At 63.5% G+C, this 56,529-nt stretch carries 51 protein-coding genes (2 of these 51 running past the window's edge); 27 read left to right on the top strand and 24 right to left on the bottom strand.

The genetic code is table 11. The features are described from left to right. Positions 1–83 carry the 5' portion of a diacylglycerol/lipid kinase family protein gene (locus ACVILI_RS01115; RefSeq protein WP_027047468.1) on the bottom strand. It extends 838 nt beyond the left edge of the window, so the window shows 83 of its 921 coding nt (coding positions 1–83); it begins with the start codon at positions 81–83; its stop codon lies off the left edge, out of view. 286 nt (positions 84–369) lie between these two features. Here ACVILI_RS01115 and ACVILI_RS01110 point away from each other — a divergent pair, with 286 nt between their 5' ends. After that, positions 370–1,692 (top strand): PRC-barrel domain-containing protein, encoded by a 1,323-nt coding sequence (locus ACVILI_RS01110; RefSeq protein ID WP_038650086.1) that lies wholly within the window; start codon positions 370–372, stop codon positions 1,690–1,692. 63 nt (positions 1,693–1,755) lie between these two features. On the opposite strand, the gene ACVILI_RS01105 is transcribed toward ACVILI_RS01110, so the two are convergent. Beyond that, complete coding sequence (locus tag ACVILI_RS01105) at positions 1,756–3,345, bottom strand: alkaline phosphatase family protein (RefSeq protein WP_038650084.1); 1,590 nt, start codon at positions 3,343–3,345, stop codon at positions 1,756–1,758. A 205-nt stretch (positions 3,346–3,550) separates the two neighbouring features. Here ACVILI_RS01105 and ACVILI_RS01100 point away from each other — a divergent pair, with 205 nt between their 5' ends. The 4 genes from ACVILI_RS01100 (at position 3,551) to ACVILI_RS01085 (ending at position 6,737) form a co-directional block, all read left to right on the top strand. Further along, complete coding sequence (locus ACVILI_RS01100; RefSeq protein ID WP_038653450.1) at positions 3,551–4,483, top strand: VOC family protein; 933 nt, start codon at positions 3,551–3,553, stop codon at positions 4,481–4,483. A 3-nt stretch (positions 4,484–4,486) separates the two neighbouring features. Then, a complete protein-coding gene (locus ACVILI_RS01095) occupies positions 4,487–5,107 on the top strand; it encodes an alpha/beta hydrolase (protein WP_038650081.1) in 621 nt (206 codons plus the stop codon). Positions 5,108–5,109: 2 nt separating this feature from the next. Beyond that, positions 5,110–5,409 carry a GNAT family N-acetyltransferase gene (locus ACVILI_RS01090; protein WP_019861578.1) on the top strand — a complete coding sequence of 100 codons (300 nt, stop codon included), beginning with the start codon at positions 5,110–5,112 and terminating at the stop codon, positions 5,407–5,409. A gap of 269 nt (positions 5,410–5,678) precedes the next feature. After that, complete coding sequence (locus ACVILI_RS01085) at positions 5,679–6,737, top strand: dipeptidase (protein WP_019861577.1); 1,059 nt, start codon at positions 5,679–5,681, stop codon at positions 6,735–6,737. Between the two features lie 10 nt (positions 6,738–6,747). On the opposite strand, the gene ACVILI_RS01080 is transcribed toward ACVILI_RS01085, so the two are convergent. Genes ACVILI_RS01080 through ACVILI_RS01065 form a run of 4 tightly spaced genes read right to left on the bottom strand, consistent with a single transcriptional unit; the run spans position 6,748 to position 11,430 of the window. Next, positions 6,748–6,993: a hypothetical protein gene (locus tag ACVILI_RS01080; RefSeq protein WP_019861576.1), complete on the bottom strand. Its 246-nt coding sequence runs from the start codon at positions 6,991–6,993 to the stop codon at positions 6,748–6,750. A gap of 2 nt (positions 6,994–6,995) precedes the next feature. After that, entirely contained in the window at positions 6,996–8,255 is a 1,260-nt protein-coding gene (locus ACVILI_RS01075) for an aminomethyltransferase family protein (RefSeq protein ID WP_038650078.1), read from the bottom strand. A gap of 3 nt (positions 8,256–8,258) precedes the next feature. Then, a complete protein-coding gene (locus ACVILI_RS01070) occupies positions 8,259–9,824 on the bottom strand; it encodes a phytoene desaturase family protein (protein ID WP_064981076.1) in 1,566 nt (521 codons plus the stop codon). After that, positions 9,811–11,430 (bottom strand): phytoene desaturase family protein, encoded by a 1,620-nt coding sequence (locus ACVILI_RS01065; RefSeq protein WP_240564992.1) that lies wholly within the window; start codon positions 11,428–11,430, stop codon positions 9,811–9,813. The genes ACVILI_RS01070 and ACVILI_RS01065 overlap by 14 nt, the downstream gene beginning before the upstream one ends. 254 nt (positions 11,431–11,684) lie before the next feature. On the opposite strand from ACVILI_RS01065, the gene ACVILI_RS01060 reads away from it, so the two are divergent. The 5 genes from ACVILI_RS01060 (at position 11,685) to ACVILI_RS01040 (ending at position 16,996) form a co-directional block, all read left to right on the top strand. Next, entirely contained in the window at positions 11,685–12,479 is a 795-nt protein-coding gene (locus tag ACVILI_RS01060; protein WP_202361459.1) for a class I SAM-dependent methyltransferase, read from the top strand. Positions 12,480–12,506: 27 nt separating this feature from the next. Next, positions 12,507–13,172, top strand: coding sequence for a transcriptional regulator BetI (gene betI / locus ACVILI_RS01055; RefSeq protein WP_457102285.1), 666 nt, complete (start codon positions 12,507–12,509; stop codon positions 13,170–13,172). Positions 13,173–13,220: 48 nt separating this feature from the next. Next, positions 13,221–14,303, top strand: a complete 1,083-nt coding sequence (locus ACVILI_RS01050; protein WP_019861570.1) for an ABC transporter substrate-binding protein — start codon at positions 13,221–13,223, stop codon at positions 14,301–14,303. Positions 14,304–14,612: 309 nt separating this feature from the next. After that, positions 14,613–15,689 carry an extracellular solute-binding protein gene (locus ACVILI_RS01045; RefSeq protein WP_038650075.1) on the top strand — a complete coding sequence of 359 codons (1,077 nt, stop codon included), beginning with the start codon at positions 14,613–14,615 and terminating at the stop codon, positions 15,687–15,689. Beyond that, a complete protein-coding gene (locus tag ACVILI_RS01040) occupies positions 15,686–16,996 on the top strand; it encodes a flavin monoamine oxidase family protein (RefSeq protein WP_038650072.1) in 1,311 nt (436 codons plus the stop codon). The genes ACVILI_RS01045 and ACVILI_RS01040 overlap by 4 nt, the downstream gene beginning before the upstream one ends. Here ACVILI_RS01040 and ACVILI_RS01035 read toward each other — a convergent pair. The 3 genes from ACVILI_RS01035 to ACVILI_RS01025 all read right to left on the bottom strand — a co-directional run bounded on the left by ACVILI_RS01035 (position 16,960) and on the right by ACVILI_RS01025 (position 19,836). Continuing rightward, positions 16,960–18,033 carry an ABC transporter ATP-binding protein gene (locus ACVILI_RS01035; protein WP_019861565.1) on the bottom strand — a complete coding sequence of 358 codons (1,074 nt, stop codon included), beginning with the start codon at positions 18,031–18,033 and terminating at the stop codon, positions 16,960–16,962. The two genes, ACVILI_RS01040 and ACVILI_RS01035, sit on opposite strands and share 37 nt — an antisense overlap. Before the next feature lie 67 nt (positions 18,034–18,100). Continuing rightward, positions 18,101–18,922, bottom strand: coding sequence for an ABC transporter permease (locus ACVILI_RS01030; protein WP_038650069.1), 822 nt, complete (start codon positions 18,920–18,922; stop codon positions 18,101–18,103). Then, a complete protein-coding gene (locus ACVILI_RS01025; RefSeq protein ID WP_032931941.1) occupies positions 18,919–19,836 on the bottom strand; it encodes an ABC transporter permease in 918 nt (305 codons plus the stop codon). The genes ACVILI_RS01030 and ACVILI_RS01025 overlap by 4 nt, the downstream gene beginning before the upstream one ends. A 350-nt stretch (positions 19,837–20,186) precedes the next feature. Here ACVILI_RS01025 and ACVILI_RS01020 point away from each other — a divergent pair, with 350 nt between their 5' ends. Further along, a complete protein-coding gene (locus ACVILI_RS01020) occupies positions 20,187–21,605 on the top strand; it encodes an aminotransferase (protein ID WP_038650067.1) in 1,419 nt (472 codons plus the stop codon). Between the two features lie 36 nt (positions 21,606–21,641). Here the strand turns inward: ACVILI_RS01020 and ACVILI_RS01015 are convergent, their stop codons facing one another. Further along, positions 21,642–22,844, bottom strand: coding sequence for an aromatic ring-hydroxylating oxygenase subunit alpha (locus ACVILI_RS01015; protein WP_038650064.1), 1,203 nt, complete (start codon positions 22,842–22,844; stop codon positions 21,642–21,644). A 494-nt stretch (positions 22,845–23,338) separates the two neighbouring features. Here ACVILI_RS01015 and ACVILI_RS01010 point away from each other — a divergent pair, with 494 nt between their 5' ends. Then, on the top strand, positions 23,339–23,749 hold the full coding sequence (locus ACVILI_RS01010) for a hypothetical protein (protein ID WP_019861559.1): 411 nt from the start codon (positions 23,339–23,341) through the stop codon (positions 23,747–23,749). Positions 23,750–23,867: 118 nt separating this feature from the next. Here the strand turns inward: ACVILI_RS01010 and ACVILI_RS01005 are convergent, their stop codons facing one another. Next, positions 23,868–25,928, bottom strand: coding sequence for an ATP-binding protein (locus tag ACVILI_RS01005; RefSeq protein WP_038650063.1), 2,061 nt, complete (start codon positions 25,926–25,928; stop codon positions 23,868–23,870). Positions 25,929–26,047: 119 nt separating this feature from the next. Beyond that, a complete protein-coding gene (locus ACVILI_RS01000) occupies positions 26,048–26,821 on the bottom strand; it encodes a response regulator (protein ID WP_171880411.1) in 774 nt (257 codons plus the stop codon). A gap of 45 nt (positions 26,822–26,866) precedes the next feature. Here ACVILI_RS01000 and ACVILI_RS00995 point away from each other — a divergent pair, with 45 nt between their 5' ends. Then, positions 26,867–27,568 carry a response regulator transcription factor gene (locus ACVILI_RS00995; RefSeq protein WP_019861556.1) on the top strand — a complete coding sequence of 234 codons (702 nt, stop codon included), beginning with the start codon at positions 26,867–26,869 and terminating at the stop codon, positions 27,566–27,568. 67 nt (positions 27,569–27,635) lie between these two features. On the opposite strand, the gene ACVILI_RS00990 is transcribed toward ACVILI_RS00995, so the two are convergent. After that, entirely contained in the window at positions 27,636–27,803 is a 168-nt protein-coding gene (locus ACVILI_RS00990) for a hypothetical protein (protein ID WP_019861555.1), read from the bottom strand. A gap of 65 nt (positions 27,804–27,868) precedes the next feature. Here ACVILI_RS00990 and ACVILI_RS00985 point away from each other — a divergent pair, with 65 nt between their 5' ends. Further along, positions 27,869–28,306, top strand: coding sequence for a hypothetical protein (locus tag ACVILI_RS00985; protein ID WP_457102284.1), 438 nt, complete (start codon positions 27,869–27,871; stop codon positions 28,304–28,306). Between the two features lie 220 nt (positions 28,307–28,526). After that, on the top strand, positions 28,527–28,982 hold the full coding sequence (locus ACVILI_RS00980; protein WP_038650058.1) for a L,D-transpeptidase: 456 nt from the start codon (positions 28,527–28,529) through the stop codon (positions 28,980–28,982). A 130-nt stretch (positions 28,983–29,112) separates the two neighbouring features. Here ACVILI_RS00980 and ACVILI_RS00975 read toward each other — a convergent pair whose 3' ends face one another. Then, on the bottom strand, positions 29,113–32,196 hold the full coding sequence (locus tag ACVILI_RS00975; protein WP_019861552.1) for an efflux RND transporter permease subunit: 3,084 nt from the start codon (positions 32,194–32,196) through the stop codon (positions 29,113–29,115). Further along, positions 32,193–33,560 carry an efflux RND transporter periplasmic adaptor subunit gene (locus ACVILI_RS00970; protein ID WP_027047463.1) on the bottom strand — a complete coding sequence of 456 codons (1,368 nt, stop codon included), beginning with the start codon at positions 33,558–33,560 and terminating at the stop codon, positions 32,193–32,195. Before ACVILI_RS00970 ends, ACVILI_RS00975 begins: the two co-directional genes overlap by 4 nt. Positions 33,561–33,705: 145 nt before the next feature. Between ACVILI_RS00970 and ACVILI_RS00965 the strand changes: the two genes are divergently transcribed. Beyond that, positions 33,706–34,269 carry a TetR/AcrR family transcriptional regulator gene (locus ACVILI_RS00965; protein WP_038650055.1) on the top strand — a complete coding sequence of 188 codons (564 nt, stop codon included), beginning with the start codon at positions 33,706–33,708 and terminating at the stop codon, positions 34,267–34,269. Positions 34,270–34,315: 46 nt separating this feature from the next. Here ACVILI_RS00965 and ACVILI_RS00960 read toward each other — a convergent pair whose 3' ends face one another. The 6 genes from ACVILI_RS00960 to ACVILI_RS00935 form a co-directional block, all read right to left on the bottom strand. Beyond that, positions 34,316–35,389: an ABC transporter ATP-binding protein gene (locus ACVILI_RS00960; protein WP_038650052.1), complete on the bottom strand. Its 1,074-nt coding sequence runs from the start codon at positions 35,387–35,389 to the stop codon at positions 34,316–34,318. Next, on the bottom strand, positions 35,376–36,314 hold the full coding sequence (locus ACVILI_RS00955; protein WP_038650049.1) for a PfkB family carbohydrate kinase: 939 nt from the start codon (positions 36,312–36,314) through the stop codon (positions 35,376–35,378). The genes ACVILI_RS00960 and ACVILI_RS00955 overlap by 14 nt, the downstream gene beginning before the upstream one ends. After that, positions 36,314–37,336: an SIS domain-containing protein gene (locus tag ACVILI_RS00950; RefSeq protein WP_038650046.1), complete on the bottom strand. Its 1,023-nt coding sequence runs from the start codon at positions 37,334–37,336 to the stop codon at positions 36,314–36,316. The genes ACVILI_RS00955 and ACVILI_RS00950 overlap by 1 nt, the downstream gene beginning before the upstream one ends. Beyond that, the gene (locus tag ACVILI_RS00945; protein ID WP_038650044.1) at positions 37,333–38,178 is read right to left on the bottom strand and encodes a carbohydrate ABC transporter permease; all 846 of its coding nucleotides are present in this window, start codon (positions 38,176–38,178) and stop codon (positions 37,333–37,335) included. Before ACVILI_RS00945 ends, ACVILI_RS00950 begins: the two co-directional genes overlap by 4 nt. Then, on the bottom strand, positions 38,178–39,062 hold the full coding sequence (locus ACVILI_RS00940; RefSeq protein ID WP_019861543.1) for a carbohydrate ABC transporter permease: 885 nt from the start codon (positions 39,060–39,062) through the stop codon (positions 38,178–38,180). The genes ACVILI_RS00945 and ACVILI_RS00940 overlap by 1 nt, the downstream gene beginning before the upstream one ends. 184 nt (positions 39,063–39,246) lie before the next feature. Beyond that, positions 39,247–40,485, bottom strand: a complete 1,239-nt coding sequence (locus tag ACVILI_RS00935) for an extracellular solute-binding protein (RefSeq protein ID WP_038653440.1) — start codon at positions 40,483–40,485, stop codon at positions 39,247–39,249. Between the two features lie 220 nt (positions 40,486–40,705). On the opposite strand from ACVILI_RS00935, the gene ACVILI_RS00930 reads away from it, so the two are divergent. Both ACVILI_RS00930 and ACVILI_RS00925 read left to right on the top strand, forming a co-directional pair. After that, the gene (locus ACVILI_RS00930; RefSeq protein WP_240564993.1) at positions 40,706–41,920 is read left to right on the top strand and encodes an ROK family transcriptional regulator; all 1,215 of its coding nucleotides are present in this window, start codon (positions 40,706–40,708) and stop codon (positions 41,918–41,920) included. Between the two features lie 98 nt (positions 41,921–42,018). Then, positions 42,019–43,629 (top strand): inorganic phosphate transporter, encoded by a 1,611-nt coding sequence (locus tag ACVILI_RS00925; RefSeq protein ID WP_038650037.1) that lies wholly within the window; start codon positions 42,019–42,021, stop codon positions 43,627–43,629. A 108-nt stretch (positions 43,630–43,737) separates the two neighbouring features. Here ACVILI_RS00925 and ACVILI_RS00920 read toward each other — a convergent pair whose 3' ends face one another. Then, on the bottom strand, positions 43,738–44,898 hold the full coding sequence (locus ACVILI_RS00920) for a patatin-like phospholipase family protein (protein ID WP_240564994.1): 1,161 nt from the start codon (positions 44,896–44,898) through the stop codon (positions 43,738–43,740). Beyond that, positions 44,891–45,679, bottom strand: a complete 789-nt coding sequence (locus tag ACVILI_RS00915; RefSeq protein WP_019861538.1) for an acetoacetate decarboxylase — start codon at positions 45,677–45,679, stop codon at positions 44,891–44,893. The genes ACVILI_RS00920 and ACVILI_RS00915 overlap by 8 nt, the downstream gene beginning before the upstream one ends. A gap of 244 nt (positions 45,680–45,923) precedes the next feature. Here ACVILI_RS00915 and ACVILI_RS00910 point away from each other — a divergent pair, with 244 nt between their 5' ends. From ACVILI_RS00910 to ACVILI_RS00870, 9 genes are all read left to right on the top strand, one after another. Next, on the top strand, positions 45,924–46,712 hold the full coding sequence (locus ACVILI_RS00910) for a 3-hydroxybutyrate dehydrogenase (protein WP_019861537.1): 789 nt from the start codon (positions 45,924–45,926) through the stop codon (positions 46,710–46,712). 72 nt (positions 46,713–46,784) lie between these two features. After that, complete coding sequence (locus ACVILI_RS00905; protein WP_038653438.1) at positions 46,785–47,543, top strand: phosphodiesterase; 759 nt, start codon at positions 46,785–46,787, stop codon at positions 47,541–47,543. A 96-nt stretch (positions 47,544–47,639) separates the two neighbouring features. Next, positions 47,640–50,192, top strand: a complete 2,553-nt coding sequence (locus ACVILI_RS00900; RefSeq protein WP_038650034.1) for a patatin-like phospholipase family protein — start codon at positions 47,640–47,642, stop codon at positions 50,190–50,192. Positions 50,193–50,516: 324 nt separating this feature from the next. Further along, positions 50,517–51,845, top strand: a complete 1,329-nt coding sequence (locus ACVILI_RS00895; protein ID WP_240564996.1) for an NAD(P)H-dependent oxidoreductase — start codon at positions 50,517–50,519, stop codon at positions 51,843–51,845. Positions 51,846–51,847: 2 nt separating this feature from the next. Further along, positions 51,848–52,876 carry a thiamine pyrophosphate-dependent dehydrogenase E1 component subunit alpha gene (locus tag ACVILI_RS00890; protein WP_038650032.1) on the top strand — a complete coding sequence of 343 codons (1,029 nt, stop codon included), beginning with the start codon at positions 51,848–51,850 and terminating at the stop codon, positions 52,874–52,876. Next, positions 52,876–53,874: an alpha-ketoacid dehydrogenase subunit beta gene (locus ACVILI_RS00885; RefSeq protein ID WP_019861532.1), complete on the top strand. Its 999-nt coding sequence runs from the start codon at positions 52,876–52,878 to the stop codon at positions 53,872–53,874. The genes ACVILI_RS00890 and ACVILI_RS00885 overlap by 1 nt, the downstream gene beginning before the upstream one ends. 3 nt (positions 53,875–53,877) lie before the next feature. Continuing rightward, positions 53,878–55,239, top strand: a complete 1,362-nt coding sequence (locus ACVILI_RS00880) for a pyruvate dehydrogenase complex dihydrolipoamide acetyltransferase (RefSeq protein WP_019861531.1) — start codon at positions 53,878–53,880, stop codon at positions 55,237–55,239. Positions 55,240–55,353: 114 nt separating this feature from the next. Further along, positions 55,354–55,578: a hypothetical protein gene (locus ACVILI_RS00875; protein WP_240564997.1), complete on the top strand. Its 225-nt coding sequence runs from the start codon at positions 55,354–55,356 to the stop codon at positions 55,576–55,578. Position 55,579: 1 nt separating this feature from the next. Beyond that, positions 55,580–55,702 (top strand): hypothetical protein, encoded by a 123-nt coding sequence (locus tag ACVILI_RS00870; protein ID WP_276315460.1) that lies wholly within the window; start codon positions 55,580–55,582, stop codon positions 55,700–55,702. Positions 55,703–55,747: 45 nt separating this feature from the next. On the opposite strand, the gene ACVILI_RS00865 is transcribed toward ACVILI_RS00870, so the two are convergent. Then, on the bottom strand, positions 55,748–56,529 hold the 3' portion of the coding sequence (locus ACVILI_RS00865; protein WP_240564998.1) for a sugar-binding transcriptional regulator. 190 nt of this gene lie beyond the right edge of the window; only the last 782 of its 972 coding nucleotides appear in the window; its start codon lies off the right edge, out of view — the gene reads right to left on this strand; the stop codon is at positions 55,748–55,750.

The following is a 56,529-nucleotide window of genomic DNA, read 5'->3' as shown; positions in this document are numbered from 1 at the left end:
TGGCGCATCCTGTCGGAGAAGGCGGCGAGGTCGGTGGTGCGCAAGGTGCCGCCATCCCGGTTCAGCACCGCTGCAAATTTCATGCCCCGCTCCGTTATGTCAGTCCTAAACGGGCCAGGACGAACCCAGCCGCAGGCTGAAACGTGGCGATGCAGGAAAGGTTCCGTTCGAAACGGCGCAATTCAGCGCGTGTTCATCAGCGCCCGCGCAACTGCTGCGTGTTTTTCCTGTGCGAAATCCACGCCAGTTTTGTCGGAACAACGGCATGGTCACGACGTTGTGAACCCGTGGAGATGCCACGCCCGATCTTCCCAGCGACGGTTCAATCGGGCGCGGCGTGCATGAAATCACGCACCAGGAGAGACTACCATGATACGCACCCTTTTAGCCACGACCGCACTCGCAACGTTGATCGCGACGGGCGCGCTCGCGCAAAGCGGCACGACCCCTGCTCCAGCCAACCCACCTGCCGTTCAGGAGCCGGCCGCGGCCGCTCCGGTGCCGCGCGCTGAAGGCAGCATCGTCACCAACATCATCGGCGAATCCGTCTACAACGGTACCGGCGATGATGCCGAGAACATCGGCAAGGTCACTGATGTCGTCTTCGACAAGGACGGCATGGCCAAATCCGTCGTCATCGGCGTCGGAGGCTTTCTGGGCGTCGGGGCGAAGAATGTCGCCTTCGACTACGACAAGCTGCAATGGGCCGAAAAGAACGGCGACCGTTGGCTGGTGGCCCAGACAAGCAAGGACGAACTGACGGCGCATCCGGAGTTCGACAGCAAGCCCTACGGGCCTGCGCCGGCTCCTGCCACTTCCACCGACGCGGCAGCACCGAAAGCGCCTGCGACGACGGATACCGCACAGGCTCCTGCAGCCGCTCCGGCCGAGCCGATGAAGCGCGCCGACGGCAACCTCGCCACCAACATCATTGGTGAGACTGTCTACAACGGCACCGGCGACGACGCGCAGAACATCGGCAGCGTAAACGACATCGTGCTGTCCAAGGATGGCAAGGCCGATTCGCTGGTGATCGGCGTCGGCGGCTTCCTCGGCCTCGGCGCCAAGAACGTCACCTATGATTTCAACAAGGCCCAGTGGGCGGAGAAGAACGGCGACCGCTGGCTGGTGGCGCAGACCACCAAGGAAGAGCTGCAGGCGCAGCCGGATTTCAACCGCAAGGCCTATGATCCGGTGCCGGCAACCACGGCATCCAATGAGCCGGCGGCAACAGCTCCAGCCGCGACCACGGCTCCTGCCGCCGCGACTGCGGACAAGACGGCCGAAGCACCGGCGGCTACAGCCCCTGATGCCAGCGCACCTGACCAGACACAGACCGCAGCCATCGACAAGTCGACGCTGACCGAGATGCCGATTGGCGAAATCAGAGGTGAAGATCTGAAGGGCGCGACGGTCTATGGCGCCAATGACGCCAAGGTCGGCGAGATCGGCGATGTTGTGCTGACGCCCGATAAGAAGACGGATGCGGTGATCGTCAATGTCGGCGGCTTCCTCGGCATCGGTGAGAAGGAGGTTGCGGTCGGCCTGGATAATCTGAAGTTCATGACCGACAAGAACGGCAAGAAGTATCTCTACACCACCTTCACCAAGGAACAGCTCGAGGCGCAGCCTGCCTATGACAAGGGCAGCTATGCCGAGAAGCGTGACCAGCAGCGCCTGATTGTGAAGTAGGGCAGTAGGGCAGTAGGGCAGTAGGGCAGTAGGGCAGTAGGGCAGTAGGGCAGTAGGCAAGCCCTATTCCCTACTGCCTAATCCCTTGCTGACATGTCCCACCACGCCATTTTCCGTCAGCTCCGCCAGCGCCAGCGACTGGTCGAGATGCTCGGCCCGCCAGGCGAGAAGCCGCTCGGCGAATTGCAGGCGGGTGGACAGATGCGCAGGGCTGGTGGCGAGGTTGGTCAGTTCGCCAGGGTCTGCCTCGACGTTGAAAAGCAGGGGTGGCAAGCCGCCGCCAAAATGCACGTATTTGAATTTTTTGGTGCGGATGACCGCCAGGTTGCACTGGCGCGAGGCAATGCCGAAATGCGCTTCGGCGTCGCCGTCCGCGATCGAGCGGAAATCGAACTCCCAATGCGCGGAGTCACGCCAGGTGGCGGGGCTTCCGCCGCTCAGGAATGGTTTCAGCGAGCATCCGTCGAGATGCTGTTCGGGGGGCTCGCCAAGCAGGTCTATAAGCGTGGGCAAGATGTCTACCGCTTCGGTGAAGCGATCGACCGTGCTGCCGGCCGCCTTGCGATGCCGCGGGTCGCGAATGATCAGCGGGATGTGGTAGCTGCCGTCGAAGTAGCCGCCCTTGCCCAGCGCGTAATGGTCACCCATCATCTCGGCGTGGTCCGAGGTCAGCACAATGATGGTGTCGTCCCACGCGCCTGAAAGCTTGAGCGCTTGCCATATCAGGCCAAGCTGAGTATCGACCTCCGAGATCATGCCGTAATAAATCGCCCGGATACGGCGGAAATCATCCTCGCTCCAGTCGTGCACCTTGCCAGCGGCGCCGGGGCGGAAATTCGCGCGATACCGCCGGCTGAGATCATAAGCGAGATAGGGATGGCCCTGCGCTTCGGCCCGCCAGCTTTCCGCCCGGTGAAAGGCCGGGCCGTCGGCCGGATCGTATAGCGTGTTGTAGGGCTCCGGCACGATGAAGGGCGGGTGCGGACTGATGAAGGACAGATGCGCGAACCAGGGCGTGGCCTGTTCCTGCTCGCCGAGCCAGCGGATGAACTCACCGGCAAGGAAGGCCGTCGGCGTATGGTCCTTCGAATAGATTGGCGGCGCCTCGGTCACGGTGTCATCGTCTTCCTCGCCTGCAGGACGATGGATGTCAGGAGATCCGGCACTGGCATCAATACCCTGCTGCTTCAGCCAGGAGAGCCACTGCTTCTGATGCTCGGGCAGCAGCTGTCGTACCGTGAATCCCGGCAGCACGCCTTCATAGCTTCTCAGCCTTGGATCACCTGAACTCAGCAGGCGCGGGTCGAGCGACACGTCGGTATAGCCGAACAGCGTCGGATCGTAGCCGACGCTGCGCGCGTGCTGCGCGATGTTGCCATGACGGGCGTCCAGCGGTGAGCCGTTGCGGCAGACGCGGTTGTTCATCTGGTAGAGGCCGGTGTAAAGGCAGGCACGCGCCGGCGAGCAAGGGGCCGCGCCGCCAAAGTGCTGCTTGAACAGCACGCCCTCGGCGGCCAGCGCGTCGGCATTCGGCGTCCTCACCACGGGATGGCCGGCGGCCGACAGGCAATCACCGCGCCATTGGTCGCAAGTGATCAGGAGAACGTTCGGGCGCCTGGCTTTTCCTGTCACTCGCGATACCTTTCGCTGCATGGTCGAATGCCATTCATGGAACCGATTTCCGGGAAGGGCGCAAGACCGCCCGTGTTAGCCGTTTGGTGAACAAGGCTCTTTCGACTGTTCACTTTTACAGCACAGTCCATTCTGTGTTTGCCGCCTTTGCCGCAAGCGGTGGTGTCCTCATATTGGCGTGGACAGCGGCGAGGGCCGCACAAACAACAAGGGAAGGAGCAAGACAATGCTCGACCAGATCAAGGGCCTGCATCACGTCACCTCGATGGCGAGGGATGCCCGGCAGAACAATGATTTCTTCACCCACAAGCTCGGCCTGCGCCGCGTCAAGAAGACGGTCAATTTCGACGCGCCCGACGTCTACCATCTTTATTATGGCGACGAGGTTGGCACGCCCGGTTCGGTTATGACCTATTTTCCGTTTCCCAACATCGGCAAGGGCCGTCCCGGCGTCGGCGAAGTCGGCACCACGGTCTACTCCGTCCCGGAAGGCACGCTCGCCTATTGGGAAAAACGCTTCGCCGACCAAGGCGTGAACGGTGTTTCCCGCGAGGAGAGTTTTGGTGAGAAGCGGCTCAGATTTGCCGGCCCCGATGGCGACGGTTTCGCGCTTGTCGAGGACAAGGCCGACAGCAGGGCGCCGTGGAACAAAGGCGGCATTGCGACCGATGAGGCGATCCGCGGCTTCCACTCGGTTTCGCTTAGGCTGAAGGATGGCGGCGCCACCGAGGAGCTGTTGAAATTCATGGGCTACGAGGAAGTCGACAAATCAGGCAATGTCAGACGGCTTGCCGTGAAGAACGGCAACGGCGCCGATGTCGTCGACATCGAATCGCTGCCGACCGCGGCCTTCGCCGACCTTGGCGCCGGCTCGGTGCATCACGTCGCCTTCGCCGTCGAGAACCGCGCCAAGCAGCTCGAAGTGCGCAAGGCGTTGATGGATACGGGCTACGGGGTGACGCCGGTGATCGACCGAGATTATTTCTGGGCGATCTATTTCCGCACGCCGGGCGGCGTTCTGTTCGAAGTCGCCACCAACGAGCCGGGCTTCGACAGGGATGAGGACACCGCACATCTGGGCGAAGCGCTGAAGCTGCCGACGCAGCACCAGCATTTGCGGCCCTATCTCGAACAGCATCTGCAGAAGCTGGAAGGCTGAGCCATGAGCAAGGACGCTTACATCCATAAGGTGCTGCCCGGTTCGCCGGGCGGCCCCATGCTTTTCGTCTTTCACGGCACCGGCGGTGACGAGAGCCAGCTTCTGTCGCCGGGGCGCGATCTCGTGCCCCAGGCCACCATCATCTCGCCGCGCGGCGATGTGTCCGAATATGGCGCGGCGCGCTTCTTTCGCCGCACCGGCGAAGGCGTCTACGACATGGACGACCTGGCGCGGGCAACCGACAAGATGGCCGCCTTCGTCAAGGCGCATGTCGAGGCTGCGAGGCCCTCGATAGTGCTTGGCCTCGGCTATTCCAACGGCGCCAACATATTGGCGTCCGTGGTGTTCGCCGAGCCCGAGCTGTTCGACGCCACGGTGCTGATGCATCCGCTGATCCCGTTCGAACCGCAGGTCCAGGGCAGCCTCGCCGGCCGTCACATGCTGCTGACCGCCGGCAAGCGCGATCCGATCTGCCCGCCGAACCTGACGACGCGGCTCGAGGCCTATTTGCGTGCCGACGGTGCCGATGTCACAGTGGAATGGCACGAAGGCGGGCACGAGGTGCGGCCAAATGAAATCGAAGCGGCCCGGCGGCTCTTTGCCGGTGTCGCTCAAGGAGTTTAGACATGCCCGACCAACTGCCTGAAATCGAACTGGAAGACCACGGCTCCAAGGGGCGCTATGTGCTGCGTGGTCCTGGAGGCGCCGAGGCCGAGATGACCTTCACCAAGATCGGTGAACACCAGATCATCATCGACCACACCGAGGTGCCGGACGCGTTTCGCGGCCAGGGTGCCGGGCTTAGGCTCGTCACCCGCGCCGTTGAGGATGCGCGCGCGGCGGGCAAGAAGATCATCCCGCTTTGCCCGTTCGCCAACGCCCAGTTCCGCCGCCACGCGGAATGGGCCGACGTGCTGAAGCACTAGAGCGTTTCACCGTTTCATGGAAACGGCGAACCACTCTAACTCTTTGTTTTGACGCAATTCCCTAGGGAAAGCGCTACGCGCTTTTCCCGGGAAAACCGCTCACACTTTTCCTGGAATTGCTCTAGGAAGCGCAGGCACGTCATCGATAGGCCGCGAGGGGATAAAATGGCAGTCCCCGCTGCCGGTTGGCTTTGTCATTTGCCGCGACCAGATATCTTGCCTAGATATGATGTCTCGCCGTGCCGACAAACGAACTGAATGATCCCCCGATGACCGAAACCGACCTCGTCCCCGTCTTCGACGGCCACAACGATACGCTGCTCAGGCTGTATCAATCGAAGGACAGGGACGTCGAAAAACTGTTCGTTGAAGGCAAGTCGGGCGGCCATATCGACCTGCCGCGCGCTAAGGCTGGCGGCTTCGCCGGCGGCATGTTCGCGATCTTTCCGCCGCCGGTCGAAAAAGCCAGGCGCAGCGCCGTACCCCTGGCGCCGAGCGACAGCGAGCCGCTGCCGCCGGAGGTGCCGCGCGCCGATGCGCTCAACTCGACGATCGCGATGGCCTCGATCCTGTTTCGGCTGGAACGGGCCGGGGCGCTGGCCGTCTGCCGCACTGCTGGCGATGTGCGCAACGCCATGGCCAAAGGCACGATCGCCGCGGTGTTCCACATCGAGGGCGTCGAGGCGATCGATCCGGAACTGACCATGCTCGACGTGTTGCACGCCGCCGGCCTGCGCTCGCTCGGCATCGTCTGGAGCCGGCCGAATGCCTTTGGCCACGGCGTGCCGTTCCGCTTTCCGTCCTCGCCAGATACCGGCCCGGGGCTGACCGACGCCGGCAAGGCGCTGGTCAAGGCCTGCAACGAACTGAAGATCATGATCGATCTTTCGCATCTCAACGAGCAGGGTTTTCGCGATGTCGCCGGTCTCAGCGACGCGCCGCTGGTCGCCACCCACTCCAACGTGCATGCGCTCTGCACCCATTCGCGCAATCTCACCGACTGGCAGCTCGGCGCCATACGCGAGTCCGGCGGCATGGTCGGGCTGAACTTCGCCACCGGCTTCCTGCGCGAGGACGGCCGCATGAATGCCGACACCAGCCTCGACATCATGGTGCGTCATGTCGATTCCCTGCTGCAGGCGCTGGGCGAGGACGGCGTCGGCCTCGGCTCCGATTTCGACGGGGCGATGATCCCGGCCGTCATCGGCGACGTCGCCGGCCTGCCGAAGCTGATCGATGCCTTGGCGGCGCGTGGTTTTGGCCGTGCCCTGATCGAGAAGATTGCTTACCGCAACTGGCTGAGCATGCTCGAAAGAACCATTGGGTAGCGCGCAGGCGCTACTCGAAGCCGATCCTTTTGAGCCAATCCTTGCCGACGCCTCGGTCGCTGATGATCGGCAGCGGGTTCTCCGAATCGAGCCGCGCGCAGATGCGGTAGACCTCGAGCGTCTCGGCGCTCATCTCGCCGCGCTTGTAGAAGAACATGGCGGCGGCATAGCGTGTGCGGCCGGACCATTTTTCGCCGAGCGGCGTGTTGACCAGCTCCCACTGCTCGGCCGCCTCCAGCTCTGCTTCGTCGGCCATAATCAGAAATCCGCCGGCGGATTGGCGGTGCGGCGGTCGAGCTTGATGAAGGGCCGCGCCACCACCTTGGCCCGTTTCATCAGCTTCTGATATTGCAGCTCTCGCATGGCGTAGATCTCGACCCAGAGGTCTTCGACGACAGTATCACCATAGGGCCGCGCCAGCGAGGCGATGGCGATGTTGCGCTTGGCCATCGGCGACCACATGGCGGCGCTGACCAGGCCAACCTCCTGGCTCTTCTTGTGATAGACGATGGCGTGTTCGGCCGGGATGTTGCCCTCGATCTCCAGCCCGACCAGCACATGGCGCAGCTTGCGTTTGGCGCGCGCCTCGAAGATGGCGCGGCGGCCGTTGAAATGGGCTTTCTGCGGATCGATCATGAAGCCGAGACCGATCTCGTCGGGCCTGCGCAAGCGATCGGCGCGGATGGCGTGCTCGGCGGTGGTGAAGTCGGCATTGGCCACGATCAGCCCGGCCTCGAGCCGCGCGCGGTTGAGCGCGGTGTAGCCGATGGCCCTGATACCGCGCAGCTCGCCCGCGGTCATCAGCCGGTCCCAAAGGCTCAGCGCCTTGTCGGCCGAAACGAACAGTTCGTAGCCGAGATCGCCGGTGAAGCCGGTGCGCGAGATGGTGACGGTTGCGTCGTCGTGCGGGAAATCCGCAAGGTCGAAGACCTTGAGTTTTTCGACACCGGCAAAGCCGGCCTCGCGCAGCACGGCGAAGGAGGTTGGCCCTTGCAGCGCGAGGCCAGCGACCGCCTCGGTCTCTTCTTCGACCATGACATCGAAGCCAATGGCGCTGTCGAGCAGCCAGGGCAGATGCCGCTCCTGCGAGCACAGCCGGAACCGCGTCGGCGACAACCGGAACAGCGTGCCGTCGTCGAGGACGAAGCCCTCGTCGTCGCACCACGCCGTGTAGTGGACGCGGCCCGGCCTGAGCCTGGTGACGTCGCGCAAGGTGACGCGGTCGAGGAAGGCTTCGGCATCCGGCCCTTCGATCCGGTATTTGGTCATCGGCGAGATGTCGAACAAAGCCGCCTGGCTGCGGATGGCAAAGTATTCGAGTTCCTCGTCCCACAGCGAATGCGGCGCGCGATAGCCGGCCCAATTGTACCAGTCCTGGGTTTTGGCCAGTGCGTCGAGGCGCGGCTGGAACGGTGTGCCGAGGCGCAGCGTGCGGAAATGGGATTGCGCATCGATGCGGGCCGAGACAGCCGCATCTTCTGTCTTTGCAACGGGCCTCTTCCTGGTTGCCTGGGCCATGACCTATCCCTTCATCGCAATGATGCGTCGCGCGGCGTTGAGGCCTGGGGCGCCGGAGACGCCGCCACCGGGATGCGAGCCGGCGCCGGCCAGGAACAGCCCTTCGAGCGGCGTGTCGTAGCCCGACCAGCCGGAGACGGGCCGCGAGATCAGCATCTGGTCGGCCTGCAGCTCGCCGTGGTGCCAATGGCCGCCGGGCATGCGGTAGCGCGCCTCGATATCGGCCGGTGTCAAAAGCTCGGCGTGAACAACGCTCTCGCCGATGCCAGGCGCGTAAGCCTCAAGCTGCGCCATGATGGCCTCGAGGAATTTCGGCTTGCCCGCAGCCCAGCCCTCCTTCAACGCGTAGGGCGCGTATTGCACCACCGCTGAGAGCACACAGGCGCCATCAGGCGCGTGCGATGGATCGGCGAGGCTGGGCAGCGTGATTTCCATCACCGGTTCGGGCGAGAATTCGCCATACTTGCTTGGGTTGAAAGCGCGCTCGACATGATCGGGCGAAGGCGCAATCACAAGCCGCCCGTTGTGAGCGGCGGCATCGGCGCCGGTGAATTGCGGCGGCCGGTCGAGCGCCAGGTGAAGTTTGGCGGCATCGCCCTTCATGCGGATGTTTTTCATCTTGCGCACGAAACCGGTGTCGATCTCGCGAGGTCCGACAAGGTCTAGGAAAGTGGTTGCCGGACTGATCGCCGAGACAATGGTCCTGGCGCGCAGTTCCTCGCCCGTCTCGAGCGCGACGCCAACGGCACGGCCTTTCTCGACGATGATTCTTGCCACCGCAACCGATGTGCGGATGGTGACGCCAGCCTTCTCCGCCGCGGACCGAATGGCGGCGACGACTGCGCCCATACCGCCTTGCGGCAGGACCTGCGCACCGGCCGCTCCACCGGTCTCGCCGGCCAGGCGATAGTAGAGGCCGAGCAACGAGGCCGGCGAGCGCGAGCCGAGATGGCTGCCGAGCGTCGCGTCGAAGGCGAGCAGGCCTTTCAGCCTGTCATCTTCGAGCTGCTCGTCGAGCAGGTCGGCGACGTTCATCAAGAGCACGCGCAGGAAGTCGCGCATGTCTTCCTTGCCGAGTTTTTTCAGCGCCAGGGCGGTCTGGCCGAGCCCTGCGGTCTCCAGCAACGACATGGCGGCGAGATCGGGCGGGCGGCGCGACAGGAAGGGCTTCAGCATGCCGGCATAGCGCAGCAATTGCGCGCGCAAGTCTTTCCAGGCCGACTGTTCGGAGGAACTGGTGCCCGTCAGCACCTCACCATAGGCGCCATGCAGCATCAGCGCCGGGCCGTCCTTCGACAGTGCCACCGACGGCAGGAAGTCGGCGCGGGCGAATTGCAGCCCATGCCTCTCCAGGTCCAGCGTCTTCACCACATCGGGATGCAACCGGTTCAGCAGATGAGCGACCGACGAGACGCGAAAGCCCGGGGCAAATTCCTCGGTGCGCGCGGCGCCGCCGACTTCGCTTCCAGCCTCCAGCACCAGCACCTTGCGGCCGGCTTTGGCCAGCGTGGCTGCGGCGACGAGGCCGTTGTGGCCGCCGCCAATGACGATTGCATCAAATGACGTCATGGGCTGGGCTCATATGCGAGGTCGATTTGGCGAGATCGCGCAGGATTTCGGCGGCTGAATTGCGGCCGGGCGCGCCCATGACACCGCCGCCCGGGTGGGTCGAGGAGCCGCACATATAGAGGCCGCCGACCGGCGAGCGGTACTGCGCGTAGCCTGGCACCGGGCGGTTGAACAGAAGCTGGTCGAAGGTCAGTTCGCCCTGGAAAATATTGCCTTCGGTCAAGCCGACCTCCGCTTCGATTTCGCGCGGCGTGCGCACCTCCATATGGACGATGCGGTCACGGAAGCCGGGCGAGTACTCGGCGATCTGTGCAATCACGCTCTCGGCGAAACCGTCGCGATCGGCATCGGTCCAGTCGCGGCCGTTCACCTTGGGCGGCGCGTATTGCACGAAGCAGCTCATGAAGTGCTTGCCTGATGGAGCCATGGTCGGGTCGAGCGTCGTCGGGATGACCATGTCGAGGAAGGGGTCCGCCGACCAGCGCCCGGCCTTCCAGTCGTCATAGGCGCGCTCCATGCGCTCCATCGAATCTGTGAAATGCATGTCGCCGCGATAGACCGGTGACTCCTTCGGCAAAGCGGGGAATTCCGGCAGGGAATCCAGCGCGATGTTGACCTTGCCGGAGGAGCCGCGGATCTTGAAGTTCCTCACCCGGCGCAGGAAAATATCGGGCAGTTCCTTCTCCTCGACGAGCTTCAGGAAGGTGCGCTTCACGTCGGCATTGGAGACGACGAGCTTGCCGTAGATTTCCTCACCGCCGGCCAGCACCACGCCCTTGGCCTTGCCGCGGCTTACCAGCACATGGTCGACCTCGGCGCCGGTGCGGATGGTGCCGCCCGAGGCCTTGAACGACGCGGCGAGCGCCTTGGTGACGGCACCCATGCCGCCGCGCGCATAGCCCCAGGCACCGACCGAGCCGTCGACCTCGCCCATATAGTGGTGCAAGAGCACATAGGCCGTGCCGGGCGACATCGGCCCGAGCGCGGTGCCGATGATGCCGGACAGAGCGAAGTTCGCCTTGATGACATCGGTCTCGAAATACTCGTCGAGGAAGTCCGAGATCGACATCGTCCAGAAGCGCAGCGTCAGCGCCATCTCTTCGGCCGACAGGCCGGCGAATTTCTTGCCGAGATAAAGAAGCTCGCCAAGGTCGCGCGGCTTGAGGCTGGTCGGGTCGGGCGCGGTGCGCATCAAAAGCGGCTGGATGAAGCGGCACTGCCGCGTCACGTCGCGGGCGTAGCGGTCATAGGCTTCGGCATCGCGCCTGGAGAAGCGGGCGAATTCGCGCCGATGCACATCATGGTCGCGGTAGTTGGCGAGATAGTCTCCGTCGCGGGTGAACACCGCGCCGCCTTCATAGGAAATGACCTGCAGGCCGAAGCGCGGCAGTTCGAGGTCGCGCATGATCTCGGGGCGAAACAGCGAGCAGACATAGGAGCAGTTGGAATAGAGGAAGCCCGGCGTCAGCTCGCGGCTGGTGGCCGCACCCCCGACCCAGTCGTTCTTCTCCACCACCAGCACGTCGAGCCCGGCGCGCTGCAGGTAGCAGGCATTGACCAGGCCATTGTGTCCGCCGCCGATGACGATCGCGTCCCAAGCTTTCATTGTGGCCCAGTCTCTTTGTTTCCAAGCAATTCCCAAGCGAAAACCGCCCACATTGTTCCTGGAATTGCTCTGTGCGACCCGCTGTTCATTTTTGCGTGATCTGTTCCCGAATGCGCGGAATTTGGCACGGTATCGGGCATTCTGTCCAGTCATTCTGAATGAATGTTCAACAAATGATATTGCGTTTTCCCCGGCATGCGCTAGGCTTTGGCGGTGTTCGAAACGGGCATTCATCGATTGGGGATCGAGGGCTGATGATCGCAACGGCAGATGCCGAGTATGACGATACCACCATCCGCTTCCTCGAGGCGCTGTGGGGCGATGGCTACCTGTCGCCGGGCGGCCCTGAAGAGGTCGACCGGGTCGTCGAAGGGCTTTCGTTCGAGGGCAAGACGGTGCTCGACATTGGCTGCGGCTCCGGTGGCATCACGCTGCATCTGGTCGAGCGCCATGGCGCCGCCCACGCCACCGGCTTCGATGTTGAACAGCCGGTGATCGAGGCGGCCAGGCGGCGAGCCGCCGCGCACGGGCTCTCGGACCGCGCCAGCTTCGTCCAGGCGCCACCCGGAGCGCTGCCTTTCGCCGATCGCTCCTTCGATGTCGTCTTTTCCAAGGACGCACTGCTGCATGTGCCTGACAAGGACGGCCTGTTCGCCGAGATCTTCCGCGTGCTGAAACCGGGCGGCGTCTTTGCCGCCTCCAACTGGATGATCGGGCATGACGGCGAACCTTCACCCCAGATGAAGGCCTATATCGCGGCGGAAGGGCTGTCCTTCGCCATGGCCTCGCCGGCGCGCTATGCGCAAGCGATGCGGCGCGCCGGCTTTGCCGACGTCACCGTCACGGACCGTAACCCCTGGTACCGCGAGGTGGCGCGCGGCGAGCTGGAAAGGCTGAAAGGACCGCTCTATGCGCCGGTTGCCGCCGTGGTCGGCGCTGCCTATGTCGACAAGAACATCCGAACCTGGGAGGCCATGCAGAAGGTGCTTGACAGTGGCGAGCACCGTCCCACTCATCTGCGCGGTTGGAAGCCGGATGCGATTGGATAGCCGGCGATGCTGGAGACGATCACACCCATGAAAACGGCAGATGCCAAGGATGCCCTCCTTGAACCGGCGGGGAAAACCGAGACCGAGAAGCGCGGACGCAAGGCTTCGAAGGAGGTCCGTCAGCTGCAGCTGATCGAGGCGACGATCGATTCGCTGGCCAAGCGCGGCTATGCCGAGACGACGATGGCTGATGTCGCCGATGGCGCGGGCCTGTCGCGTGGCATCGTCAACTTCCATTTCGAGAGCAAGGAAAAGCTGCTGATCGCGACGCTGCAGCACATGTATGACGAGTATTCGGCGCATTGGCGCGCCTCTCTTGAGAAGGCAGGCGACGATCCGGCGCGGCAGCTGCAGCAGCTAGTATGGGCCGACTTCGACCGCTCGATCTGCAACAAGCGCAAGCTCGCTGCCTGGCTGGCCTTCTGGGGCGAGGCCAAGTCGCGTCCGACCTATCAGGCGCTGAGCAGTTCGCGCGATGCCTATTACCAGCAGGTCTTCATCGATCTGTGCACGACGCTCAAGCAGAGTGGCTCATATGCCTATGAGCCGCAGGTGATGGCGCTGGCGCTGTCGGCCATGCTGGAAGGGCTGTGGCTGCGGCTGATGATGGGCACAGAGGACACAACGCGCGAAACTGCCTTGCAGGCCGCCAACGCTTTCTTGGCCGCTGCCTTCCCGAAGCATTACGGTTAGCAACAGCCGGCCACCAAGACCGGCAAGACCAAAAGAGGATGGAACAGCATGAAGAACCTTAGCCGACGCCTGACATTGACATTGGCGCTGGGCGGCGCGCTTGCGGCTTCGGCGGCAGCGTTTGCCGTTGCCGCCGACAAGGACCTGATCGTGTTCGACTGGTCGGGCTACGAGGATGCGAGCTTCCATCCGAAATATGTCGAGAAGAACGGCGATTCGCCGACCTTCGCCTTCTTCGGCGACGAAGACGAGGCGTTCGAGAAGGTGCGCTCGGGTTTCAAGGCCGATCTCGGCCACCCCTGCTCGCAGAGCGTGACGAAGTGGCGCGAGGCGGGTCTCCTGCAGCCGCTCGACACGTCGAAGATCACGGGCTGGAAGGACCTCAATCCCGGCATCATGGCGATGAAAAATCTCGCCACCACCGATGACGGCAAGGCGTGGTTCATGCCTTGGGACTGGGGCAACACGCAGCTCACCTACAACGCCTCCAAGATCGACGCCAAAGAGGTCCAGTCGCTGAAGGCGTTTGCCGATCCGAAGTTCAAGGGCCGGGTGTCGATCGGCGACAATGTCGACGATGCCTATGCGCTGGCGAGCCTCGCCATCGGCCTGAGGGACTGGACCAAGATGACGGACGACCAGTTCAAGCAGGCTTCCGACTTCCTTCGCCAGGTGCACAAGAACGTCCGCTCCTACTGGACCGATACCACCGATATCGTGCAGCTGTTGAGCGGCGGCGAGGTCGACCTCGCCTGGGCCTGGAACGATGCCACGGTGCAGTCCGTCAAGGCGGGCGTGCCGATCAAGTCGGTAAAGGATACGAATGAAGGCATCTCGACCTGGGTCTGCGGCTATGTGCTGTTCAAGGACGCGCCCGGCAACATTGACAAGGCCTATGACTATCTGAACGCCATCAACGATCCGGAGACCGCCAAGGTGCTGGTCAAGGACTGGGGCTATGGCCAGGCCAACGCCAAGGGCATGGCCGGCGTCGATCAGGTGATCCTCAAGGAAAAAGGCTATGACGACGTGCAGAAATTCGTCGACAAGACACTGTTCCAGTCGCCGTTGCCATCCGATCTCAAGCTGAAGATGATCGCCGAATTCGAGAAGATCAAAGCCGGGTATTGAGCGGTGGTTAAAGGTGCTGCGCAGACCTCGATTTTCCCATCATTTGAGACGTTTGCGCCGCCCCTCACCTGCCTGCCGGCATCCGCTCCCCGTATAGTGACTGGGAGAGGGGCGCTCTCATCGATGGTTTCGCCAATCTCCAGCGTTGCAGGAATAGCACCGAGGCTGCCGTCAGCCCCTTTCTCCCCGTCACTGTACGGGGAGAGATGTCCGGCAGGACAATGAGGGGCGGCGCTGACGTTGGCAGGCTCGCCAAATCTCACGAATTCTCTTAACCTCGCGCGAAATCTTCAACGGGGGAATTTCGCCATGACGCCAATGCTACGCCGCCTGGCGCTTGCCGCCGCCTGCGCGATCGGCGCCGGCGCGGCCTATGCCTGGGCGGAAGGCGGCGGCGATCTCGTGGTGTTCGACTGGTCCGGTTACGAGGACCCGCTGCTGCATCCCGCCTATACCGCCAAACACGGCGCCGAGCCGACCTTCGCCTTCTTCGGCGACGAGGACGAAGCCTTCGAGAAGATGCGGGCGGGCTTCGAGACCGATATCGCGCATCCTTGTTCGCAAAGCGTGGCGAAGTGGCGCGACGCGGGCCTGCTGCAGCCGCTCGACACGTCAAAGATCACGGGCTGGAAAGACCTCAATCCCGGCATCATGGCGATGAAGAACCTCGCCACCACGCCCGACGGCAAGGCCTGGTTCATGCCGTTCGACTGGGGCAACACGGCACTGCTCTACCGCACCGACAATGTAACGGCCGATGAGGCGCAGTCGCTGCGGATCCTGGCCGATCCGAAATTCAAGGGTCGCGTCACCATCGGCGACAATGTCGACGATGCCTACGCGCTGGCGAGCCTGGTCATCGGCCTGAAAGACTGGACCAAGATGACCGACGCGCAGTTCAAGGAGGCGTCCGATTTCCTGCGCCAGGTGCACAAGAACGTGCGTCTCTACTGGACCGACTCGAGCGATATCGACCAGGCTTTTTCCGGCAATGAGGTCGACCTTGCCTGGGGTTGGGGCCAGACACTGATCGCGATGAGCGGGCAAGGTGTTCCCATCGCCATGAACCGTGACACCAAGGAAGGCATGTCCACCTGGGTGTGCGGCTACGTGCTGATGAAGGACGCGCCGGGCAAGCTTGACCAGGCCTATGATTTCCTGAACGCGGTCAATGCGCCCGACATTTCGAAATACATGGTCACGACATTCGGCTACGGCCATGGCAACAGCGCCGGCATGGCTGCGATCGACCACAAGGTGCTGGCCGAGCGCGGTTTCGACGATATCGGCAAGTTCCTCGACAAGACCCTGTTCCAGCAGCCGATCGCGCCCGAACTGAAGAAGCGCATGGTCGACGAATTCGAGAAGATCAAGGCCGGCTATTGACGGACGAACTGGAAAGAACCGACGTCGTCATCGTCGGTGCCGGCTTCACCGGCCTGTCGGCGGCGCTTGAGCTGAAGCAGGCTGGCATCGATTTCGTGCTGATCGAGGCGCGCGATCGTGTCGGCGGACGGGTGGAGGCCGTTCGGAATGGACTTGGCGAGCGCATCGACAGCGGCGGCCAATTCCTGTGCGAGGACATGCCGGAAGTGATGGCGCTGGCGAAGGCGCGCGACAAGACATTCGTCGAAACCTATGTCGAGGGCGACTTCACCACACATCCGTCGATGCAGCCCAAGGACGCCAAGCAGACCTATTACGGCGCGATGGCGATCCGCGAGCGCATGAACGGCATCGAGCCGGACGACCCGTCGATTGCCGGCATGAGTGTCGCGGGCTGGCTGGAACAACAGCATGATCCCATCGATGCCAAGACGGCTTTCCGCTCGATGATCGAAGGCCTGTGGTGCCTGCCAATGGACAAGGTGCCGCTCTGGCACCTGATCGACAATGACCGGCGCATCACCAACGAGGTGCCCGAGCTGCAGTATTCCCTGCGCGAGACCATGCAATCGCTGGCCGAGGATCTGGCTGGCGATCTCGGCGACCGGGTGCGGCTTGGCGAACCGGTCACGCGTGTCGAGCACGGGTCGCAAGGCGTTCGTGTCGTCACGGGCAATGGCGTGATCCAAGCGCGTCAGGTGCTGGTCGCCCTGCCGCCGGCGACGGCCGCGAAGCTCGTTTTCGCGCCGGCCCTGCCGGCGACACTCGCGAAGGCGCTTGGCGTCTGGGAGAGCGGCGCGGTGATCAAGATCCTGGTGCGCTATCCCAAGCCATTCTGGCGCGAGCAGGGTTTGAGCGGCATGGTGATGTGGCGCGATCTGCCGGGGCTGTTTGCCTGCGACGCCAGCAGGGACGCGGAGCATGCCGCGCTCGTCGTCTTCGTCGGCGGGCCGCTGGCGCTCGCCTGGCGTGCGCTGGACGAGGCGGCGCTGCGGGTGGAAGTGGTCACCCGATTGCAGAAGGCCCTCGGGCCGGATGCCGGCGATGCCGTCGATTTCAGCTCACGCGACTGGATAGGGGATCGCTGGAGCGGCGGCGCCTATAGCGACCTCATCGTCGACGTGACGGCGAGGGATGCCGAGCGAACGATTCTTTCGGGTGCGCCGCCGGTGCATTTCGGCGCTTCGGAACTGTCGCCGTCATTCCCCGGCTATGTCGAGGGCGCGATCGTCGCCGGGCGTATCGCGGCGCGCAAGATCTTGGCGCAGCTTCAATCCCCCATCGCCACCAGCGCCTCGGGATCGTAGGCAAGGCGGATCGGGGTGCCGACGGGAATGTCGTCGGCGCCGAAATCGTTGGTCTCGGTCACCGACAGCGGCTTTTCCAGCCCCGGTATCTCGACGATCAGATGGGTGATTTCGCCGAAATAGTGGCGTTCGACCACCTTGCCGGCAACCTCGAATTTAGCCGTCGCATTGTCCCACAGCACGCGCAGACGCTCGGGGCGGATTCCCAGCGTGGCCGCGCCGCCATTGCGCACGAAGGCCTTCGGCTTGTCGGTTTTCACTCGGCCGAATCCCAGAGTGTCGACGATCAGCGAAGCGCCGTTCTCCTCGACGATCTCGGCCTTGACGAAGTTCATGCCGCCGAGGAAGTCGGCGACCTGGCGGTTGACCGGGCGCTGGTAGATTTCCTTGGGCGAGGCGACCTGCGCGATCCTACCGCCGAACATCACCGCGATGCGGTCGGACATTGCGAGCGCCTCATACTGGTCATGGGTGACCAGCACGAAGGTGATGCCGACGGCCTGCTGCAGGCGGCGCAACTCGACCTGCATCTGCTCGCGCAATTTCTTGTCGAGCGCCGACAGCGGTTCGTCGAGCAGCAGCACCTTGGGCCGCATGACCAGCGCGCGGGCGAGCGCCACACGCTGGCGCTGGCCGCCGGACAGTTCTGTCGCCAGCCGCTTGCCGAGCCCGGTCAGAGAGACCTGCGCCAGCGCCTCCTCGACGCGGCGTTTCTCCTCGCCGCCCTGCAGCTTCAGCCGCTTCAGCCCATAGGCGACGTTCTGCTCGACATTGAGGTGCGGGAAGATCGCGTAGCTCTGGAACACCATGTTGGTCGGCCGGCGGTTGGCAGGGATGCCTTCCATCGGCTGGCCGCCGACCGCGATCGATCCGCTGGTTGGGTTGTCGAAGCCGGCGATCATGCGCAAAAGCGTGGTCTTGCCGCAGCCGGACGGGCCGAGCAGCGAAAAGAATTCGCCCTCCCTTATGGTCAGGGACGCGTCGTCCAGCGCCTTGAACGATCCATAGCTGCGGGTGACGTTGCGGATCTCGATCATGGCTCGGTCAGATTGGGCTCGGTCAGACTTGGCCCGATCGGATTGAGGGCGCTCGATCTGCGGCTGTTCAGGCATAGAGGCCTCCCTCGTTCCGGGTGCGTCTGGCCGCGCGGCGGCGCAGGATTTCGGCGATTGTCATCAACAGGAAGGAGGCAACCAGAAGCAGCGTGCCCAGCGCCAGCACGCCGGGCAGTTTCGAGGCGAAGCGCAACTGGCCCCAGATGTAGATCGGCAGCGTCGCTTCGGTGCCGGTCAGGAAGAAGGCGATGATGAACTCGTCGAGCGAGATGGTGAAGCAGACGAGCAGGCTGGAGATGATGGCCGGCGCCACCATCGGCAGCGTCACGCGGCGGAAGGTGCCGAAGGCGCTTTCGCCGAGATCGGCGGAGGCTTCCTCCAGGCTGCGGTCGAAACCCTCGAATCCGGAGGTCAGCACCGTCATCGAATAGGGAATGCAGACCAGCACATGGCCGAGCACGACGGTGAACAGGGAGAGGCTGAGGCCTAGTTGCAGCATGACCAGCAGCATCGAGATGGCGACGATCACCTCGGGCAGCACCAGCGGCGCCATGATTAGGCCGTTGATGGCGCGGCGCCCGGGATAGCGGTAGCGGGTGATCGAACGGGCGGCGAGGATGCCGAGCACGGTGGCCAGAACCGAGGCGCAGACGCCGACTTTCAGGCTGTTCCAGGCGGCATCGAGCAGGGCCGGTGTGTGCGGCAGGTCCGCATACCATTGCAGCGTGAAGCCGGTGAGCGGGAATTTCGGCGTCGGCGCCGTGTTGATCGAGAAGATCGGCAGGAAGATGACGGGCAGGTAAAGGAAGACGATATAGAGGAACGCATAGACGGACAGCCAGCCGCCTGACAGGAAGCCCCGCGCCCTCATCGTGCCAGCCTCTGCAGTGCGCGAATGATCAGCACCGTGGCGCCGGCCATCAGGGTGACGATCAGCATGGTGGTGACGGAAAGGGCGGCCCCAAGCGGCCAGTTGGCGGCCTTGCCGAACTGCGCCTGGATGGCGTTGGCGATCATGACGCCGTCCTTGCCGCCGACCAGCTTCGGCGTGACATAGTCGCCGACGGTCGGGATCATGACGATCAGCGCCGCCGAGATGACGCCCGGCGCCGACAGCGGCAATGTCACGCGCAGGAATGAACGCAAGGGACCATCGCCGAGATCGGTGGCTGCCTCGACCAGCGTGCGGTCGACTTTTTCCAGCGAGACGAAGATCGGCAGGATGGCGAAGGCCGCCCAGGCGTGGGTGAGGGTGATGATGACGGCGCTCGAATTGTAGAGTAGCGCCGTCGACGGCTCGTCGATGATGCCGAGGCCCATCAGGCCGGAATTCAAGACGCCATTGTAGCCGAGGATGACCTTCCACGACATCACGCGCAAGAGATAGCTGGTCCAGAACGGAATGGTGATGAGGAACAGCCACAGGCTCTTGTGGCGGCCGCCATGGAAGGAAATGAAATAGGCGATCGGGTAGGCGAGGATGACGGTGAACAGGCTGACCGTCAGCGAGATGTAGAGCGAGCGCCACAACAGATCGCGGTAGATCGGCTCGGTCAGCGCCACGCGGTAGTTTTCCAGCGTGAAGGTGCGGTCGATGGTCAGGTAGTGCTGCGTCCAGAAGGAGTGGGCGATGACCACCAGGATCGGCAGGACCAGCAGGATGAGGGCGTAGAGAAAGGTCGGGCTGATCAGGGCAAAGCCCTGGACGGGTTCGGATTGCAGAAGGGCATTTCGTCTGGCCCGCGTCATGCGCAACGGGGGCGACCCTTCCACAGCCGCCGTCATTGCCAGACTCCGGGCGGCCAGACTCCGGGGAGCAGGGCTCCGGGCGTGATCTCGGTTGCTGGCCTGGACTGTTCCGCCATGCGGCATCCCATTGTGCTGACGCCGGCTGTTTGTTCCCACTTATCCTTGGAACGCGATCGAAAACAAAACCGGTGACCACTTTTGCTGGTCGCGTTCCTAGCTTGCCGGCTTTCTTTCATCATGCGCGCATCCGTGGATTGAAATCAAGCGCTATTTCTGAGATATTGATTGAACGGACATTCAAAATTAGGTGAAGAAAGCCGCCATTTCCGGCCTTTGCCGCCGAGTTTGAAGCTCAAGAAAAAATCGACAGAGATGTGGAGACGACAATGGCTGCAGTGAGGGACCTGAAGGCGACCGAAATGGCGGCGTCCGGTGGCGACGATGCCATTGAACTGGGCAAGCGCCATCTCATCCAGCCCTGGCCTTATGCCGGTTCCGTCGGTGCGGAAGCCCGCGCGCTGATCGGCGAGGGCGACGGCATCTACATCACCGACAGCACCGGCAAGCGGCTGATCGACGGGCCTGCCGGCATGTGGTGCGTCAATGTCGGCCACCGCCGCGAGGAACTGGCCAGGGTGATGTACGAGCAGGCGATGGCGCTGTCCTACAACACGCCCTGGTACACGATGAACGCGCCGTCGGCCGAACTTGCCATGCGCATCGCTGGCCATGCGCCTGATGATCTCAGCCATGTCTTCTACACGACCGGCGGCTCGTCGGCCGTGGAGACGGCGCTGCGCTTCATGCAGTTCTACAACAATGTGCGCGGCCGGCCGGAAAAGAAGCTGATCCTGTCGCGCGGCGGCGCCTATCATGGCTCGACCTATCTGTCGGCCTCGCTCAATGGCCGCCCGCGCGACCGCGACTGGATGGACGGCGCCGACGAGCTGGTGATCAAACTGTCCTCGCCCGATCCGTTCCGCCGCCCGCAAGGCATGAGCCTTGCCGCCTTCACCGACTTCCTCGTCGATCAGTTCCGCGACACTGTCGCCCGTGTCGGCGCCGACAAGATCGGCGCGTTCGTCGGCGAGCCCGTGCAGGCATCGGGGGGTGTCGTGATCCCGCCGGACGGCTATCTCAAGCGCATCCGCGAGATCTGCCGCGACAACGATATCCTCTATGTCTCCGACGAGGTGGTGACGGGCTTCGGCCGGCTTGGCCATGTCTTCGCCTCGGGCGACGTGTTCGGCATCGATCCCGACATGATCACCTTCGCCAAGGGCGTCACCTCGGGCTATTTCCCGCTCGGCGGCGTCATCATCTCGGAACGGCTGCTGCAGGAGTTGCGCCGTTCGAACCATCCCGACGCGATGTTCGGCCATGGCCTGACCTATACCAGCCACCCCGTCGGCTGTGCCGTGGCGTTGAAAAACCTCGACCTGCTGGAAGAGAGCGTGCTTTCGCACACGCGCGCCGTCGCGCCCTATTTCCAGGCGCAGCTGAAGACGCTGGAAGAGCTGCCGCTGGTCGGCGAGGTGCGCGGCGCCGGACTGATGGGCTGCGTCGAATGCGTCGCCGACCGCGAAAGCAAGGACCCGCTGCAGCTCGACAAGGATGTCGGCCAACGCATCGACGCCCACTGCCATGAGCTCGGCCTGCTGGTGCGGCCGCTGATCAACATGTGCGTGATGTCGCCGCCGCTGATCATCACGCGCGAACAGATCGACGACATGGTCGGCATCTTGCGCGAGGGCATTTCGCGGACCATGGATGATCTGAGGAAAGAAGGCGTGTGGCGGGGGTAAAGTTATCCCTTCTCCCCGTTCACGGGGAGAAGGAAGCTACGACCGCGACCTCAGCGCGTCGTTCAAATTCCACATGTCCTTCTCCTCCGGCGCCGTCTCCAAGCCCAGCACCGGCAGCATCTTGCGCAGATGATCGTGGTGCGTGCGCACGCCATATTCGAGGTCGGAGAGATAAAAGCCCTCGAAGGCTTCGGACAGCATGGATTCGTTCGACCACACCGACAGCTGGACATCTTCCGACATGGTGTCGCGGTCGATGCGGAAGGAGAGGTAGCGGGCGGCGGCCTGCTCGCGGCTTTCGTCGCGGTAGCGGTAGATGGCGCCGCGCAGCAGGGTCTCGCCCGTCGACAGCGGAAACTCCTGATAGAACTGCACGGATTCCGGCATCACCGAAATGACCGCGTTGGGGAAGATGCCGTAATAGACCCAGGCCTTCTTCAGATAGTCCGGCAGATGCGCCGGCTCCGGCGCGATCTTGACGTAGTTCTTGACGCTCCAGCGCCGGCCGGCATGCGGATTGTAGGTGGCGAAGGAGCGCGACACGCCATTGATGAAGGGCTCGTCGAAATAGGTCGCGCCATAAAGATCCTGCAGGGCAGGGTGGGCCATGGCGACGTGATAGCCCTCATTGTCGACATCGCGCACCGACTTCCAGTTGACCGGCGTCTTCTGGGTCCAGATGCCCCAGGACGGCACCATGCCGGCGGCCTTGTAATGCGCGAATTCGGGCTCGATCGGCTTCATCAGCTCAGCGACCGAAGGCTGCGGTCCGCCATTGCGGAAGCGGATGAAGATAAAACCCATCCAGACTTCGAGGTCGAGCTGCATCAGGCCGAACTCGGTCTTGTCGAGATCGGGGAAGGAGCGCGGGCGCGCGGCGCCGCGTAGCGTGCCGTCGAGATTGTAGACCCAGCCATGGAATGGGCACACCAGCGCGTTCTTGCAATTGCCCTGGCTGTCGGCGACAACACGGCTGCCGCGGTGGCGGCACATATTGTTGAAGCCGCGCACGACGCCGTCCTTGCCGCGCACGATCAAGGCGCGTTCGCCGACCACATCCATGGTCAGATAGTCGCCGGCGTTCGGGATGTCGCAGACATGGCCGACGATCTGCCAATGATTGCGGAAAACATGCTCCTTCTCGAGCTCGAGAAGGGCATCGGAATGGTAACTCCAGCCCGGTAGTCCCCGCCGGTCCCAATCGTTGGGGATCGCCACGTCACGGAGGTGCGGGTTCATAAAACGTCTCTTCTTTTTGTTGAATAATCATTCAATAAAATCATATTTTGCATTGAAATGCAATGGTTTGCGAAAACCCGAAATATTTCTTGCCAAAGTCCAGGCGTCGTCCTCCGCTGAATTCGATGCGGCTGCTGCGCGAGAAAATCGCGGAGAATCCGGGTGTTAGCCCCGGTTTCCGAAATGCCATTTCAGCGTGACTTCGCAAAGCGCACGGGCTGCAGAACAGGTCGCCTTGCCGGTGGCAAAAACGTTCGCCGCGCTCTGGCCCATCGCTGTGCGGCAGGCGCCTGGGTTGGGACTGCCTGGCGGCAGCCGACCTGGGATTACCTTGCTCGCTAAGTGTGAGGCGGAATGACCGATTTTGCCCGGTTTTGCCCGAAACTGCTGTTTCAATTCCGTTACATTGCCAGAGCTACGCCAATTTTGTGCTGTTACAAAGTGCGGTTAAGTTCGTTTCATCATCAAAAAGAAACGCAGCGAAGGGGAAGGCAATGCATGCGAAAATCGAGATCGTCACCAGCGAACACCGCCTCCAGGCTCCAGAGCGCGTTGATCGCCGCCCGAAACTGGCGCTACGCCAATGCGCCAGCGACCACCCCATGGCCATGTTCATGGGGCTGGCTGCTTGCGCCGTCATCGGCATGGCGCTCACGCCGACGGTCGGGCCGGCCTTCGCCTCGCTGAATCCGCCGGCCAATGTGGTCGACGGGGCGCCGACGACAATCAAGACCGCTCGGCTGCCGATGCCGACGCTCGACTTCGCCTGCAAGGGGCAGGCATGGGGTGCCGAGAGCGTCGATTGCCTGCGCGCCATCGCCGAACAGTCCGGGACGCACAAGGCCCGCGCGATCCGCATGATCGCCAATGCCGCGCCGCTGACCAACACGCCAAACATTTTCTGATTTCCGTCGAAGCGTGATCCCGGAACCGTTCCCTTTCGGGATCCTGCTCTGACCTCCCCGAGCGCTCCTCCAGCGCTCCATTCAGCTCCCGCCGCACAGTCGGCCGGGAGCTTCTTTTTTAGCCTTTCAACGCGGCCTGCTCGGCGATGGATGAAAGCACGCTGCGCACGTCCAGCGTGCTGAACGGCTTTTCCAGGATCTGCGGCCGCTGCTGCGCCGGCAAGGCTTCGATTTCCGCCTTGGCGCCGATCAGATCGCCGGTGACCAGCACGAAACGCCGTGCCAGTTCGGGCCGCTCGGCAAGCAGTTCGCGGTAGATGGCCATGCCAGATGTGCCGGGCATGCGCAGGTCCGAAAAGACGATGTCGGGCGGCATGTGGCCGCTCAAGGTGGCGGCACCCGATTCCCAGACCGGCGCGATGCGCGACTTGATGCCCATCAATTCGAGAATGTCGGACAAGGAGCCCGCGACATCAGGCTCGTCGTCGATGATCAAGGCATGACGCAGGCCGCTTGAGCGTGGCTGGCTCTCGCCGGCTGCGGCGATGCCCGCCGAAATGGCCGGCAACTGGACAACGAAACGCGCGCCTCGAGGCTGCACTTCCTCGAACCAGACACTGCCATTGTGCCGCTCGATGATCGATTTCGAGATCGACAAGCCGATGCCGGTGCCAACACCGACCGGCTTGGTGGTGAAGTAGGATTCGAAGATGCGGTTGCGGATCGCTTCGGGAATGCCGGGCCCGTTGTCCTCGACCGAGAAGCAGGGATTGTCGCGATCGCTGCGGAAGGTGCGGACCTTGATCAGCCGGTCGCCGGCAATGCCGGCCAGTGCGTGCTGGCTGTTGATGAGGAAATTGGCCGCCACTTGCGTCACGTGGTCGGCGTCCGCCATGGCCAGCAGCGGACCCGGCGCGAAATCGGTGTCGATGATGATGCCGCTCGAGCGTGCGCCATAGGCGGTCACCTCGAGAGCGGCGCGGATCACCTGGTTGAGATCGGTCTCGGCCTGGGCCGCGGGATGCAGCCGGACCATCGACAGGAAGCTCTTGACGATGCGGCCGCAGCGCTCGGCGGCGGCACGCACCTTCTCGGCACGAACCTTGGTCTGCGGGTCGGAGGCGAATTCGTGCAACAGCGTCGATTGCGCGACCACCACCGCCAGTGGATTGTTGAGCTCGTGCGAAACACCGGCAAGCAGCGAGCCCATCGCCGCCATCTTCTCGTTCTGGTGCAGCTTCTCGCGCTGCCGGTTGATCTCTTCCTCGGCACGCAGCCTGTCGCGCAGGTCGCGGATCGAGCCGAAGATCAGGCGGCGGTCGGCGACGCGCATCTCGGTCGCCGTCAGCTCGATAGGAAACACCTCGCCGGCGGCATTCTGCGTCACGGTCTCGAGCCGCTGGCCGACCATCGGCGCGCCGCGGCCCGACATGTAGTCGGCACCCGAGGAATAGCCCTTGCGGTAGTATTCCGGCACGACGGTGTCGAGCAGGTCCTTGCCGAGGATGTCGCTGCGCTGGAAGCCGAACATCTTTTCGGCGGCAGGATTGAATTCGATGATCGAGCCCGCCTCGTCGATGACGATGATGGCGTCGAGCGAAGCCTGCAGCATGGTGCGGCGGATCACTTCGCTGGCATGGGCGTCGGAGGGCGAGTGCTCGATGGCGTCGCCGATGGCGAGCGCGATGATGTGCAGCGTCGCCTCCTCCTCGTCGGTCCACTCGCGCTCGTCGACGCAGTCATTGACGGCGAGCGTGCCCCACAGATGGCCATGGGCGAAGACCGACACCGACAGGAACGACTTGATGTTCTGCTTTTCGAAATCGGTTCTCAGGAACCCTTCGAGATTGCGCGTGTGCCCGGCAAAGATCTTGCCCTGCCGTTCGTCCTCGGCGACGCGCTCCAGCAGGGGGTCCGAATTGACGATCGACTGCATGATCACGGTCGGCGAGGCCAGTTCTCCGCCAAAGTCGGGGTCGATCCAGTAGGCGGCAACCGACTGGGCAAAACCCTGGCCCGGCAGTTCGCGCAAGCGGAACAGGATGCCGCGCTGGCATACGATGGCCCGGCAAAGGGTTTCCAGTATGCCGTCCATCTCGCGCTGCCAGTCGCCGGCCTCGCGCAGCCGGCGAACGACGCGCACGGCCGCCATCGCAGCGCCCTGCCTGAAACCCTGCATATCACTGCTTGTTGCTTCGCCCGTCATTTTCAGCCGTTGTTCTAAAGTATGCCAATCCGATCGGCCCAATTCGATCGGCGAGCAACGGCTGTGAACCTGAGACCCTTTGGGCCTGGCGCTCAGTTGCTGTCGCCGGTCGGCAGCGAGAAGATATAGCCTTCGCCGCGCACCGTGCGCAGAAATTTCGGGTTGGCCGGATCCGCCTCGATCTTCTTGCGCAGGCGCATGATGCGAATGTCGACGGCGCGCGATGATTCCGGATCCTCGGTGAAGCCGATTGCCTCCGAGATCGCGGCGCGGGTCAGCAGCCGGTTGGCGCGGGTCAGGAAAACCTCCAGCACATCGAATTCGCTCTTGGCCATGTCGATCACTGTGCCATTGGCGCCGGTGACTAGCCTGCCGTCAAGATCGGCCTGGAACGGGCCGAAGGCGACGGAACGGCGGTCCGTCCTGGTCTTCCTGTCGAGCAGTTCCGTCGGCTGCGGAACGCGGCGCAGCACGCTGCGCACCCTCGCCAGCACTTCGCGCAGTTCGTATGGCTTGACGATATAGTCGTCGGCGCCGAGCTCCAGCCCGACGATGCGGTCGAGCGCCGTGCCGGCGGCGGTGGCGTAGATGATGCCGATCGGCATTCTCGAGCGCAGCCAGCGGCCGAGCGACAGCCCGTCCTCGCCGGGCATGGCGATGTCGAGAATGGCCAGATGAAAGGCTTGGGTCTCGATCAGGCTGCGCGCGGCGGCTGCGGTTTCAGCGGTCGCCACATCATAGCCGGCGGCGCCGAGATACTCGGCAACCGCGTCCCTCAGGTCGGGCTCGTCCTCGACGATCACTATTCTTGCCCGCACGATGCTCTCGCTCCCACTTTCAGTGGAAAGTAGATTGGGTATAAACATCATGTCCAGCACTCATATCCGGTTGCAAGGGAACGGTTGAAAAACATGGCTGCACGAGCGGTTATTGCGCTTGTTTCCGTCGCCGACGTGGTCGCGACCGAACTTGCCGACCATCTCGACCGGCGTGGCCATGATGTGCGGCAGGCGCGACAGCCCTGGGAGGCGGAATCGCTGCTGGCGGGCGGAGGCATCGATGTCGTTGTCGTCGGTGACAGTCTCAGCCAGGCGGAAGGGCGGGATCTGCTCAGGCGTTATGGCGGCCAAGGCGAGGGCGGCCGGGACGGACCCGATTTCATCCTGATCTGCCGGCCGTCCGATCTCGTCGACAAGGTGCTGGCGCTCGAACTGGGTGCGGCCGACGTCGTCGAAAGCCCGCTTAATGTCAGGGAGCTTGCCGCCAGGGTCGGCGGCCTGCTGTCGCGTCGTGGCAGGGGCACGCAGGAACTGATCGTGCTGGAGAACGCGACCGTCGATCTGAGATCGGCCATCGTCATGCACCGGTCCGGTACGGAGGAACAGCTTTCGCCCGGCCAGGTGGCGCTGCTCAGGCTGTTCCTGGCGAGCCCCCGCAAGGTGCTGACGCGTGACGACATCATCGCCGCGGCACCGGCCGAGAATGCCGACGCCTTCGATCGTTCGATCGATTCGCGCATCGTGCGGCTGCGCCGCAAGCTCGACACAGAGACCATCACCACCATACGTGGCGCGGGCTACCGGTTCGATCCGCCGCAGCAATTCACCGACTGAGGGCAGCGTACGCGGGCTATCTTTCTGGCTGAGCATCGGATTTTCCTCCTGCCGATGCTCCCGCGGTTCAGCGCACCACCAGCAGCGACGGACCCGATGGCATGTCGCTGCTCACGACGAGTCCGTTTGCGTGGGCTCGCTCCTTGAGGAGCACGGTGGCCAGGGCGGCAAAGCCAAGCAGGCCCTGCGCATAGAGCAGTGCGGAAAGCACAGAGGCGGCGAATTTCGTCTTCATCGTTCCAACTCCCCAGAATTCTTCAAAAATGAGTATGTCGCGGGTCGCTTCAGGAAACTCCCGAAGTGCCCGCGCCGCTCACGGAGCCCCCCGCTGCGGCGCGGGCCTTCGGTCCTCGCGGCAGCAAGTTGCCGGAGGGGCCGCGCAATGCCAGCAACCGAAGGCCAACCCGCCAGAGGGCCTTGAGCCGGATGATGCGCAGGCTGGAAACAATCCAGACCGAGGCGGAAAACAGGGCGACGTGCAGGGTAGAAATCTCGCTCGAACTCATCGCCGCCAGCCTTGCCTCGGAGCCGCCGGCAACCGTGCCGACACCGCCTATGACTGCTGCTGCGATGCTGATCCTGAAGAGCCAGGATCGCGTGTTCGTTTTCGTTCCCATGGTCGTTGCCGTCTGCTTTCGTTGCGTCAACCTTGCGGTCAGCCCGTATCCGGATCATGCCGCCCGAAGCCGCGCTTTGTTGCCGATTGGTTTCGAGATTGCCCATCGATCTTTCATATAGAGGCAGTTCGAACTTTCGTTTTGCGGGGAATACCTATGTGCTGCACATCGCCGCCGTCGTCGGGATGCGATCGTAGTCGCTATGGCCGCTTGGCCTGTTAACCAGAGGAAACAGATTCGAAACACAAACGAGCATTTCGCGAAATCTCGCCGAAACATGCCGCAACGATAACGCGCTCATCGAATTGGAGCCGGCCTGACCGGCAGAGAGAGGGGACATCATGCACACCACCATTTCCGCCAAGCTCATCAACATCACCGCCGCCGCGCTCACGGGTGCAGCACTTCTGTTCGGCGCCAACGCAGCCCATGCCGCCAACAAGATCGTGGCGCGGGTCTCGCTTTCGCAGCAGATCATGGAGGTCTCGGTCGATGGCCGGCCGACTTTCGCCTGGAAGGTTTCCACCGGTGACCGGACGCATGTGACGCCGACCGGCTCGTTCAAGCCGACGCGCATGCATGAGATGTGGTACTCGAAGAAGTACGACAACGCGCCGATGCCGCATTCGGTGTTCTTCAGCGGCGGCTACGCGGTGCATGCCACCTATGCCATCAAGCGCCTCGGCCAGCCGGCCTCGCATGGCTGCGTGCGGCTGCACCCGGACAATGCGGCCGATTTCTATCAGCTGGTCGAGACCTTCGGGCCGGCCAACACCAGCATCGTCATCGTCAAGTAGCAGGCTGTGGGCAGGCCGGCGGACTGCCGCGCCTGTTCAGGACTCCTGCCGGACCATTCCGGCGGTATTGAGCGCAGCCAAAAAAAGAGGCCGGATTTTTCCGGCCTCTTTTTTTGTTCTTCGGCTTCTATCAGTCCGGCAATGCCGGCATCAGCCTCGGATCCGGCTTTTCAGCAAGATGCGGCAGGTCCTTGCTGGCGATGAAGGTGTAGAACATCGGCACGACGAAGAGCGTGAACATGGTGCCGACTAGGATGCCGGTGAAGATGACCAGGCCCATCGAATAGCGGGCAGCAGCACCGGCGCCGCTCGACGTGATCAGCGGTACGACGCCTAGCGCCATAGCCGCCGTCGTCATCAGGATCGGCCGCAGGCGCACTTTGGCCGAGGCGATGATGGCGTCGCGCCGCCGCAGGCCATGCGCCTCGCGCTGCTGGTTGGCGAATTCGACCAGCAGGATGCCGTGCTTGGTGATCAGGCCGATCAGCGTAATCAGACCCACCTGCGTGTAGATGTTGAGCGTGCCGAGACCGAGATTGAGCGGCACGATCGCGCCGAAGATCGACAGCGGCACCGCCATCATGATGATGAGCGGATCGCGGAAGCTTTCAAACTGCGCCGCCAGCACCAGGTAGATGACGATGACGGCTGCTGCGAAAGCGATCAGGATGGTGTTGCCCTGTTCCTTCTCCTGCCGGGACTGGCCGGAATAGTCGATGAAGAAGGTGTCGGGCAGGCTCTCCCTGGCAATGTCCTCGAGGACCTTCAAACCGTCGCCCGTGGTGACGCCGGGCAGGGGCAGCGCCGAGATAGTCGACGAATTCAGCTGGTTGAACTGTTCGATCGCCGCCGGCGAGGCATTGTTGGAGATATTCACCACCGCCGACAGCGGCACCATCTCGCCCGTTGCGCTGCGCACGAAATATTCGCCGAGCTTTTCGGGGTTGTCGCGGAATTGCTGCGGCACCTGGGGGATGATGTCATAGCTGTTGGAGTCGCGGTCGAACTGCGCCACTTCGGCACCGCCGACCAGCAGCGTCAGCGTCCGGCCGATATCGGCGATCGGCAGGTTCAGCGCGGCGGCTCGGTCGCGGTCGATGGTGACCGTCACCTGCGGCGAATCGTAAGACATCGAGTTCTGCACGACGATGAAACGGCCGGAGGCCTGTGCCTTGTTCTTGATCTGCTCAGCGGCCTTGTACACTTCCGCGGAATCGCCGGTCGAGCGCACGACCAGGGCGATCGGCAGGCCGCCACCGGAGCCCGGCAGCGTCGGCGGTGCGAAGACGAAGGCCTGCACGCCCGCCACCTTCGCGATACGAGCCGTGATGTCGGCCTGCAGTTCCTTCGAATTGCGCTTGCGCTCCGCCCAATCCTTGAAGGCAAAGCCGACAAAGGCGCTGTTTGTCGTGCCACCGAAGGCGACCGCCGAGAACTGCGCCCGCGTTTCGGGAATATCCCTCACCAGTCCGAGCATCTGGTTCACATAGGTTTCGGTGTAATCCGATGTCGCATAGGTCGGCGCGGTCACGAGCGAGAGCAGGAAGCCCTGATCCTCTTCGGGCGCCAGCTCGCTCGAGGTCTTGGTGAACATGAAGCCGGTCACGCCGACGAGCGCGAGCACGATGATCAACGTCAAAGGACGATAGTTCAGCGAACCGGTGACGGCACGCTCATAGACGTGCTCGACCCGCGCGAAAATGCCGTCGACAATGCGCTGGAAACGGCCCGGCGTGCCGGCCTTCAAGAGACGCGCCGACATCATCGGGGTGATGGTGACGGCGATGACGCCCGACAGCACCACCGAGCCGGCGAGCGTCACCGCGAACTCGCGGAACAGCGCGCCGGTCAGGCCGCCGGTGAAGGCCAGCGGCGCGAACACGGCGGCCAGCGTCATGGTCATGGCGACGATGGCCGAGGCGATCTCGCGCATGCCGCTGAACGCCGCCTGCATCGGCGTCATGTGGTCTTCTTCCATGTGGCGGTGGATGTTCTCCACCACCACGATGGCATCGTCGACGACAAGACCGATCGCCAGCACCATGGCCAGCAGCGACAGAAGGTTGATCGAATAGCCCACCGCAAACAACAGGAAGCAGACGCCGATCAGCGACAACGGAATGGTGATGATCGGCATCATCACCGAACGGAACGAGCCGAGGAACAGAAGGATGACCACGACGACGATGGCAACAGCCTCGCCGATGGTCTTGAACACCTCCTCGATCGAGGCGCTGATCTGCCCGGTCGCGTCGTAGACGACCTCGATCGTCATGCCTTTCGGCAGCGTTTCCTGGATCTGCGGCACAAGCTTGGTGAGCGCTGCCGCGGTGGTCAGCGGGTTGGCTGCAGGGGTTGGGAAGATGGCGAGGAAGGTGCCGGGCTTGCCGTTGAACGAGACCCTGGTGTCGGTATTTTCAGCGCCGAGTTCGACGCGGGCCACGTCGCGCAGCCGCACCACATTGCCGTCGGTCGAGCGCAGGGGCAGTTCGGCGAAGGCTTCCGGCGTCTGCAGCGTCGAGCGCACGGTGATCGAAGAAACGACATATTCGTTCTGGGTGTTGCCGGGCGCCGACAGGAAGTTGGAATTGTTGATCGCCGTCAGCACTTCCGCCGCCGTTACACCGCGTGCGGCAAGCCGGACAGGGTCGATCCAGACGCGCATCGAATATTGCTGGGCGCCGAAGATCTGGACGTCGGCGACACCTTCGACCGTCGACATGCGGGGCCGGATGACGCGCTCGATATACTCCGTCAGCTGCTCCTTCGTCATGTTCGGATTCTGCATCGAGATGTACATCATCGCGAACTGCTGGCCGGTGCCCTTGACGATGACAGGGTCCTTGGAAGCGTCCGGCAAGGTGCCGCGCACGCCCTGGACCTTGGACAGCACTTCGGTCAGCGCCACGTCGGGGTTGGAGCCGAGCTTCATCTGCACCGTCACGGTGCTGGAGGACGGACGGCTGGACGAAGTGACGTAGTCGATGTTCTCGGTCGAGGCGACGGCGCGCGCGATCGGGGCGGAAATGAAGCCCTGGATCAGGTCGGCGCTGGCGCCCGGATAGGCCGTCGTAATCGTGATCGCGGTTTCGTCCACCTTCGGATACTGGCGGATCGACAGGTTGAAGATGCCCTGGAAACCCAGGAGCAGGATCATGCAGGCAAGGACCGTCGACAGGACGGGCCGGCGAATGAAGAGATCGGAAAAGCTCATTGCTGGTCGGCCTGCTTGTTCGCCGATTTGGTCGGGTCGATGGTGTTGTCGACATTGACGGACATGCCGTTGAAGAGGCGGTTCTGACCTGCGGTGACGACCTCGTCGCCGGCCTTCAGCCCTTCGACGATCTCGACCATGCCCTGATTGCGGCGGCCGGGCTTGACGAAGACCTGAGACAGCACCAGCGCGGGCTTGTCGCCCTCCGCCGCCGGCTTGGCCGGGTCGGCAGCCGGTTTGGCGGCGTCGGGAGCGGCCTTGTCCGCCGGCTTTGCAGCATCGGCGGCAGGCTTCATGGCATCAGCAGCGGGCTTCATGGCATCGGCAGCTGGTTTCATCGCGTCCGCCGGCTTGGCATCCGCCGGCTTGTCGGTGGCCGCCGCGGCCGGCTTTTCTTCCGGCTTGGCGGGCTGCGCCGGCGCAGCGCCGGCGGGCTTGGCCGGCTGCACCACGAAGATGTAATCGCCATAGAGGCTGGTGGTCAGTGCCGTCTGCGGCAGCGACAGCACGTTCTGCTCCTCGGGCAGTTCGACACGCACCTGCACGAACTGGCCAGGGGTTAGCTTGCCGTCGGGATTGGCGACTTCCGCCCGGATGTTCACCAGCCGGCTGGACGGGTCGATCTTGGGGTCGATGCCGCGGATTTCGCCGGCAAACGGCATGTCCCCGCCGCTCAAGCCCAGCCGAACCGTCTGGCCGATCTTGAGCAGCGGGAGCTGCTGTTCGGGTACCGAGAAATCGACCCGCATCGTGTCGAGATCCTGCAGTGTCACCACGGCGGTGCCGGGCGCCATATACTGGCCGATATCGATCTTCGGAATACCGACCGTGCCGCCGAAAGGCGCCGTCAGCTGCTTCTGGTCGAGCACGGCCTGCAGCTTGGTGACCTGGGACGCCGAAGCCGAAGCCGCCGCACGTGCGGTGTCCAGCGTCGAGTCGGAGCCGACGCCACGCCTGGTCAGTTCGATGGCGCGGGTCAGCGATACCTGATCGAGGGCGGCCTGCGCCTTCTGCGCGTCGAGATCGGCGCGCTCGACGGCATCGTCGAGCTGCAGCAGCACCGCATTGGCCGCCACCTTCTGGTTGGCATGGAAAAGGATGTCCTTGACGATGCCGGTGGTCTCGACCGTTAGGTCGACGCCGCGCACGGCTCGCACCGTACCGATCGCCTCGACGCCCGGCGTCCAGCTCGACGGCTTGGCGATGGTCGTCGACACTGTCGCAGCCGGCGGCTTCATCGTGGCGAAATACTGCTTGATGCCGTTGTCGCGCAGGAAGTTGAAGCCGACGATGCCGCCGACCACAACGACCAGCACGGCCAGAACGAGAATGATGACGAAGAAACGGAGTATGCGCTTGAACAAGGAAGTCCCCTCAGTCGAAATCCGGCGCGAAGCGCGGACATCGGGACACATATCGACTGCGGGTCCCGATTTCAAATAGTGGCGGCTTTACTGTACCGTCTGGACGGTCTTGTCAATTGGGCCTAAGCTTGCGAAGGGAGGCGCCATGAGAGCCCGACGACCGAACTCGCGCGAGAAGATACTCGCGGCGGCGGCTGACGTTGCCCGGGAATCCGGGCCCGGCAGCCTGTCGCTGGATGCCGTCGCCAGCCGCGCTGGCGTGTCGAAGGGTGGGTTGCTCTACAATTTTCCGACCAAGGCCAAATTGATGCAGGGGCTGGTCGAAGGCTATCTGCGCGACTTCGAGCAGGCGCTGGAGACCGCCAACAGCAACGACGATGGCAAAAATCCGCTCGCCGTCTACATCAGGCTGTCGGCCGATGATTGCGAGGAAAAGCGCCCCTCGGCCTCGTGGATCTTTTCGGCGATCGCCGAGGATCCCGATTTCATGACGCCGATAAAGACATTCAAGCGGCAGCTTTTCGAACGGCTGAAGGGCGAAACATCAGACCTCAAATCGCTGCTGGTCTGTTACCTCGCCATCGAGGGGCTGCGCAGCATGAACCTTTTCGATTCCGACGTGCTGTCGAAGGACGAGCGGGAACTGCTGGTGGCGTCCTTGCTGGAAATCGCCGGTTCGCCCGATGCGGCGCAAGCCCCCGCGACGTAATCCTGAAAGCCTTCAGCCGGCAGGCACCGGTTTTTCCGGGTCAGACTCAAAAAGCCTTGCCGGTGTCAGGGTCGAAGAGCCGCAGCGCGTCCTCGCTGAAGGCGAAGCTTGCCGCCTGACCTTTCGCGACGCGGGACGCCGGCGGCAGGCAGGCCGTCAGCCGCTGTGTGCCGATCCGTGCGGTGGTGACCAGTTCGGGACCGGTCAATTCGATGACTTCAATTTCCACCGGCACTGACGGCGCGGCCGCATCCGCCGCGACCCGCAGTGCTTCGGGCCTGATGCCGGCCACAACCCGCGCTCCGTCCTGCACCGCGTCGCGGAAACGGGCGGGCAAGGGCAGGCTCGCCTTGGCGCCATCGATGGCCAGCGTGGTCCCTTGAACCGTCGCCTGCAGCATGTTCATCGACGGTGCGCCGACAAAGCCGGCGACATAGAGCGTTGCCGGCTCGTTGTAGATCTCCTCGGGCGTGCCGAGCTGCTCGATCCTGCCGTCGCGCATCACCGCGATGCGGCTCGCCAGCGTCATTGCCTCGATCTGGTCGTGAGTGACGTAGACGACGGTGGTCTGCAACATCTGATGCAGGCGCTTCAGCTCGGTGCGCATTTCCAGGCGCAGCTTGGCGTCGAGATTGGACAAGGGTTCGTCGAACAGGAACACTTGCGGCTTGCGCACCAGTGCCCTGCCGATGGCGACGCGCTGGCGCTGGCCGCCGGAAAGCTGGCTCGGCTTGCGGTCGAGCAGGGCTTCGATCTGCAGCAGTCTTGCCGCCTCGGCCACCGCCTTTTCGCGCTCGTCGGCGGCGACGCCGCGCATTTCCAGCCCGAAGCCGATATTACGGCGCACGGTCAGGTTCGGATAGAGCGCGTAGGACTGGAAGACCATGGCGATGTCGCGGTTCTTGGGGTGAACGCCAAGGATCGAGCGGCCGCCGATCAGCACGTCGCCGCCCGTCGCTTCGGCGAGGCCGGCGATGATGTTGAGAAGCGTCGACTTTCCGCAACCCGACGAGCCGAGCAGGACCAGGAATTCGCCGCTCTGCAGAGCGATGTCGATGCCTTTCAGCGTTTCGACGCTGCCGTAATTCTTGCGGACGTTGCGGATTTCAAGCGCGCTCATGCGTGGCTTTCCTTGGATGCATCGGTTCGCCGTAGTTACGGGGCAAGGTTGATATGGCGCGCGACGCCACCTGCGTCGCGGCTGCAAGCGAGGCGGTCAGTGTCTGGTCCTGCGCCAGTGCGGCCAGGAAGGCCGCATTGAAAACATCGCCGGCGCCGATGGTGTCGACGACCTTGACGTCGGGCGCGGTCGCCGTGACCAGCGCTCCGCCCGGGCCGATGGCGATCGCCCCTTCGGGGCCGCGCTTGACGACGGCGGTCGCGCCCTTCTTCATGCTGGACTGGATTTGCCGCGCGGCCTCGACCGGATCGGGCAGGCCGGCCAGGGTCACGGTCTCCACCTCGTTGAACAGAGCAAGGTCGCAGCGCGCGAGCCAGGTGCGCGCCGCCTTGCAGTTCGCTGGGGTCCAGCCCTCCATCGGCCAACCGGTGTCCAGCGCTACCGCGATACCGTGCCCGTTCGCCCAGTCGAAGAACGCTTCGTAGTCGCGGGTGAGGTCATCGGTGAGGAAGGAGCCGCACAGCAACGCATAGCCGCCGGCGAGGCGCTTGCCGTCGAGCACCGAAAATACGTCGGCAAGGCTGAAGCGGGGCAGGTGGCCGCGCGTGGTGAAAAACGTCCTTTCGCCGTCGGGATGGGTCATGCCGACCGAAAGCGTCGTGCTCTCCGGGCGCACCGGCCATTTGTCGGCGCGGCTGCCGAACGCCTCGCGCAGCCAGCGGCCGAACTGATCGTCGCCGACATTGGCGGCGATCTCGAAATCAATGCCCAACGCCTGCCAGGCGAGCCCGGTGTTGCCGGCCTGTCCGCCAACGCGCAGATCGTCGTGATCGACGACGGTTTCCGTGCCTGCCTTCGGCCATGGCGCGACCGGGCCGACAATCAGGTCGACATTGACATTGCCGATCACCGCGAGCGGACGCATCACTCGCTCCTGGTGATCTTGGTCGAGCGCACGGGCGTACCGGCATTGTCGACGCGACTGTCGGCGAAGGCGATCATCAGGCGCTGTGCCACCGGCAGCATGGCGAAGATCGCGGCGAGACCCGAAGCCGGCTTGAACGAGAGCGTGACGGCGCCCGCGACCGGCGATTGCCCGGAAGCGTCGAAGATGATCAGCGGCGCGTCGGCCTCGACCACGGAAAGGGCCATCGCCGTCACCAGTTCCGCTGTCGGATCGTTGCCGCGAAACAGGATGATGCCGATTTTTGGGCCGAGCATCTCCATCGGTCCGTGCCGCAACTGGCCGCCTTCGAGCGAGAAGCAGGGCAGCCGCGACAGTTCGGTGAGGCCGAGCGCCAGCGCCTCGGCGACGCCCTGCAGGCGGCGGCCGGAGGTGACGATGGTCGTTACCTCCTCCAGCGCTGCGAGCGCTTGCGTGATGTCGTTGTCCTGTTTCTGGTCCAGCGCGCCAAGAGCGGCACTCGGGTCCTCGCCCAACGCAGCCAGGATGGCCAGATGCAAGGCGAAGGTCACGGTCAGGCTGCGGGTCGCGGCGAAGGCCAGTTCGGTGCCGCCGGCGCCGACCAGGCAAGGCGCGGCGCGGGCGAGAAAGGAGCCGCCCTCGAGCGTCAGGCCGAAAATATCAGTAGTGCTTCCGGCTTCCGCAAACCACCTGACGACCTCCGCGCTCTCGCCGGACTGCGAGGTGACGAGCACCGTCTTGCCGTCCAGCGGCACCGGCTGGCCGAGCTGTTCCGAGAGCGGCAGTGCCAGCGCATCGATGCCGAGCGCGCGATAAAGCGGTTCGACGGCGCGGCTGACGGCATGCGACCCGCCCATGCCGAGCAGCAGCAGCCGGCCGGTCTTCCTGATCGAGGCGGCGACGTTTGCCGCCATGGCAGTGTTGTGTTCGAACGAAGCACGCGCATCCGCATGCTGGCGCGCCATTTCGCGGTCGATGGCGACCAGTCCGGCCGGCCGAATTCTTGTTGCAGTCATCGTCATCCTTTCACACCGCCGCTGGTCAGGCCCGAGATCAGCGCCCGCTGCATGACGAGGCCAATCAGCACCGGCGGCAAAGCGGCCAGCACGCCGGCGGTGGCGATCAGCCCGTAGTCGGAAACACGGCCGCCGGCCAAATCGGCGATGGCGACGGTCAAGGTCTTGGCGCGCTGGTCGGAGGTGAACAGCAGCGCATAGAAGAATTCGTCCCAGGCGAGCAGCACGGCAAACAGCGCCGATGTCGCCATGACTGGCGCCGCCAGCGGCAGCGTGATGATGCGCAAGGTCTGGAACAGGCCGGCGCCGTCGATCATCGCCGCCGCCTCGATCTCGCGCGGAATCGAGTCAAAACCGGATTTCATCAGCCAGGTGGTGAAGGGCGCCAATATGGTCAAATAGACCAGCGCCAGGCCGAAGACATTGTTGAGCAGGCCGAGATGCGACAGGCCCATATAGAGCGGCACAGCGAGCGCCACCGGCGGCAGCATGTAGGTGGCAATGACCATCGACAGCGACCAGCCGATCGCCGGCGTGCGCGAGACCGCCCAGCCGGCGGGGATGGCCAGAGCGAGCGCCGCCAGCGTCGCCATGCCGGCGATCTCCAGGCTGTTGCGCAGCGACGAGGTGAAGGCGGCGCCGGCGCTGTTTTCGGCGGTCGACAGCAATGTCTGGTAGCGCGAGAAGTCGGCGGCCAGCGGCCACCAGCGCAGCGGCTTGGCGGCGAGATCGGCGGCCGGCGAAATGCTCATGATGAACAGCCAGGCGATCGGCGCCAGGATGATGGCGGCGAGCAGCAGCGCGCAGGCATGGATGAAGATGGTGAAGGCGGGGCTTTTGCGTTCCATCAGGCGGCACTCCCGGCGGTCTTCCTGACCAGCGCCGCATAGGCGACGGCGAGCACGGTGACGAGCAAGGTGACGATCAGCGCCAGCGACGCGCCGGAGCCGGCGCGCTGGAAGGAGAAAGCCTCCTGGTAGACAAGGATCGACAGCGTGCGCGTGCTGTTTGCCGGGCCGCCGCGGGTCATCACCCAGATGATGTCGAAGACCTTGAAGGCCTCGATGGTGCGCAGCACCAGCGCCACCATCAGCGGGCCGGCGAGATAGGGCAGGATGACGAAGCGGAAGCGGTTGAACGGTCCCGCGCCATCGACAAGCGAGGCGGCGGTGATGTCGCGCGGCACCGCCTGCAAGGCGGCGAGCGCGATCAACGCCACCAGCGGAAAGTTCTTCCAGCAGTCGGCGACGATCAGGGCCACCAGCGCCGTTCCCGGCTCACCCAGCCAGGAGCGGTAGGCGTCGATGAGATTGAGTTGCGTCAAGGCGGCGTTCAGCGCGCCATATTCGGGATTGTAGATCAGCCGCCACAGCGTGGCGTTGACCACGGTCGGCAATGCCCAGGGCAGGATCATCAAGGCGCGCAGGATGGCGCGACCGTGGAACTGCTGATTGAGGAGCAACGCGGCGAGAACGCCGATCACCATTTCGGCGGCAACGGAAATGACGGCGAACAGCGTCGTGGTGACCAGCGTGCGCGAAAAATTCGAGCTCGACAGCATGTTGGTGTAATTGTCGAAGCCGACGTAATTGCCGCCGGTGCCGACCAGCTTGGCGTCGGTGAAGGAAAGACCGACCGTATCGACCAGCGGCCAGCCGATGACGGCGACCATGACCACGAGCAGCGGCAGCATCAGCAACCAGGCACGGGTCGTCATCCAGGTGCTCGACATCGGAGCAACCTCTCCCTAGCGATCTTGGTTTCAGACATAGCACGGGCGGCACTCGCGCATGACCCCGGAAGTCGGAACCGACTTCCGGAAAGGATCATGCGCAAGATCAGAAGCGCTACAGCGTCCTTTGCGCGTCCAAGGGACGCGCGGCGCTGTAGTGCCGCCCGCAACTGGAGAAAAGTGCTTAGAGGCCGCTGTTCTTCGCGGCCGTGGTCAAGGCATCCTCAGGCGAGGACTGGCCGAGCAGCGATTCCTGGATCGCCTGCTGCAGCGCGGTCGACAGTTCCTGGTATTTCGGCGTGGTCGGACGCGGATACATGGCGGCAAGACCCTGCTTGGCGGCGGCGATCAGCTCTTCCTGGCCCTTGGTGACGGCCGGGTCGTCATAGGACGAGGCCCAGATCGGCAGCGACAGCTTGGCATACTGGTTCTGCGTCGCCTGCGAGGTCATGTATTCGATGTATTTCCAGGCTTCGTCCGGATGCTTCGAGACCGCGGTGACGCCGAGGCCCATCGAACCGTTGACGGCCGACACCTCGCTGATGCCGGTGACGCCCGGTGCCGGCACGACGCCGACCTTGCCCGCCACCTTCGAGTCCTTCGGATCGTTGGCCATGTTGTACATGTAGGTCCAGTTCAGCGCGAAGGCGGCATCGCCGTTTTCGAAGACCTTGCGCACGTCTTCTTCCAGGAATTCCTTGGAATTCGGGTTGGTGAGGCCGGACTTGTAGCTGTCGGCCATGTATTTCAGCGCCGAGAGGCCGCCGCCATTCTGGAAGTCCGGCTTGCCGTCCTTGAGGAAGTCGCCGCCATAGGCGCTGACCAGCGTGGTGTAGTCGCAAATCGCGGCCTCGGCCTGCGACCAGCTCCAGGCGATCGGCGTCTTCAGCAGGCCCTTGTCCTGGATGATCTTGGCCTGTGCGCCAAGCTCTTCCCAGGTCTTCGGCGGTGTCTTGATGCCGGCCTTCTCCAGGATGTCCTTGTTGTAGAACAGATATTTGGTGTCGAGGATCCACGGCATGCCGTAGTATTTGCCGTCGTACTGGACCGTGGTCCAGGCGCCGGGCAGCACACCCTTCTTCATGTCGTCGGTGATCTTCGACGAGACGTCGACCAGCACCTTGTTGGTGGCGTATTCGGCCGGCCAGATGACGTCGAACAGCACGACGTCGTAGCCGCCGCCCGACCCCTGGGCCAGCACGGTCTTGTCGTGCAGGCCTTCATAGGGAACGAATTCGAGATTGACCTTGACGTCCGGATTGGCCTTGGTGAAGGCGTCCGTCATGGCGCGCACATCGGCCTCGCTGTAGGCGGCCTGCGCCATGAACAGCGCATTGAGCGTCGTTTCGGCGAAAGCGTGAGGGACGAGCAGTCCTCCGGCGAAGACCGCGCCGACCAGTGTTTTGGTGATTGTCTTAAGCATCTTCTTCTCCCATTTCCGGCGTTGACGGGTCGGCGATGCGGGCGTTTCGCTTCGCCTTCCCGGGTCCATGTCGCGTGACCTGATGCTTACCCGGCCGACCAGTGGCGACAGGCGGAAGGCCTTGGCCATCTTGTTTTGGGACATTCGGTTTGCATTAAGTCAACTCGCTTGACTTAATTAGTCGATCAATATTCTAATGGAGTCAAGAGGGGAAAAGCCGGTGGATGACATCAGCCCGATCCGCGCCAAAAGCGGCACCAACCAGGAAGGCACCAGCGCACACAACCGCCGGGTCATGATCGAGGCGCTACGCCTCAATGGCGCCCTGTCGCGGGCCGACCTGGCGCGGGCGACTCAGCTCACCAAGCAGGCGGTCTCCAACATCATCGAGGATCTCGAAAACGACGGCCTGGTCGTCGCGCTGGACGCGGTGCGCAAGGGCAGGGGGCAACCGTCTACCCCTTACAGGCTGGTGCCCGAAGGCGCCTTCGCCATCGGCCTGCATATCGACCGCCATCTGACGCGGGCGGTGGCCGTCGACCTGATGGGCAGCGTGCTGGCGCGGGCCGAGGCGAACCTGCCTTTCGATGAGCCGTCGAAGGGCGTTGAGATCATCCTGAAGCTGATTGCAGGTGTGCGCCGTGACCTGGCCGGCATTTCCGCGCAGTCGGAAAAACGGCTGGTCGGTCTCGGCGTTGCCATGCCCGGTCCTTTCGGACTGAAGGATTCGGACGACAAATGGATGATGCCGGCCTGGCAGAAGTTTCCGCTGCTGGAGACGCTGGCCAAAGGCACGGGGCTGAATGTCGGCCTGCAGAACGATGCCGCCGCCTGCGCCACTGCCGAACGTATCGTCGGCGCGGCGCACGGCGTCGACCACGCGGTCTGTCTCTATGTCGGCTACGGCATCGGCGCCGGGCTGATCCTCAATGGCGAACTCTATAGTGGCGGCCATGGCAATGCCGGCGAAATCGGCATGGCGCTGCTGGCGCCGGCTGGCCCAGGCTCGACGCCGCTCGAGCACCGCGCCTCGCTGGCCTCGCTCTACCAGCATCTCGACCTCAATCCGGCGGACAGCGATATCTACGAACAGATGAACGCCCTGGTGCTGGCCGAGGATACGAAGATGATGGCCTGGATCGACGGGGCCGCGCATGATCTGCGCTGGAGCGTGCATCTCATCGAGACGATCTTCGATCCGAAGACCGTGATCCTGACAAGCGGTGCGCCGGAAGCGCTGGCGCGCCGGCTCGTCGAGGCGATGCACCCGCTGCTGCCGTCGATCGCCGATCGGCCCGCAAGGAACCTGCCGCGCCTGCAGCTCGGCACCACCGACCCCTGGTCGATCGCGCTCGGTGCGGCCGCGGCGCCGATCAGCCGCGCCTTCGATCCGCTGTTCTCGGCGATCCTGAAGACGCGTTCCGCTCCGGCATAGGAGCTCCCAAGGCCGAAGCGTCTCGGCGTCACACAGGGTTCATCGTGCGGACATAGCGTCTTTCCCAGTTCTTTGCTGCAATGCAATAGGAGTGGGACATGGTGGACATAGTTTCTAGTGAGGCGGGCATTCCGAGACCGGATCATCCGCTGCACAGTTCGGGCGGCGCGACGTGGTTTCTGCCGGCCTTCGGCGTGCTGGTGCTGGTCGGCGTGGTCTATGTCGGCTACGCGCTGAGCCAGGACCTGGCGGTGGCCAAGACCGTGCCGTGGATCCTACTCGGCATCGCCTTGCTGATCGCGCTCGGCTTCGAATTCGTCAACGGCTTCCACGATACGGCCAATGCGGTGGCGACCGTCATCTACACGCGCTCCCTGCCGGCCGAATTCGCCGTCATGTGGTCGGGCGTCTTCAATTTCCTCGGCGTTCTCACCTCCAGCGGCGCGGTCGCCTTCGGCATCCTGTCTCTGCTGCCGGTCGAGCTGATCCTGCAGGTCGGCTCCTCCTCCGGCTTTGCCATGGTGTTCGCGCTGCTCGTCGCCGCCATCCTGTGGAACCTCGGCACCTGGTTCCTCGGCCTGCCGGCTTCGAGCTCGCACACGATGGTCGGCTCGATCATCGGCGTCGGCCTCGCCAACCAGTTCATGGCGCCGTCCGGCAGCGCCACCAGCGGCGTCGACTGGTCGCAGGCGACCAATGTCGGCGTGACCTTGCTGGTGTCGCCGATCATCGGCTTCTTCGCCGCCGCGGTCCTGCTCTATGCGATGAAGCTGCTCGTGCGCAATCCGGCGCTCTACGAGGCACCGAAGGGCAACACGCCGCCGCCTTGGTGGATCCGCGGCCTGCTGATCTTCACCTGCACCGGCGTCAGCTTCGCGCATGGCTCCAATGACGGACAGAAGGGCATGGGCCTGATCATGCTGATCCTGATCGGCGTGGTGCCGACGGCCTATGCGCTGAACCGCACGCCCGACATCAACTATCTCGAAGCCTACAAGTCGGCTTCGGCCAATGTTGAAACGGCGCTGGGCAAATATGCGAAGCCTGGTGTCACCGTCACGGATGCCAAGGATGCCAAGGCAGCCGTCCAGGATGCCGTGCGCACCCGCAGCTGGAGCGACAAGACTACGGTCGCCTTGCAGACCTATATCCACAACACGACGGCTGGACTGCAGCCCTATGCGTCGGTCGACAATGTACCGACCGATCTGGTCAGCAACGCCCGCAACGACATCTATCTGATCGGCGAGGCGCTCAAGCTGATCGACAAGAAGCAACTGCTGCCGATGCAGGCCGCCGATCTCAAGGCGGTGACCGACTACCACAAGGCCGTCGACAATGCGACGAAGTTCATCCCGCTCTGGGTGAAGATCGCGGTGGCGCTGGCGCTGGGTCTCGGCACCATGGTCGGCTGGAAACGCATCGTCGTCACTGTCGGCGAGAAGATCGGCAAGAGCCACCTGACCTATGGCCAGGGTGCGGCGGCCGAACTCGTCGCCATGGTGACCATCGGCATGGCCGACCGGCTCGGCCTGCCGGTTTCGACCACCCATGTGCTGTCGTCGGGCGTCGCCGGAACGATGGCCGCCAATGGCTCGGGCCTGCAGTGGTCGACGGTGCGCAACCTGCTGCTGGCCTGGGTGTTGACCCTGCCGTGCTCGATCGCGCTTGCCTTCGTGCTGTTCATCGTCTTCCGCCAGGTGTTCTGAGCGGAGCGCAGTGCACTACGCAAAAACGGCGCCACTTGCGGCGCCGTTTTCGTTTGGGGTCTCAGAGGATAGAGGAAAAGTCCCGGCCTCTACGCTGGCCTGTCGATTTCAGGTCGGGTCTTCGCGATGCAGATCGTGGATGGTGACGCCGTCAGCATTGGCCGGCATGGTCAGCCATTTGCGATGGCGCAAGGTGCGCTGCGTGTCTTCCAGGCCGGTCTCCCAATGCTCGCGCATCGAGGTGCCGGAGAACTCGTAGTCCTTGGCGTGACCTTCATAGCCCTTGTGCTGGTAGATCAGGTGCACGATGTTGACCAGGCCGGCATCCGAATAGTCCGCGATCAGCGCTTCTTCCGCCGGTGTCAGCTGCTCCTTGGGTACGCGCTTGAGCGCATCGAGCAGGCGCATCTTCAGGCCATGGATGCGCTTGAAATTGTCGGTGTTCTGGCGCGTGCGGCTGGAATACATGATGTCCTTGTGGCGCGACAGCACGTCCGGCATGCTGCGCGGCAGCACACCGCGCGCGCTGAACAGGTCGACCTGGAACACCAGCGACGAACGGTCCTCTTCCTGGTCGAGCAGATATTGCAGCGGCGTGTTGGAGACGATGCCGCCGTCCCAATAGTACTCGCCTTCGATGCGGACCGACGGAAAGGCCGGCGGCAGCGCGCCGCTGGCCATGATGTGCTCGGGTCCGATGCGGACCTGGTCGGTATCGAAATAGACGAAGTTGCCGGTGCGGACATTGACCGCGCCGACGCTCAGCCGCTTCTTGCCGTCGTTCAGCACATCGAAGTCGATCAGGCTTTCCAGCGTGTCTTTCAGCTCGGCGGTGTCGTAGAAGCTGGTGGCGCCCTCGGCACCCTGCGGCTCGAACCATGGGTTAGGGTTGCGCGGCTTGAAGAAGCCGGGCTGGCCCATGGTCATCGTCATCCAGGACGAGGTACGGTTGCGGATGTCGCGATAGATGTCGCCTTCCGGCGTGTAGCTCCAGATCTTGCGGCCCGAGATCGTTTGCCAGAACTGTTCGAGCCGCTGCAGGCGGCGGCTGGGTTCATTGCCGGCGATGATCGCGGCATTGATGGCGCCGATCGACACGCCGGACAGCCAGCTCGGCTCGCAGCCGGCATCGGCCAACGCCTGATAGACGCCGGCTTGGTATGCGCCGAGCGCGCCGCCGCCCTGGAACACCAAAGCGATGCGGTCATATTGCGCCGAAATCTCAGCGATCGTGGCGGCGGCTTCCTTGTTTCGGTGGCGTTCAAGCACGAATTTTCTCCGGCTGGGTTGTGCTGGTTGCGAGCCGGCTGTGATCACTGAGATAGTCGTGGACGACCTCGCCCAACCCAAGCGTCAAATCGGCCTTGAAGTGGACTGCGGAGACGATGTCGAGCACCGGCAGCTTCGCCACGTCGGCCATGACGTGGGGCCGCAGGTCCAGTGCCGCCGGCGCCGTCCAGGCCTCCTTCAGCATGATGTCGGTGAGATAATAGCGCACCAGCTCGCAGATACGCGGCGTGCCGTCGACATGCGGGATGATCTTGATCAGGAAATTGGGCGCGGCGAGCGATGCGAGCACGGAATCGTGATCGGCTTCCCGGTGTTTGTAGCCCATCGTGCCGGTGGCGCACAGGACGCTGCCATAATGCAGCGTGCCGACGATCACCTCGCCTTCGTGGACGATCTTGGGATTGGCCAGTTTCTTCGGAAAGCCCCACAGCTCGCGGCCGCCGGCAATCGGCGCGTCGTCGTCGAGATACATCGAGTGGACGTAACCGCCATGCTGGCCCTTGTACTTCACCGGAATGACCTGGCCGGTCTCGGTGTAGTCGCCGAATCCGGTGGAGTCAGGCATGCGGATGAATTCATACTTGACCAGCGGTTCGTCGATTTCCAGGGGCGCCGGCACCACGGCCTCCAGCGCCTCGCGTGTCGTGCGATAGGTGATGATGATGTATTCGCGGTCGAAGAAACGGTAGGGACCGGGCGGGAAGGACGGGTTGGTCAGCGGCATCGCATAGGCGCGCTTCACGACATCGGCGATTTCCAAGCTGCACCCCCAAGGTTCTGTCGGATGAATTTCGTTCAGGAATGACCGCGCGAATGCGCAGCCGATTATGTTGCACGGCACCATGACAGTGCCGTGTCAGGCAAGCGACCGTGGTTTCGCAGCGGACGGGGTCGTGCCGGCGCTGCCGTCTGGCTGTAACCGCACCGACATATGGCTCTGTCATTGTCATGTTGCGACGCACAATTATATGCTCTCATTCCCTCCCTCCTCTCGCGAGATCACCATGGGTTCCCTGTCTTCGAAGAATTCCCTCGTCACCGGCTCGACCAGCGGTATCGGCCTGGCCATTGCCCGCGCCTTCGCCGCCGAGGGCGCCAACGTCACCATCAATGGTCTTGGCGACCCTGCGGCCATCGAGCAGGAGCGCTTGGGCATCGAGAGGGATTTCGGCGTCAAATGCCGCTACTCCGACGCCAACATGATGGATGGGGCGGCGGTGAGCGCCATGGTGCATGATGCCGAGGCGGCGTTCGGCAGCCTCGATATCCTGGTCAACAATGCCGGCATCCAGCACGTCGCGCCGATCGAGGAGTTTCCCGACGACAAATGGGAAGCCATCATCCGCATCAATCTTCTGGCGGCCTTCTATGCCATCAAGGCTGCGGTGCCGGGCATGAAGGCGCGCAAATGGGGCCGCATCATCAACACGGCTTCGGCGCACGCGCTGGTCGCCTCGCCGTTCAAGTCGGCCTATGTGTCGGCCAAGCATGGCATTGCAGGGCTGACCAAGACGGTGGCGCTGGAAGTCGCGCAGGACGGCATCACGGTCAACGCCATCGCGCCCGGCTATGTCTGGACGCCGCTGGTCGAGAAGCAGATCCCCGACACGATGAAGGCGCGCGGCATGACCGAGGAACAGGTCAAGCATGACGTGCTGCTCGCCGCACAGCCGACGAAGGAATTCGTCACCGTGGAGGAACTTGCGGCGTTGACACTGTTCCTATGCTCGGATGCGGCCAGGCAGATCACCGGCACGACCCTGCCGATGGACGGCGGCTGGACGGCGCAGTAGAGGGGGCAATCGAGGCGTTGCGTTTTCTGGTTGGCGCCACGCGGCGCCGGCGGGAAGGGTACGGTCAGGTCCATGAAAATCATCCAGCTCTCCGATCCGCATCTGATGACGCCGGGTGGCCTGCTCTACGGCTCCGATCCGCTGGCAAGGCTGGACGCCTGCCTTGCTGACATCGGCCAGAACCACGCCGATGCCGAAATGGTGGTGATCTCGGGCGACCTGACCAATGATGGCGAGCGCGCCGCCTATGCGGCGTTGCGGGACGGGCTGGCGCGATTTTCGCAGCCCTGCCGGCTCATGCTCGGCAACCATGACGACCGGACGCTTTTCCTCGAAATGTTCCCCGATGCCGCCGCCGAGCAGGGGTTCGTGCAGAGCGTGTTCGATGGCACAGAGGGCCGGCTGATCCTGCTCGACACGCTGGACAGCGGCCATGTCGAGGGCAGGCTGTGTGCCGCGCGGCTCGAATGGCTCGATGAACGGCTGCAAGAGGCGGGCAACCGGCCGGTCTTCCTGTTCATGCATCACCCGCCGTTCCGGATCCATATGCCTGGCCTCGATGAGGTCAGGCTTGCCGACGCCGATGCCTTCCATGACGTGGTGTCGCGCCACGGCAATGTCCGCCACATTTTCGCCGGCCACGTCCATCGGCCGATCGCCGGCAGCTGGCGCGGCATTCCCGTCAGCACGCTGCGCAGCACCAACCACCAGACCGCGCTCGATTTTTCGCAGAGCTGGAGCCTGGGCCACGAGCCGCCCGCCTATGCGGTGATCTTCATCGATGCCGAGGGGGTGATCGCGCATTTCCACGATTTTCCCGTCGCCGGATAATGTGCCGCCAACAGAGGGGGACAAGGACGCGATAGCGCCATCGCGCCATGTCTTTCTTCGTGTTTTAGGAGCATCTTGTGCAACCGTAGAGCAATCATGCGCATCGAGAGTGCCATGCCCAGCGACACTGAGGAAGCTTCGCCGATCTCGTTCTATGAGGTTATGACCGCCGAGGCGTCGGTTGTTACACGGCGCCGGGAACTGGTTGCGGCCAGACACGCACCGGACATCAAGACCGTGAACGGGCCTGCCGCCAAGCCGTCAGCCACCCAAGTCAATGTGGCAGGGGCGGACAAAGAAGACGAACGCGGCAACCTCTATCCCGTGGTCAAGACGGATCGCGACCTGACTGGTCTGGCGTGCTCGGGCGGTGGCATTCGTTCGGCGGCATTTTGCATGGGGGTGCTGCAGGCGCTGGAGTCCATCACAGAAAAGGACCGGCCGAAAGTGTTCGAGAATATCGACTATATGTCGACGGTTTCCGGAGGCGGCTACATCGGCACGTCGCTGGTCGCCGGGTTGATGCAGACCAATGGCGAGTTTCCGTTCACAAGCACGCTCGGCGGTCCTGAAACCCTCGAGACACAGCACATCCGGGACTACTCCAACTATCTGGCGCCGAAGGGAATGATCGATGTCGTCGTCGGCCTCGTTGTGGTGGTGCGTGGGCTGCTGATCAATGCGATGATCTTCCTAGCCGCGCTGTTGACGCTCGCCTGGTTGACCATCCTGATCAATCCGACCGAAACGTCGCTGCGGCTACCCATTCTTCACAAGCTGACCCAGAATTCAGGGAACGTGTTCTATTGGTCGATCCTGATGGCAGTGGTCCTGGGACTCGTCCAGATCGGCTATTCGATATTTGCCTTTCGGCCTTCCAGCCGGACCGACCGCATGACGACACTTGTCGAGCGACAAATGGCCAGCAGGATCTTGGCGCTCTTCTTCATCGTCTGCCTGCTGATCGCCTTCTTCGAGTTTCAAGCCTATGTCCTGGCGGGCTTCTTCGATGCGGCCAAGGCGCCAGACGATTGTTCCGAGATCAACTGGGTCGGCTGCATCTTGATCCACGCCCCTACGTCTCTCAAAGGGCTCTGGACCGTGCTTGCCGGCATGTCGGCGGCCCTTGCTGCCTTCGGCAACAAGCTGATTGCCGTAGCGGCGGCCTCGAAGAGCGACGATTCGTGGACCGGGACGGCCAGGCATCTTGCCTCAAAGATACTGCTCTACTGTCTGGCAATGGTCGTGCCGATATTGCTGTGGTGCATCTATCTGGGGCTTTCCTATGCGGGGATCGGCGCTGGAGACACGGTCATTGGAAACACCAGGATGACCTATGCGGTTCTGGCCGGTGTGCTCATCGTCCTGTCGTTGCTGGTGACACCCAACGCGAATTCCCTCCACGGATACTATCGGGACCGCTTGAGCAGGGCGTTTCTCTGGCGCCTGGACAAGCTGAAAGAGAGTGCCAGGAACGAGCTTGCCGAAAAGAGCCACATCCTTGCTGATTTGAGAAAGCGGCTGAAAGACAGGCAGGCTCGGAAACGGTCAACCGATGTCGATCAGTTCAAGTTGACTTCGCTCAAGCCCGGATCTCCGGGAAAGTGGGCCGATTCCGTCTGGTTCTCGCCGTACCTGCTCATCAACACTGCGGTCAATCTGGAGGGATCGCCCTATCTCGGTCGCCGTGGTCGCAGCGCCGATTCCTTCGTCTTCAGTCCCATCTACACCGGCAGCCAGGCCACTGGCTATGCCGCGACGATCTCGCTCGAGCGCGCTGACCGCAATCTCAATCTCGGCACGGCAATGGCCATCTCCGGCGCGGCGGCGTCGGCCAATATGGGCGCAAATACGATCCGGATCCTGACGTTCAGCCTTGCCGCACTGAATGTCCGCCTGGGGTACTGGCTTCCAAATCCGCGATTTCTCCGCGGTCGTACCGGCCTGCGGCGATTGCTGGCTAATATCGCACCCTGGTACTTTGCCAAGGAGGCGATTGGCAGGGTCGATGAACTGACGAGCAACGTCTACCTGACGGATGGCGGTCATTTCGACAATCTAGGCCTGTATGAACTGCTGAAACGGCGCTGCAAGGTCATCGTCGTTGCCGACGCGGAAGCGGACCCGACGCTCGACTTCAACTCGCTTATCCGGGTCGAACGCTACGCGCGAATTGATCTCGGCATCCTCATAGATCTGCCATGGTCCGAACTGCGTCGTTCCAATGCCCTGGCGACCGAGGACAGTCTTGTCAACGCCTCGACCGACGAGGCGCGGTTCCAGGGGCCGCACGTGGCGATCGGTCGTATCGACTATGGCGGAAACGAGCACGGTGTCCTGATCTACATCAAGTCCTGCATGAGCGGCGACGAGAGCGACATGATCCGCGATTATCGAAGACGGTATCCGCAGTTCCCGCACCAAACCACCCTGGATCAGTTCTTCAACGAAGAACAGTTCGAGGTCTATCGCGCACTTGGCTTCCACGCGACCCGCAATTTCTTCACCGGCAAGGATCATTTCGCCAGCTTGAAGAGCTGCCCGGTTCCGGACTGGCCGGGCGCTGTGGGGAAGGCACTGACCGAACTCAACGTGCCTGGCGACGCCGTGGAGAAGATCGTGCAGCGCCAGCAGGATGCGATGATATAGCGCCGCCATGGGCGACCGGCCCGGCGATGCGTTCGATGTCGCCGCATGACGATCCCCCGCGCGTTCCATCACGCAGCCGAGAACCTCGTGAGCCCTGTCGATCGAGAGCCCTGCCGCATCGCCGGTCGGCTGATCCCCTGAAAGCACGGAGTTGCGCGGAGGCGACAGGTCCTGGTCCGGTTCGCCGCCGGAAAGGGCTCCGGAAGGAGGTGCTGGAAAGTTCCCAAAAGCACACAGTTTTGGACATTAGTCTTGACAGAAATACAGATGTTCAATACCCGTCAGGCGAATGAACAAGCCTGCAATGTGGGAGGAATGAGCGGTATGGCTTCCAATATTTCGTTGACGGGCCTTGCCCGCGATCTCGATGAGCGCGGCAAGTCGGGCAAGCCCATCCGCATCGGCCTGATCGGCTCCGGCGAGATGGGAACCGACATCGTCACCCGCGTCGCCCATATGTCCGGCATCGAGATCGGCGCGATCTCGGAACTGAACCTGCCGGCCGCCAGCAAGGCGGTGGACATCGCCTTCCAGGAAACCGGCCATGCGCGTGAAGTGTCGAACGCTTCGGCGATGACGGCTGCCATGGAGGCCGGCAAGGTGGCGGTCACCAATGACGCCAGCCTCGTCATCAACAATGATCTGATCGACGTGGTCATCGACGCGACCGGCGTTCCCGCCGTCGGCGCCGAAATCGGCCTGCGCGCCATGGAACACGGCAAGCATCTGGTGATGATGAATGTCGAGGCCGACGTCACCATCGGCGCCTATTTGAAGAGCGAGGCCGACCGGCTCGGCGTCACCTATTCGCTGGGCGCCGGCGACGAGCCGTCCTCCTGCATGGAGCTGATCGAATTCGTCTCGGCCATGGGCCATCCGATCGTCGCCGCCGGCAAGGGCAAGAACAATCCGCTCAACATCGACGCCACGCCGCCCGCCTATGAGGAAGAGGCCAGGCGCCGGCACATGAATGTGCGCATGCTGGTCGAATTCGTCGATGGCTCGAAGACCATGGTCGAGATGGCGGCGATCGCCAATGCCACCGGGCTGTTGCCCGACAAGGCCGGCATGCACGGCCCGGCGGCGACGCTCGGCGAGCTCTCGAAAGTGCTGGTGCCCGAAAAGGACGGCGGCGTGCTGTCCAGGGTCGGCGTCGTCGACTACTCGATCGGCAAGGGCGTTGCGCCCGGGGTCTTCGTCGTCGCCGACATGTCGCATCCTCGCATTTCGGAGCGCATGGAAGATTTGAAGATGGGCAAGGGCCCGTATTTCACCTTCCACCGCCCCTATCACCTGACCTCGCTCGAAGTGCCGCTGACCTGCGCCCGCGTCGTGCTCTACGGCAAGGCCGACATGGTGCCGCTGGCAAAGCCGGTGGCCGAAGTCGCCGCGGTGGCCAAGAAGGACATGCAGCCCGGCGAGAAGCTCGATGCGATCGGCGAATATTGCTACCGCGCCTGGATCATGACGGCGCCCGAAGCCCATGCCGCCAAGGCCATTCCTTGCGGCCTGCTGCAGGGCGGCTCGGTCACCGCGCCGATCAAGAAGGGCGAGCTCATCACTTATGCCAATGCCGCCCCGGCTCCGGGCTCCAAGATCGCCGAACTGCGCGCCCGCCAGGACAAGCTCGTCTACGGAACCGTGGGAGCCTGATCATGGCCGGAGCCAGCAAAGCCGTCGCGGACAGTCGCGCCAACCTGCCTTTCGTCTATCGCCAGTACAGCGCCCAGCAGCTCAAGCAGGTGCTCTACAAGATGTACCTCATCCGCCGCTTCGAAGAGGGCGCCGAGGAAAGCTACATGCGCGGCCTGATCCACGGCACCATGCACCTGTCGATCGGCCAGGAAGCCAGCGCCATGGGCATCTGCATGCCGCTTGGCGAGGATGACCAGATCACCTCGACGCATCGCGGCCATGGCCACTGCATCGCCAAGGGCGCCGAGGTCAAGCGCATGTTCGCCGAGTTCTTCGGCAAGACCACGGGCTACTGCAAGGGCCGTGGCGGCTCGATGCACATCGCCGATGTCGCCAAGGGCAATCTCGGCGCCAACGGAATTGTCGGCGGCGGCATTCCGATCGCCGTCGGGGCCGCACTCTCCTCCAAGATGATGAAGACCGGCAAGGTCGTCGTCTCCTTCTTCGGCGACGGCGCCAACAATGAAGGCGCCTTCCACGAGGCGCTCAACATGGCGGCGGTCTGGAAGCTGCCGGTCATTTTCGTCTGCGAGAACAATGGCTACGGCATGTCGACGTCGACCGCCCGTTCCACCGCTGTCAAGAACATCGCCGACCGCGCCGCCGCCTATTCGATGCCGGGTGTCATCGTCAACGGCAACATCTTCTCGGAAGTCGCCGAGGCCTCCTACAAGGCCGTCGAGCGTGCCCGCGCCGGCGAGGGGCCGACGTTGATCGAATCCAAGACCTACCGCCATCGCGGCCATTCCAAGAGCGACCGCAACCGCTATCGCACCAAGGAAGAGATCGAGGACTGGATGTCGAACCGCGACCCGATCACGCTGTTCGAGAACGAGCTGCGCGAATTCGGCTTTATCGACGACGAGGGCATCGAGGCCATTCGCAGTGGGGTGGCGCAGGAGATCGCCGACGGCATCGAGTTCGCCAAGGTGAGCCCGTCGCCTGACGTCAGCGAGACCGGAAATTACGTGTATACGGAGCAGGCGTGATGGACGCGATGGTGCGTGAACTGAGCTACGCCCAGGCGATCCAGGAAGCCATGGCGATCGCCATGGACATGGACGAACGCGTCTTCCTGATGGGGGAGGATATTGGCGTCTATGGCGGCGCCTTCCAGGTGACCGGCGATCTGGTCGAGCGCTATGGTACCGAGCGGGTGATCGACACGCCGATCTCGGAACTGGGCGGCGCGGGCGTGGCGGTGGGTGCGGCGCTCACCGGCATGCGGCCGATCTTCGAATTCCAGTTTTCCGATTTCGCCACGCTCGCCATGGAGCAGATCGTCAACCAGGCGGCCAAGATGCGCTTCATGCTGGGCGGCGAGGTTTCGGTTCCCGTGGTGATGCGCTTTCCCGCCGGCTCGGGCACGGGTGCGGCGGCCCAGCACAGCCAGAGCCTGGAAGCCTGGCTCGGCCACGTGCCAGGGCTCAAGGTCATCCAGCCGGCGACGCCCTATGATGCCAAGGGCATGCTTTTGGCGGCGGTCGCCGATCCCGATCCGGTGATGATCTTCGAGCACAAGCTGCTCTACAAGATGAAGGGCCCGGTGCCCGAAGGCTATTACACGGTGCCGATCGGCAAGGCCGACATCCGCCGCGAAGGCCGCGACCTCACCATCGTCGCCACCTCGATCATGGTGCAGAAGGCGCTCGACGCCGCCGCCACGCTGGAAGCCGAAGGCATCGACGTCGAAGTCGTCGATCTCCGCACCATCCGGCCGATGGACAAGCAGACCGTCATCGACAGCGTCAAGAAGACGTCGCGGCTGATGTGCGTCTACGAAGCGGTCAAGACGCTGGGCATCGGCGCCGAGGTCAGCGCGATGATCGCCGAGAGCGAGGCGTTCGACTATCTCGATGCGCCGATCGTGCGGCTGGGCGGCGCCGAGACGCCGATCCCCTACAATCCGGAGCTCGAAAAAGCCACGGTGCCGCAGGTTCCCGACATCATCAGTGCCGCGCGCGACCTCGTCAAAGGGGTTCGCTGAGACATGCCGACCGAAGTCATTCTTCCCAAGGTCGACATGGACATGGCGACCGGACAGATCTCGCGCTGGTTCGCCGAGGAAGGCGCCCGGGTCAAGAAGGGCGACGTGCTGTTCGAGATCGAGACCGACAAGGCAGCCATGGAAATCGACGCGCCGGCCAGCGGCGTGCTGCGCGACGTCACCGGCAAGGAAGGCGTAGACATTCCGGTCGGCGCGCCGGTTGCGTGGATCTATGCCGATGGCGAGGCCTATGGGGCCAAGCAAGACGCGGCTCCGATCTCCCCCCTCGGAGGGGAGATGTCGGCGAAGTTGACAGACGAGGGCGCTGTCCCGCCAACGTCGCATTCTGTCACGCCCCCCTCTGCCCTGCCGGGCATCTCCCCCACAAGGGGAGAGATCGGCCAATCGCCGTCGGGCATACGCGCGACACCGCTTGCCCGACGTCTGGCCCGTGAGGCAGGCCTTGCCCTTGCCAGCATCATCGGCACCGGCCCATACGGCCGCGTGGTCAAGGCGGACATTGACGCGGCGGTTGCCAAGGGCGGAGCCAAGGAAGCACCAGCGGTGGCTCCTTACGCTCCCGCCGCCGCCGCTTCCGCCCCTGCAGTGAAAGCGATGTCGGATGACCAAGTGCTGAAGCTGTTCGAACCCGGCTCCTACGAGTTGGTCCCGCACGACAATATGCGCAAGACCATTGCGCGGCGCCTGGTCGAAGCAAAATCCACCATCCCGCATTTCTACCTGACGCTCGACTGCGAACTCGATGCATTGCTGGCGCTGCGCACGCAGATCAATGCCGCCGCCCCGATGAAGAAAACCGATAAGGGTGAGGCTCCCGCCTACAAGCTGTCGGTCAACGATATGGTCATCAAGGCGATGGCGATGGCCTTGATGGCTGTGCCGGATGCCAATGCCTCGTGGACCGAAAGTGCCATGGTCAAGCACAAGCATGCCGATGTCGGCGTTGCCGTCTCGATCCCCGGCGGCCTGATCACGCCGATCATTCGGCATGCGGACGAAAAGACGCTGTCGACCATCTCCAACGAGATGAAGGATCTGGCGAGCCGCGCCCGCAGCCGCAAGCTGAAGCCGGAGGAGTATCAGGGCGGCACGACGGCGGTCTCCAACCTTGGCATGTTCGGCATCAAGGACTTCGCCGCCGTCATCAACCCGCCGCATGCGACGATCCTGGCGGTCGGCGCGGGTGAGGAGCGGGCTGTGGTCAAGAATGGCGAGATCAAAATCGCCACCGTGATGTCGGTGACCTTGTCGACCGACCATCGCGCTGTCGATGGCGCGCTCGGCGCCGAACTGCTGGTCGCCTTCAAGCGGCTGATCGAGAACCCGATGGGCATGCTGGTCTAGCTTCTTGTTGTAAGCCGGTGCCAAACGTTACGCCGGCTTACGACAGAAAACGACTTGTCAGGCGCCGACCCTTGACCCATCTTCCCCAGTGGATCGCGACCAAGGGAGGCCAAAATGCCTGCATTCGACCCGTCTGACGTCAAAACCTTGTTCGGCAAGGTCATGGGTGCCTCGCCGTCCGACATCAAGCTGGTGGCGCAGCGCCTGCACGACCATGCCTTCGAGCCGCGCATGTCGGCGGAGGAGACCAGGCAGCTTGTCGCTGACCTGGGCTATGACAGCCTCGATGCGTTCTGTGCTGATATCGGCCTGCTGGAGCCGTTTTGGCGTTTCCGGTGAGATGAAACAGGTGTTCACCCTTTTGGCGGCCCAGCGCAAGCGGGTGGCCGAGGCGATCGCCGAATTCGAATCCATGACCCATGTCGGCGTCGAGGATTATTTGCGCGAACGCGGCCTCATCTAAGGTGTATCTATATTCGGGTGAGGTCGGCCTGCAAATGGCAGGACCTCAACCGCCCTTGGCCAGCAGTGCAGTCGCCGTGTCGCTGTCGGTGATCAGCACATTGGTGCTGACCGCCTTGAGCGCGGCCAGGATCGCCGCCACCTTGCGCTTTCCGCCGGCGGCCAGCACGACATTCGGCACCTGGCTCACCACATCGAGACCGATGGCCATGACGCGCCCGTTGACCTCATGGTCGACCAGCCGGCCGGCGGCATCGACGAAGTAGCACAGCATGTTGGCGACCGCGCCTTTCGCCTTCAATGGCGCGATCAGCGATGACGGCACGATCCCGTGGCGAAAGATGGTGGCGTCCGCGGAGATGTCGCCGACGGTGAGCAGTGCGATGTCGGCGGCCGCCGCCCGCTGGCGTACGTCCTGCAGGGTCGGCTGCGCCCACAGGAGGTCGCGAAGCGCGGGATCGTCAACCATCACCGGCGCGGTGATCTGGTAGGAGTCGACCTCGAAGACATCGGCGACCTTGGCGGCGACGATCGACGGGTTGATCCACTGCGAATGCGGCAGGCTGCCGACGAGCGCCACCACCGAGGCGCGCCTCAGCTGCTGGCGGGCGAGGAAGCCCAGGCTTGCATGCAGTGTCGCGCCGCCGCCGATCGCCAGCGTCATGCCGTCGTGCATCTGCTCGCCGAGATAGGCCGCCACGGCATGGCCGATCGCCTTTTCCAGATGCTCATGCGCCGAGGGTGTCGGGATGACCACCGCTGCGTCGAGGCCCCAGCGCTTTTCCAGTTCCCGCTCGAGCGCAACCTGTCCGGCGGTCGGTGCGTTGA

This window comes from Mesorhizobium sp. USDA 4775, assembly GCF_054062655.1.
The sequence above is the reverse complement of the archived record's forward strand: the minus strand, read 5'-3'. Positions and strand labels throughout refer to the sequence as shown.

Bases quoted from the DNA above. Each gene is read 5' to 3' on its own strand.
- ACVILI_RS01110 (WP_038650086.1), top strand. From the start codon at position 370: ATGATACGCACCCTTTTAGCCACGACCGCACTCGCAACGTTGATCGCG.
- ACVILI_RS01105 (WP_038650084.1), bottom strand. From the start codon at position 3,345: ATGCAGCGAAAGGTATCGCGAGTGACAGGAAAAGCCAGGCGCCCGAAC.
- ACVILI_RS01100 (WP_038653450.1), top strand. From the start codon at position 3,551: ATGCTCGACCAGATCAAGGGCCTGCATCACGTCACCTCGATGGCGAGG.
- ACVILI_RS01095 (WP_038650081.1), top strand. From the start codon at position 4,487: ATGAGCAAGGACGCTTACATCCATAAGGTGCTGCCCGGTTCGCCGGGC.
- ACVILI_RS01090 (WP_019861578.1), top strand. From the start codon at position 5,110: ATGCCCGACCAACTGCCTGAAATCGAACTGGAAGACCACGGCTCCAAG.
- ACVILI_RS01085 (WP_019861577.1), top strand. From the start codon at position 5,679: ATGACCGAAACCGACCTCGTCCCCGTCTTCGACGGCCACAACGATACG.
- ACVILI_RS01080 (WP_019861576.1), bottom strand. From the start codon at position 6,993: ATGGCCGACGAAGCAGAGCTGGAGGCGGCCGAGCAGTGGGAGCTGGTC.
- ACVILI_RS01075 (WP_038650078.1), bottom strand. From the start codon at position 8,255: ATGGCCCAGGCAACCAGGAAGAGGCCCGTTGCAAAGACAGAAGATGCG.
- ACVILI_RS01070 (WP_064981076.1), bottom strand. From the start codon at position 9,824: ATGACGTCATTTGATGCAATCGTCATTGGCGGCGGCCACAACGGCCTC.
- ACVILI_RS01065 (WP_240564992.1), bottom strand. From the start codon at position 11,430: ATGAAAGCTTGGGACGCGATCGTCATCGGCGGCGGACACAATGGCCTG.
- ACVILI_RS01060 (WP_202361459.1), top strand. From the start codon at position 11,685: ATGATCGCAACGGCAGATGCCGAGTATGACGATACCACCATCCGCTTC.
- betI (WP_457102285.1), top strand. From the start codon at position 12,507: ATGAAAACGGCAGATGCCAAGGATGCCCTCCTTGAACCGGCGGGGAAA.
- ACVILI_RS01050 (WP_019861570.1), top strand. From the start codon at position 13,221: ATGAAGAACCTTAGCCGACGCCTGACATTGACATTGGCGCTGGGCGGC.
- ACVILI_RS01045 (WP_038650075.1), top strand. From the start codon at position 14,613: ATGACGCCAATGCTACGCCGCCTGGCGCTTGCCGCCGCCTGCGCGATC.
- ACVILI_RS01035 (WP_019861565.1), bottom strand. From the start codon at position 18,033: ATGATCGAGATCCGCAACGTCACCCGCAGCTATGGATCGTTCAAGGCG.
- ACVILI_RS01030 (WP_038650069.1), bottom strand. From the start codon at position 18,922: ATGAGGGCGCGGGGCTTCCTGTCAGGCGGCTGGCTGTCCGTCTATGCG.
- ACVILI_RS01025 (WP_032931941.1), bottom strand. From the start codon at position 19,836: ATGACGGCGGCTGTGGAAGGGTCGCCCCCGTTGCGCATGACGCGGGCC.
- ACVILI_RS01020 (WP_038650067.1), top strand. From the start codon at position 20,187: ATGGCTGCAGTGAGGGACCTGAAGGCGACCGAAATGGCGGCGTCCGGT.
- ACVILI_RS01015 (WP_038650064.1), bottom strand. From the start codon at position 22,844: ATGAACCCGCACCTCCGTGACGTGGCGATCCCCAACGATTGGGACCGG.
- ACVILI_RS01010 (WP_019861559.1), top strand. From the start codon at position 23,339: ATGCATGCGAAAATCGAGATCGTCACCAGCGAACACCGCCTCCAGGCT.
- ACVILI_RS01005 (WP_038650063.1), bottom strand. From the start codon at position 25,928: ATGCAGGGTTTCAGGCAGGGCGCTGCGATGGCGGCCGTGCGCGTCGTT.
- ACVILI_RS01000 (WP_171880411.1), bottom strand. From the start codon at position 26,821: ATGTTTATACCCAATCTACTTTCCACTGAAAGTGGGAGCGAGAGCATC.
- ACVILI_RS00995 (WP_019861556.1), top strand. From the start codon at position 26,867: ATGGCTGCACGAGCGGTTATTGCGCTTGTTTCCGTCGCCGACGTGGTC.
- ACVILI_RS00990 (WP_019861555.1), bottom strand. From the start codon at position 27,803: ATGAAGACGAAATTCGCCGCCTCTGTGCTTTCCGCACTGCTCTATGCG.
- ACVILI_RS00980 (WP_038650058.1), top strand. From the start codon at position 28,527: ATGCACACCACCATTTCCGCCAAGCTCATCAACATCACCGCCGCCGCG.
- ACVILI_RS00975 (WP_019861552.1), bottom strand. From the start codon at position 32,196: ATGAGCTTTTCCGATCTCTTCATTCGCCGGCCCGTCCTGTCGACGGTC.
- ACVILI_RS00965 (WP_038650055.1), top strand. From the start codon at position 33,706: ATGAGAGCCCGACGACCGAACTCGCGCGAGAAGATACTCGCGGCGGCG.
- ACVILI_RS00960 (WP_038650052.1), bottom strand. From the start codon at position 35,389: ATGAGCGCGCTTGAAATCCGCAACGTCCGCAAGAATTACGGCAGCGTC.
- ACVILI_RS00955 (WP_038650049.1), bottom strand. From the start codon at position 36,314: ATGCGTCCGCTCGCGGTGATCGGCAATGTCAATGTCGACCTGATTGTC.
- ACVILI_RS00950 (WP_038650046.1), bottom strand. From the start codon at position 37,336: ATGACGATGACTGCAACAAGAATTCGGCCGGCCGGACTGGTCGCCATC.
- ACVILI_RS00945 (WP_038650044.1), bottom strand. From the start codon at position 38,178: ATGGAACGCAAAAGCCCCGCCTTCACCATCTTCATCCATGCCTGCGCG.
- ACVILI_RS00940 (WP_019861543.1), bottom strand. From the start codon at position 39,062: ATGTCGAGCACCTGGATGACGACCCGTGCCTGGTTGCTGATGCTGCCG.
- ACVILI_RS00935 (WP_038653440.1), bottom strand. From the start codon at position 40,485: ATGCTTAAGACAATCACCAAAACACTGGTCGGCGCGGTCTTCGCCGGA.
- ACVILI_RS00925 (WP_038650037.1), top strand. From the start codon at position 42,019: ATGGTGGACATAGTTTCTAGTGAGGCGGGCATTCCGAGACCGGATCAT.
- ACVILI_RS00910 (WP_019861537.1), top strand. From the start codon at position 45,924: ATGGGTTCCCTGTCTTCGAAGAATTCCCTCGTCACCGGCTCGACCAGC.
- ACVILI_RS00905 (WP_038653438.1), top strand. From the start codon at position 46,785: ATGAAAATCATCCAGCTCTCCGATCCGCATCTGATGACGCCGGGTGGC.
- ACVILI_RS00900 (WP_038650034.1), top strand. From the start codon at position 47,640: ATGCGCATCGAGAGTGCCATGCCCAGCGACACTGAGGAAGCTTCGCCG.
- ACVILI_RS00895 (WP_240564996.1), top strand. From the start codon at position 50,517: ATGGCTTCCAATATTTCGTTGACGGGCCTTGCCCGCGATCTCGATGAG.
- ACVILI_RS00890 (WP_038650032.1), top strand. From the start codon at position 51,848: ATGGCCGGAGCCAGCAAAGCCGTCGCGGACAGTCGCGCCAACCTGCCT.
- ACVILI_RS00885 (WP_019861532.1), top strand. From the start codon at position 52,876: ATGGACGCGATGGTGCGTGAACTGAGCTACGCCCAGGCGATCCAGGAA.
- ACVILI_RS00880 (WP_019861531.1), top strand. From the start codon at position 53,878: ATGCCGACCGAAGTCATTCTTCCCAAGGTCGACATGGACATGGCGACC.
- ACVILI_RS00875 (WP_240564997.1), top strand. From the start codon at position 55,354: ATGCCTGCATTCGACCCGTCTGACGTCAAAACCTTGTTCGGCAAGGTC.
- ACVILI_RS00870 (WP_276315460.1), top strand. From the start codon at position 55,580: ATGAAACAGGTGTTCACCCTTTTGGCGGCCCAGCGCAAGCGGGTGGCC.